A 57,671-nucleotide genomic window follows, 5' to 3' on the forward strand; every position below is an offset into this window, starting at 1 on the left:
GCCGTCCACCGGCGGGAGCTCAACCGCCTGGGCGCCGACGGCGTGGGCGAGGTGCTCGGCCTCGCGCGGGCCGGCGATCCGCTGGACGCCGACCTGGCCACGCACCTGTGGTACGGCAACGTGAGCGCCGCGGTGGCGTGGTGGCAGCACCGTCCCGAGCAGAGTGCGGCCGACATGGTCGCCCGCTTCGAGCGGATCTTCGCGGTCCTGTACCCGGGCACGGCGGACGCGTAGGCCACCGCGCCACGCCCGCCGCGGGGGTCCTACCCGGGCAGGCGGAAGCCGTTGAACAGGTCGTCCATGCCGCGCAGCGCCAGGCGGGTGGGCGTGGCGCGGACCGCCAGGTCGCGGGCCGCCCCCGCGAGCGGGCTGCGCAGGGCGCCCAGGCGGCCGACCCGGCGGGCCCGGACGCGCACGGCGTCGGTGCGGTCGCGGCGGGCCGCGGTGTACGCCGCGAGGGCGGCCGGGGTGGTGTCCGGGCCCTCGCCGGTGTCCCCGGCGGGCAGCAGGTGGGCGAGGACCACCGCGTCCTCGACGGCCTGGCAGCCGCCCTGGCCGAGGTTGGGGGCCATGGCGTGGGCGGCGTCGCCGAGCCAGGCGATCCGGCCGTGGTGCAGGCGCGGGAGCGGGGCTGCCAGGTCGTAGAGGTCGTTCTGCAGGACGGCGCCGGGGTCGAGGCGCTCGACCTGCTCCAGCAGGGCGGGGATCGGGTCGTGCCAGGCGCCGAAGCGGCGGCGGAGTTCGGCGCGGGGGTCGGCCGACCGGGTGCCGGCCGGGGCGGGCGTGGTGGCGTAGAGGTAGTACCGGCCGTCGGAGAGCGGGGTGATGCCGAAGCGGTCGCCCCGTCCCCAGGTCTCGCTCATTGCCGGGATCCGCAGGTCCGGGGCGTCGACCAGGGCCCGCCAGGCCCGCTCGCCGAGGTAGTGCAGGCCGGGGTGGCCCGGGAAGTGGGCGCGGCGCAGCGGGCTGTGGATGCCGTCGGCGGCGACCACCAGGTCGGCGGGGAGGTCCGGGCCGCCGTCCGTGCGGACGGTCGGGCGGCCCTCCGGGTCGTCGACGGCGGTCACGGCGGTGCCGAACCGGACGGCCTGCGGCGGCAGTTCGGCGGCCAGCGCCGCGGTGAGCGCCGGGCGCGGGACGGCGATCGGGGGCGTGCCGTAGCGGGCCGCCAGCTCGGCGGTGGTGGCCCGGGTGAGCCAGCGGCCGTCCGAGCGGCGCACCCCCATCGCGGCGGGCACGGCGCTGCCGGCGGCGTGCGCGGCGTCGCTGCCGATCGCCGCGAGGGCGCGCAGGGCGTTGGGCGCGAGGCCGATCCCGGCGCCGGTGGCCGGGAGTTCGGGGGCGCGTTCGCAGACGGTGACCTGCCAGCCGCGGCGGCGCAGGGCGACGGCGGCCGTCAGGCCCCCGATCCCGGCGCCGACCACCACCGCCTGACGCTGCGGCATGCCGCACCTCCCCGTTCGACTCCCCGCACTCTACGCCCGGCCCGTCGGCCCGGAGCAGCCGGCGAGGGAAGCCGGACCGCGGGCGTCCCACAACGCCCGTGGCCCGGCGGAGCGGAGGTGGGCCCGGCGCTCCCCTGCGGTGTCGGGCCCGCCCCCGGCGGCATCGCCGGTCCGGTCGGCGCGGACGTCGCCGCGCCGGCCGGGCCTCGCGCTCAGTGCGCGGCGGCGACGTTCTTGACCAGGGCCTTCGTGAGGTCCACCCCGGCGGCGCCGGTGGTCTTCTGGTCGTTGTAGAGGGTGGTGACCACGACGCTGCCGACCCGGGCGGCGACCAGCGTGGTGCCGCCGGTCCAGTCCGGCGAGGTGAGGGTGGCCTGGAAGGCCTCGTCCCCGACGCCGGGCAGGTCCTTGAGGGCGGCGGTGACCGCGAACTTCTGGCCGTTCTGCTCCTCGGTGAAGCTGTGGCAGCCGGTGACGGCCTGCTTGAGGCCGGCCATGGCCTTCTGCGCGTCGCCGCCCCGGAAGGCGTTCAGCTCCTGGGCGAACATGTTCTGCGAGTCGTCCATGTAGTCGTTCTGGGCGAAGGACGCGCCGTCGATCCCGGCCGCCCGGATCCACGCCGTGCCGCCGAGCATCTGGCAGGCCTCCGCGGCCGGGACGGCGGACGGCGCGAGGGGCGGGTTGAAGCCGTTGCCGGTGCTCTTGGTGCCGGTGGCGTCGAGCCGGAGCGTCTGGGGGAGCGCGGCGGCCTGCAGGAGCATCGCGTTGAGCTTGTCGCCGTTGGGCAGGCCGTCGGTGCCCGCGGCCGGGCCGGGGATCGGCGAGGCGGAGCCGGTCGCGGCGGCCGAGGAGGCGGCCGGGGCGGCGCCCTTGGCGGCCGGGTCGTGGGCGGCTCCGGAGGCACAGGCACCGAGGCCGAGGATCGCGCCGGTGGTGCAGGCGAGGAGGGCGGTCCGGCGGAACAGCTGCGACATGAGGCTGTGCACCTTTCGAACGAGAAGTTTGGGTGAGCGGCGCGCCAATCAGACCATGGCGCGTGAACCGCGTCAACACGGGATCCCTCCGTGAGGCAGGTTGTAGAATCCGATCGCCGTGATCGCGCAGCCGCTGGAGGGTCAGTCAGTGCCGGAGAACAGGACCGAAGTCACCGCGGCCGGGATCGCGCGCTTCGCCGGGGTCGGCCGGGCCGCCGTCAGCAACTGGCGGCGCCGGCACAGCGACTTCCCCAAGCCCGTCGGCGGCACCGACACCAGTCCGGTGTTCGACCTGGCCGAGGTGGAGCAGTGGCTGCGCGACCAGGGCAAGGTCGACCAGGTGCCCCTGCGCGAACTGGTCTGGCAGCAGGTCGAACAGGACCCGGGCGGGGCCGCAGCCGCCCTGCGCCTGGTCGGCGCCGTCCTGCTGCTCCACGCCCGGCCCGCCGAGTGGCGGCGGCTGCTCGCCGCGGACGACGCCCGGCTCGGCCGCGAGCTGCCCGACGCGCTCGCCGAGGCCCTCCGGGCCCGCCTGGGCGAGGACCACCCGGTCCCGGTGCCCGAGGGGCCCGCGCTCACCGGGCGCCTGCCGCTGGTGCGCGGCGGCGCGCAGCTCGCGGACGAACTCGGCGCCGGCCCGACGTACGAGTTCCTGATGGGCCGCCACCTGGAGGCCGGGCCCCGGCAGTACACGCTGACCCCCGCGCCGCTGTCCGAGCTGATGGCCGAACTCGCCGGCCCGGCCGACCCGGTGCTGGACCCCGCCTGCGGATACGGCGGCCTGCTGCTGGCCGCCGGCACCGCAACCACCGTGGCCGGCCAGGAGGCCGACCCGGACCTCGCCGCGCTCACCGCGCTGCGCCTCGCCCTGCACACCGACGCGCCCGTGCGGATCCGGGTCGGCGACAGCCTCCGCGCCGACGAGCACACCGGGCTGCGCGCGGACGCCGTGCTGTGCCACCCGCCGTTCAACGAACGCGCCTGGGGCCACGAGGAACTCGCCTACGACCCCCGCTGGGAGTACGGCCTGCCGCCGCGGACCGAGTCCGAACTGGCCTGGGTGCAGCACGCCCTCGCCCGCGTCCGCGACAACGGCGCCGCCGTCCTGCTGATGCCGCCCGCCGCCGCGTCCCGCCGCTCGGGCCGCCGCATCCGGGCCGACCTGCTGCGGCGGGGCGCGCTGCGGGCCGTGGTCGCGCTCCCCGCGGGCGCGGCACCGCCGTTCGGGATCCCGCTGCACCTGTGGGTACTGCGCCGGCCCGCGGCGGACACGCCCGCACCGCAGCAGCTCCTGGTGGTGGACGTCGCCGACCGCTCCGACGGCCAGGACAAGGTGCCGTGGCAGGAGCTCCGCAGCACGGTCCTGGACGCGTGGCACGCCTTCGACCGGGACGGCTCCGCACCCGACCGCCCCGGCGTCACCCGGACCGTCCCCCTGGTCGACCTGCTGGACGACGACGTGGACGTGACCCCGGCCCGGCACCTGCCGACGCGGGCGGCGGACACCGGCGAGGGCGTGGACGAGGTCCGCGACCGGCTGACCGCCGCCCTGCGGCACGCCCTGGACCTGGCACCGGCCGCCGGCACACCGGGCCCGCCCGCGCACTGGGCGATGACGAGCATCGGCGAACTCGCCCGGACCGGGGCCCTGTCGGTGCTGACCGGCGGCCCCGGCGCCGGCCCCGGCGGCGGCCCGCCGGTCCTGACCGAGCACGACATCGTGACCGGCGGCGCACCGTCCGGCGCGCTGCCGGACGGGACGCCGGAGGAGCCGGTCCTCGTCCGGGCCGGCGACGTGGTGATCCCGGTGCTCGGCCGGGGTGCCACCGCCCGGGTGATCGACGGGCCCACCGCCGGCGCCGCACTCGGCCGCAACGTGTACCTGCTGCGGACCGACCCCGCCGTCCTGGACCCGTGGTTCCTCGCCGGGTTCCTGCGCAGCACCGCGAACAGCCGGCAGGCCAGCAGCTTCACCTCGTCCGCGACCCGGCTGGACGTGCGCAGGCTCCAGGTGCCGCGGCTGCCGCCCGCCGACCAGCGGCGCTACGGCGAGCGGTTCCGCGCCGTCGCCGCCTTCGAGGAGGCGTCACGGTCCGCCGCCCGACTGGGCGAACTGCTGGTCCAGGGCCTGTACGACGGGCTGACCGACGGGAGCGTGGGCCCCTCCTGAGCCCGGCCCCGGTGCGGCGGACGCCCCGGCGGCGGGGATCGGTAGGCTGACCCCGGCACCCGCCGATCCGACCCGCCGACCAGGAGTCCCGCCATGTACGGCCCCGACCCGACACCGCCGGGGCCCAGCCGCGCCGTGCGGGCGTGGACCATGGCCGCGCGGATCGTGCTCGCCGCCGTCTCGCTGGCGAGCCTCGGCATGCTGGCCTGGATCCCGATGCTGTGGCCGGCGCTGGTGCACCGCCGCATCCGCGACTGGCTGCTGTTCGCCGGGGTGGGGGTGGCGTCCGTCAGCGGCATGGCGCTGGTCGGGACCACGGAGGACTGGCGGACCGACCTCGGCATGGTGTTCCTGCTCGGGAACGCGGTCTTCGTCTCGGCGTACGTCCTCGCCGTCCGCCTGCGGCCCCGTCCGCAGGTGCCCGCGGGCGCCTGGCCCCACCGGCCGGCCTGGCCCGACCCGGCCCTGCCCGGCCCGGCCTGGGCCGTGCCGCCGCCGGCCCCACCGGCGTACCCGCCCGCGGCCGTGCCGCCGCAGGACCGCATCGGGCAGGTCCGGGCCGGGCTGGACGAGTTGAGCAGCTACCTCCAGCAGCAGGACCGCCCGTGAAGGGTCGGCTCCTCGCCGGGCGCTACGAGCTGGTGACGCTCGTCGGGCAGGGCGGCATGGGACAGGTGTGGGCGGCCCACGACCGCACCCTCGACCGGCAGGTGGCCGTCAAGCTGCTCCGGCCCGACCGGATCTCCGGCCCGGAGCAGTCCGACGAACTGCGGCGGCGCTTCGGCCGGGAGTGCCGGGTCACCGCCCAGGTCGACCACCCCGGACTGGTCACCGTGCACGACGCCGCCTGCGAGGGCGAGGACCTCTACCTGGTGATGCAGCACGTCCGCGGCGCGGACCTGGCCGAACACCTGGCCGAGCACGAGCCCTACCCCTGGCCGTGGGCGGTCGCCGTGGCGGCGCAGCTCTGCCCGGTGCTGGCCGCCGTCCACGCGGTGCCCGCCGTGCACCGCGACCTCAAGCCGCGCAACGTCATGGTCCGCCCCGACGGCACCCTGGTCGTGCTCGACCTCGGCCTCGTCACCGTCCTGGGCGCCGACACCACCCGGCTCACCCTCACCGGCTCGCACATCGGCAGCCCGGCGTACATGGCCCCCGAACAGGCCCTCGGCGACGAGGTCGGCCCGCGCACCGACCTGTACTCGCTCGGCGTCATCCTGCACGAACTGCTCGGCGGCACCGTCCCGTTCGCCCGCTCGACGCCCCTCGCCGTGCTGCACCAGCACCTCCACGAGGCGCCCGTGCCGCTGCGCCGGCTCCGGCCCGAGGTTCCGGAGCCGCTGGAGGACCTGGTCCTGCGACTGCTCGCCAAGGACCCGCGGGACCGGCCGGCGGACGCGGCCGAGGTCTACCGCGCGCTGGAGCCCCTGCTGCCCGCGGCGGTCCCGTCCGCCCTCGACGGCCCCGGCGTGCCGATGGACCCGACCCGGCCGTTCCGGCAGCCGTACGCGCCCTGGCACGGCGGGCCTCCCCCGCGCCCGCCCCGGCCACCGGCCACGCCCGCCCCGGCTGCTGCCGCTCCCGGCACCACCGCTCCGACCACCACCGGGAACGCCGACCTCGCCGCCGCCGTCGAGGAGGCCAAGCGACTGCTGGACACCGGCCGGATCACCGATGCCGTGGACGTGCTCGGCGACGCCCTGGCCGCCGCCGCACGGACCCACGGCCCGCACGCGACCGTCGTCCACATGCTGCGCAGGCAGTACGCCGCGACGCTGATGGAGGCCGGCCGCTTCCACGCCGCGCTCCCGGAGCTGCGGCTGCTGGCCGAGCGCTCAGCCGCCGACGCCGGCCCGACCGACCCGCAGACCCTGCGCCTGCGCATCGAGGCCGCGCAGTGCCTGGACCGGCTCGGCGACCACACCGCCGCACTCGCCGAACTCCGTTCCCTGATGCCCCAGTTGCACCCGCTCGACAACACCGACCCGGCCCTCGCCCTGGAGACCCGCCACCGGACGGCCCAGCTGCTGCTGGCCGCCGGCGACCACGCCGAGGCCCGCACGGTCCTGATGGGTCGTCCGACCGGCTGACCCGCGCCGATCCGCTCCGCCCCAGCTCAGAGACCCTGGATTCGCCCACGAAGGGCATCTGTTTCGTCCATCCCGGTGACTGTGTGGTGGCGCCGCACGTCATCCTCTCGCGACAGATCGTAGACATAAGTTCCGCTTTACCGATCATCTAGGAGAGTCATGCAGACGCGTGCCTCCGGTCTCGTCGTGGCCGGACTTTGTTCATTCGCCCTCGCTCTCGGCACGGGCGGTACGGCGCAAGCCAACACCCTCCCCGAGCTCACCCCGGCCTCGACCTTCGCGTCGGCCGGATCCGAACAGAACCAGTGGTTCGACGAGTTCGCGCAGTCGGTCGTCGCCGGAGAGGCCTTCGACCTTCCCGGGTTCGAGTCGTCCTTCGCGCCCGCCCCGGCCGCCGAACCGGCCGGCGAGGCGATGACCGCCGGCGCACCGTCGACCGAGACGGCCGAGCAGGCGCCCCAGCCGCTCGGCGGCGGCTCGGACCACGGCAAGCACGAGCCTCCGAAGCAGGAGGAGCCCCCGAAGCACGGCGAGCACGGCGACAAGCCCGGCCACGGCGAGCACGGCGACAAGCCGGGCCACGGGGACCACGGCGACAAGCCCGGGCACGACGAGCACGGCGACAAGCCGGGGAACGGCGACCAGCAGAACCAGAACCAGGGTCAGGGTCAGGCCCAGGGCCAGGGTCAGGAGCAGAACCAGGGCCAGGCCCAGGGGCAGGACCAGAACCAGGGTCAGGCCCAGGGCCAGAACCAGAACGTCGTGGTCACGGTCGTGGTCGAGAACAAGGTGGAGAACAAGCTCGAGAACCACCAGAGCCTCCACAACAGCAACCACAACAGCAACGGCGGCAAGGTCCACGTGTCCAACGTGGTCTCGGCCCACCCCCACAAGGGCGAGCACGGCGGCAAGGGCGAGCACGGGCACAAGGGCGAGCACGGCGGCAAGGGCGAGCACGGGCACAAGGGCGAGCACGCCGGCGGCCACTCCGACTCCCACGGCAAGTCCGACGCCGACTACTCGCGGCCGTCGGGCGGACACTCGTCCGACTCCCTGGCGTCCGCTCCGGCGGCCAAGGGCGAGCTGGCCCACACCGGTTCGGACGAGCTGCCCCTGCTGCTCGGCGCGGCGGCCCTGTTCGGGACCGGCGGCGTGCTGATCCGGCTCCGCCGCTCGCGGCGGGCCTAGTACTCCGGCAGGACCTCGACGATCCGCACCGCAGGGGCGGCCCTCCCGGGCCGCCCCTCGGTCGTGTGCGCGTACGCCGCCGGGGGCCACCGCCCCGCGAGTCGGCGCCGCGGTCCGGAGGCGTGGCAGGCCGTCACCGCCGTGAGCCGGAACGAAGAGGCGCCCGGTGAACTGCGATGATGTGACGTCCGGTCCGTCCCCGCCGGGTCCGACCCGCGGCAGGCCGCGGGCGGGCATCAGGCAGACTCGACACCACGACAGTCCACCCACCGAGAGGATCACCCATGATCACGCTGACGAAGGACGACGGCCCGGCAGATCTGGACGGGGTGACCCACCTGTCCATCGGGGTGTCCTGGGACCCGACCGCGGGGAGCAGCGGCGGGCTGCTGGGCAAGCTCCGGCAGAAGACCGGCACCGACCTCGACCTGATCGCCATCGCCATGCACGGCACCGAGCCCGTGCGCCTCGCCGGGCTGGACTCCCTGGACCCCATGGGCAACGGCTCGCTGGTCCACAGCGGCGACAACCAGACGGGCCACGGGGACGGCGACGACGAGACGGTCACCGTGACGCTCGACCAGATCCCCGCCCACATCACCTCCATCGTGTTCATCGCGGCCGCCTACAAGAAGCGCAGCGCGTTCCAGAACGCCCGCAACATCAGCTTCAAGGTGTACGACGCCACGGGCGGCAGCAGCCAGCAGGTCGCCGACATCTGGCCCAGCATGCTCACCAACGACAACGGCTGCGCCGTCGCCAAGGCGATAAGGGTGGGCTCGGGCTGGAAGCTCCAGGTGATCAACGAGACGGGGAAGATCAAGCAGGGCGACGAGAAGGACCTGATGCGTTTCGCCGTCAGCAAGTAGCGCCGGGCCCGGGAACCGCGCGGGCACCCCCCGCGTCCGCACGGTTCCCGGCCGGCTGCGCCACATTTCCGGCGCGGAAGCCGAATCCTCTTGCCCGACTGGTGACTCTTGTCCGCAAACGGTTGAGCACCGAGAGGCCCGGTCATGATCCCTTCCTCCCCCTCCTCCCCCACCCCGCCCTCCGCGCCCCGCGGGGTGCTGCTGGTGCACGGCGCGTGGCACACCGGTCGTGCCTGGGACGGCGTCGCGGCCGGGCTGCGGGCCCGCGGTGTCGCCGTGGCCGTCGCCGAGCTGCACCGCGGTTCGCTGGCCGCCGACATCTCCGCGGCCGAGAGCGCCCTGGACGGACTGCCCGAGGGCGGCCCCGCCGTCGTGTGCGGGCACTCCTACGGCGGCGCCGTCATCACCGGCCTTCCGCCGCACACGGTCGGCCACCTCGTGTACCTCGCCGCGATGATGCCCGACCTCGGCGAGACCGCCCTCGGCCTGCTCGCCGGTGCACCGCCCACCGACCTGGCGACCAGCATGATCGGCGGTCCCGCCGGGACCACGACGATCGACCCGGAAGCCGCGGGACGGCTGTTCCACGCCCGACTCGGCGAGGAGGAACGGGCCCGCCACACCGCCGAGCTCGTCCCCCAGACGATGGCCCCCGGCCATCAGCCGACGACCCGCGCCGCCTGGCACCAGCGGCCCAGCACCTACGTGGTCTGCTCCGAGGACCGCGCCATGCACCCGGACCTGCAACGCCGCTTCGCCGCCCGCGCGACCCGCGCGCTCACCTGGCAGAGCGACCACGGAGTCTTCGCCTCGCACGAGGAGGCCACCATCGGGCTGCTCCACGGGCTGGCCACCGCGGGCCACCTCACCCCGGGCTCCGGGGCGGGGCTCCGTTCGGCCGGTTCCGGTCCCACCGGGCGGCCACGTGTTCGGCGATCATGACGGTCGGCAGGTTGGTGTTGGCCGACGGGATGTCGGGCATGATCGACGCGTCCACCACCGACAGGCCCACCACGCCGAAGACGTGGGCCTCCGGGTCGACCACGGCGCCCGCCCCGGGGTCGGTGCCCATCGCGCACGAGCCGACCGGGTGGTGGTAGGTCCAGGTGTGGGCCCGTACCCAGGCCCGGGTCGCCGCCTCGTCGTCGAGCAGCCCGGCGGGGAGGCCGGCCTCCGGGGCGGCGGTGATCGCCTCCCACGCCGGCGTACGGGTGACGGCCTCGGCCAGTCGGAGGCCCTCGATCAGGCGGGGCAGGTCGCCGCCGTGGGCGAAGTAGCCGAGGTCGATGTCCGGCGGTGCGGCCGCGTCGGCGGAGCGCACCAGGACGCGGCCGCGTGAGGCCGGCTTCAGCAGCGCGGTGAAGACCGAACACCCGTGGGCGCCGGCGCCGGCGGGATAGGGGCCGACCGCGACCAGCTGCAGGTCCGGCGGTCCGGTGGCCGACCCACTGTGACAGGTGCCGACCAGCTGGAACCGGGCGTGGCGGCCGACCGGGCCGGCGAACGGAAAGTCGATCGAGACCGCCGGATGGTCGACGAGGCCGGCCCCCACACCGGGCAGGTCCACCTCGACCGGCCGGCCGAGGGCCGCCACCTCCGCCGCCGGACCGATCCCGGACCGCAGCAGCAGCCCCGGCGACAGGTAGGCACCCGCCGCGACGACCGCCGCGACGGCGGGAACGACCTCCCCGGTGGCGTCCAGGCGTACGCCCGCGACCCGGCCGCGGCGGACGACGACCTCCCGCACGAGCGTGTCGGCGAGGACGTCGAGGTTGGCGCGCGACCGGCAGGGGTCGAGGTAGGCGGAGGCGGTGCTGATCCGCCGGCCGCCCACCGCGTTGACCGGCAGCGGCGCCACCCCGACCGCGCCGGGCGCGTTGTGGTCGGCGATCGGCGGGAGACCGAGCGAGGTCATCGCCTCGTCGGCCGCGTCCGCGACGGCGGACCGCTCGGCGCCCGCGTACCGGCGGATCGGCAGCGGCCCGTCGCTGCCGTGGTGGTCGGCGGCGCCGAAGTCGAGGTCGCGTTCGAGGCGGGTGAAGGCGGGCAGGACGTCCGCGAACGCCCACCCCCGCGCGCCGCCCGCGGCCCACCCGTCGTAGTCCGCCGGGTGCCCGCGCAGCGCGAAGGTCGCGTTGACCGCCGACGAGCCGCCGGTCACCCGGCCGCGCGGCAGCTCCAGTGCCGGTGCGCCGCGGACACCCACTCCGTGCAGGCCCCAGTCGTGCGAGGCCGCCGGCCCCTGCGTGCCCTCCACGAGGTCGGCCGGGAGACTCCCGGGCCCGTAGTCCGGCCCTGCCTCGACGAGCAGCACCCGCCGCGCCGGGTCCTCGCTCAACCGCGCCGCGAGCACACAGCCCGCGCTGCCGCCCCCGACGATCACCACGTCGTACGAAGTGCCCATCTCGCGCCTCCCGTCCCAGGCTCTGCCCCCGGCACGCCCGGGGCCAGCCGGCGGGAGGACACGCGGCAGTGGGCGTCCCCGGAGCCGCACGCGCGGCCGCCCCGGGCGGCGGTCAGGCCGCGGCCAGATCGTCGAGGAGGACGTCGGCGACCAGTTCCTCGACCACGGCGGTACGCAGTTCGGCCATGAGGCCGACGAGCTCGCCGTCCCACGGCGCGGGCGTGAGCCGCCCCGGATCGGGGCCCGGGGCCCGGGTCGCGGCGGCCCGGTAGTCGTCGGAGGCCATGCGCCAGGGGACGGCTCCGGTCTTGGCGAGAACGTGGGCCGTGATCCGGATGCCCTCGCCGTCGAAGTCGCCGTGGTGGCGCAGCGAGGAGGCGCCGCTGTCGGCGAGCAGGCGCAGCAGGTGGATCACAGCGGTGTTGGGCCAGCCGGAGGTGCAGACGAGCGGCGGGCACCGGTGGCCGAAGCGGCGCAGGGCCAGGGCGAGCACGCTGGGGTTCTCGGTGATGTGCACCGGCCCCGCGGGCAGGGCGAGCTCACCGGGTGAGCGGAGCTGGGCGAGGGTGAGGCTCACGGGGTGACCGGCTTCGGCGCAGATGCGGGAGACCCTCGCGACCGGGCCGTCTCCGCGAAGGGACAGGCCGACGGCGAGTGCGGTGGCCGAGAGCTGGTCGTCGGCCACCCCGGCGCGGCTCCAGAGTGCGCGCCGGGCCTCGGCGCCGTCCGGCACGTCGGTGTCGTACAGCACCGCCAGGGCGCGCAGGACGATGCCGGACAGCCGGGTCCCGTCGTCGAGGGCGTGTGAGTCTCCGTCGAGCAGGCGGGCGGCGAGGACCGGCAGTGGCTCGCCCCCGGCCGGGAGCGCGGCGAGGACGGTCAGCGCGGAGGTCAGCAGCGCCCGTGTGCGGTCGGTGGAACCGTCGACGAGGCCGTTGGTCCGCAGCTGGCCGGCCCAGTCGAGGAGGACGGGCTGGGCGGTGACCGTCCGGTGGCCCGCCAACCAGGCCCAGAGGGCGTCGCGCCGACCGCTCGCCTGTTCGCGCTCGGCCGCGCGGTCGCGGATCGGGCCGACGATCGCGGTGACCACCTCCCGGACGTTCCGGCCGCAGACGGCCGACACGGCGCCGTCGAGGCTCGCGAGCGGGATCGTCGGTGCGGTGCCCGGGAGCCGGTCGAGCCCGAGGAGGTCGGCCAGGGCCTCCTGACCGGCCTCGTCGAGCGGCCCGGACCGCACCCGGCTGACGGGCCGTCCGGTCGAGAGACGGCCGTGGACGGCGGACCAGAGCGGGCGGAGCTCGGGGAGGTCCAGGGGATGGCGGTCCGTCATGCCGCCCCGTCCGGCTCGGTTCCGTCCGGCTCGGTTCCGTCCGCTCCGGGCCCGTCCGGCTCGGCTCCGTCCGCCAGCAGCTCGGTGCCCGTCCAGGTGAAGCGGGCGCTGGTGACGGCGTCGTCGCCGTCACCGCCGGTGATCAGTTGGTGGATGGCGATCCCGGAGAGCTCCAGGTAGGTGCACCACTCGTGGTCGGAGGTGAGCACCAGGTCGAGGTCGAGCGCCGCGAGGAGGGCGAACACCTGGCCGCGGTTGACGGTGTCGACGCCGACGAAGACCTCGTCGAGCAGGATCAGCCGCGGGGATTCCGGCACGGCCTCGTAGTGCGCGGCGACGGCGGCGAAGAGCGGCAGGTGGAGGGCGATGGCCTTCTCGCCGCCCGAGAGCGCGCCGTGGAGCTTCTTGGTGAGCAGGTGCCATCCGGAGCCGTTGGCGCGGTCCAGCTTGACGACGAACTGGTGCCAGGCCGTGTAGTCGAGCACCTCGGCGAGCTGCTCCTCCCAGGTCGCGGCCGTGTTCCGGGTCTTGGCCTCCTCGATCCGGCCGCGGAAGAAGGCGTGCAGCGCCTCACGGTCGGCTTCGGTGATCCGGGCGGGGTCCTTGAGCAGCAGCTCGCGGGCCGTCCGGGTGCCGGCGGGCAGGTCGGGGTGGATCTGCCAGACCAGGCGGACGGCGACCCGTGATGCGGTGCGCACCCGTTCGAGGTGGCCGTTCATGCGCTCGACCAGTTCACCGGCCTGCCGGATGCGGGAGGCGAGGTGGCGGCGGGTGTCGCCGGTGAGGGTCCGGTCGAAGAGGCCGCGTTCGGCGGCGGTGATGTCGTCCTGGCTGCGGTCGCGCTCGGTGCCGAGGATGGCGAGGAGGCCGGCCGCGCCGACCCGGATGCCGTCGATGGTGGCGGTGAGCACCTGGAGGTCGGCCTCGGCTTCGAGTTCGAGGTCGGCGCGGCTGCTGAGGCTCTGGCGGGCCCGGTGGACGGCTTCGGAGAGCCGGTTCAGGGCGTCGCCGAGGTTTCTCGTGGTGTGCGGCAGGTTGGGCCACCTGGCGGCCGTCTCGCGCGCCGCTTCGAGGGTGGCCCGGGTGCCGTCGGTCGAGGTGAGCACGAGGTCGAGGCCGGCGTCCTCGGGGAATCCGAGGACGCACAGGCGCCGGAAGCCGCCGGCGGCCTCGTTGCGGGCCGCGACGGCCCCGTCCCGGCGGTCCGCGTCCTGTGCCGTGGTGGCGCCGAGGGCGCCGATCCGGCCTTCCAGCGCGATCAGCGCCCGGGTGCCGTCCTCGATCCGACGGCGGGTCAGGGCGGACTCCTGGCGCAGGTCGCCGATCCGGTCGGCCACCTGCCAGTAGTCCTCGCCGACGGTCTCCTCCACTGCTCGGAGCGACGACCGGAGCCCGCGGGCGACCGCCTCGGCGTCCTCCGCCTCGGACGCGCTCTCCGCCGCCCCGGCCCGGGAGGCCTCCGCGTGGCCGAGGGCGACGTCCCGGGCGTCGCGGGCCGCGGCCCAGCCGAGGTGGGCGTCCAACCAGACCTCGGCCTGCTCGCGCAGCACGTCGACGGCTGCCGCGGTGGCGTCCAGGGCGGCCCGGTCGGTCGGCAGCGCGTGCTCGGCGGAGGCGAGGGCCAGCCCTCGGAGGGTGGCGGCGACGGCGCTCTCCTCCCGGGCGAGCTGCTCGACGGCCTCGCGTACGGCGTCCTCGCGCGCACCGGTCTCGGACCGCGAGCGGTCCCAGGCGTGCCTGGCCCGCTCCACCTCCCGGTGGTGCGGCCTGGACCGCAGGTCGACGCCGAGGCGGTGCCGGCGGTCCGCGAGGGCGCGCAGGTCGGCCTCGAACCCGGCGACGGTGGCAGCGGCCTCGGCCAGGTCGGCCGAGAGCTCGGCGATCCGGCGCTGCCTGGCCCGCTCGCGGGCCGCCGCCCCGATGTGGCTGGACTCCTGCTTGGCCCAGGAGCCGACCGCGGTCGCCAGTCGCCAGCTCCCGTCGGCCGCCACGGCGGCCGGGTGGCCGGCGGGGAGCGTGCGGCCGTAGGCGATGCCGGCGAGCAACTGCCGCACCTGGGCCGCCGGTACCGGTCCGTCGGGTTCGGGAGTCAGGGCGTCGAGCAGCGAGGGGCCGGGCGCGGGCACGGCCGACACCGGATCGGCCAGGGTGTCGTGGCCGGTTACGGCGAGGCCGCCGTCGGGGGTCAGCCAGGCGTCCAGCAGGCCGGCCGCCTCCAGGGCGGCCTCGATTCCGGCCTGGTCGGCGGGAGGGACGTCCGGCCGGAAGGCCACCAGCCGCCACAGGGGCGCGCCCGGCAGGACCGACCGGTCCGTCGTACGGGTCCGTGGTGGCAGCGGCGGCAGATCGGCGGCGGCCGCGGTGCGTTCGAGCTCGTCGGCCAGCCGGTCGCGCCGCGCGCGGGCGGTGTCCCGGGCGGCCTGCGCGGTCGTCTCCTCGGCGGTGACGGCACGCTCGGCCACCCGCGCGGCGGCCTCGACCAGCGTGAGCACCTCGGCTTCGACGGCCGCGCGGGCGGCAAGGTCGTCGGCGTCGTCGATGCGCAGCTCGGCGCACTCCTCGCTCGCCCACCGGCGCAGCCGGTCGGCGAGCGTGTCGACGGCGTCGTCGTACCCGCGGGCGTTCTCCTCGCGCCGCGCGGTCGCCTCCGCCAGCCGCTCGCGCACCGCTTCCAGGTGGCGCTCGGCGGTGGTCCGGTCGGTGACGGACCGTTCGTGGCGGTCGACGGCGGCGCGGACCTCGGCGATGCGGCCGTGTCGCGAGGCGACCGCACCGCGCAGCAGCCGGCGTGCCGCGTGCCCCTGCTCGCCCGTCTCCCCGGGCGGCTGCGGTTCGGCGCCGAGCACGGTCTCCACCTCGGTGCAGAGGGACTCCATGGCCGCTCGGCGCGCTGCGCCCCGGGTGTCCTCCCGGGCGGCGCGGACGTGTTCGGCCCGCTGGTCGGAGCGCAGCCGGGCGTCCTCGGCGCGCTCGGCGTCCTCGGCTGCCGTCCCGGCCTTCCGGTCGGCGGCGGCGCGGCTGCGGGCGGCGTTCCGGTCGGCCTGCTCGGCCCTGCGCCGGAGCTGGTCGAGTTCCTGCCCCTGCCGGTAGGTCTCGGAGTCGAGCAGGCCCTCGACGGCGCCGTCGATCTCCTGGCGGCGGTGCTCCAGCTCCTCCCGCGCCGCGGTGGCCTCCTCTCGTCGGCGCACGGCCTCGGTGTGGGCCTCCTCGCTCTCCCGTGCGATCCGGGTGAGGTTGTCCATCTCGGTCGTCGCCGAGATGAGGGCCGCCGCTCCCGCGCGCAGCACGCGTTGGGCGTAGCCGCGTTGCTGGTTGGCCACGGCGGTGGCCGCGGCCACCTCCTCGTCCAGGGTCTTCAGGTGTTCGCGCTGGCGGTCGAGGCGTTCGAAGCCCTCGGCCAGTTCGGTGATCTCGCCCTGGCCGAGCGGGGGCAGGGCCCGCGAGAGCAGGGAGGACAGCAGGGACGGGTCCAGGCGCTCGGAGAGCTTGGGTGTCCGGAGCTGGAGCAGGGCGGTGATCAGGGCGTCGTAGCGTTGCTCGTTCAGCCCGGGGAAGAGGGTGCCGCGGACCGCGTTGCGGTAGTCGGACGGCGATCCGTGCAGCTCGCCCCGGTCCTGCAGGGACTCGGCCAGGGCGGCGCGGGTGAGCGGCTGCCCCGCCTCGTTGACCAGGGCGAGGCCTCCGGGGCGGTCGATCCGGGCGCCGGTGGTGAAGTAGTCGACCGTGACCCCGGTGGTGTGCGAGCTCGCCTGGAGTCTGGCGCCGCAGGTGAACCGGACGGGTACGCCGTCGTCCTGGACGAACTCCAGCCACACGTACCCGACCCGGGTCTTGCCCGAGGTGCCCTCCCCCATCAGGTTCCAGTGCATGGTGCGCTCGGACCCGCCGAAGGTGGAGAGCCGGTTGGGCCGCAGGCTGGCGTCGAGCAGGAACGGCAGCAGCACCTCCAGGGCCTTGGACTTGCCGGTCCCGTTCTGCCCCCGCAGCAGCAGCCGGCCCTGGTGGAACGTGAAGGTCTCGTCGTGGTAGCGCCAGACGTTGAGGATGCCGGCCCGGGCGGGCCGCCACCGCACCGCCGCCGGCCGGAGCGCGGGCGGGGCGGGCTGCGGGAGCTGGGTCACGGTCATCGGAAGGGCTCTCTGGTCAGGTGGCGGGGCCGTCGGTCACGGTGGTCCGGTACCGGAACGCCGCGGGCCGCGGTACGGTGCGGTCGCCGATCCGGCCGGCCAGGCCGAAGTCGTCGAGGACGCGCAGGGCGTCGGCCGTCAGGCGCTGGGCGCCGTCCTCCGACTGGTAGCTCTTCGCCCAGCGGGGGAAGCGCCGCAGGAGTCCGTCCACCTCGACGCCGAGCTGTTCCGGCGTCAGGCCGCCCGGGGCGGCCGTCAGCGGTTCGAGCAGGAGCAGGGCGGCCACCCGGGCCGTCGCGGAGTCGTCCGGGAAGCGGCTGTCGGTGGCGAGCCCGTCCGGGTCGACGAGCAGGAGTCCGTCGGCCCGCTCCTCCAGCACGAAGCCGCCCTGTTCGGCGGCACGCCGCACGATCTGGCGGCCGGTCGGCGACGTGAGGTAGGCCAGTTCGTCGGGGCGGAGCTCGTCGTGGTGCAGGACCGGATCGTCGAACAGCCTGCGCAGGACCGCGTGCCGGAGGCGGAGGTTGCGCTGGGCGTCGGAGGCGTCCGCGCCGCCGTACCGGCCCTCCCGGACGATGCCCCGGAGGAGCTCCTCGAAGTGGAGCGGCACGTCCTCCGCCGGGACGGCCAGGCGGGACGGCCCGACGGGCGCGGCCGGCAGGCGCGTCAGCACGGTGGCGTCCACCCGGTAGAGGACCTTGGCGTCCGCGGAGTCGGCGAAGGTCTCCGTGACACCGTCCAGGGTGAGCAACGCGCCGTAGTGCTCCAGCAGCTTGAGGACGTCGACGAAGGCCATCCGCTCGGCCCTGCTCGCCGTGTCGAAGGGCGGCAGCGCCCCGTCGGTGGCGCAGGCCTGAACGACGCGGTCGGCGATCAGGCCGACGGTCGTCACCGGGACCGGGAGCAGCTCGGCCGCGACGACGCACAGCAGGGTGTAGCGGCGGCGGTCGAACGGCGCCCTGCCGGACCGCGGCCGGCGGGCGGGACGTGAGCCGTCGGGGACGGCCCGGATCTTGAACAGGCGCGCGTACCCCAGGCGCGGCTCCACCACCAGCTGCCAGCCGCAGTGGTAGTCGAACCACGTGGTCAACGGGTCCTGGCGGCGGCGGATCAGGGCGAAGGCCGACGGGTCTGCGCGCTCGGTGATCAGCGGCCGGCCGAGGAGCAGCCGGACGCCCCTGGCGATGTCCTGCCGCTCGGCCAGCACCAGCTGGTTCGCCAGGGTGCTCATCGCGCCTCCCGCTGCCCGGGGTTCCGGGCGACGCCCGGACGGCGGACCTCCACCAGGAAGTCGGGGCCCTCCAGCCTCCCCCGGGGTGTTCGCAGGACGGCCCGGCCGCCCTCGGGCAGCGGGCGCAGAACGACCTCGACCCGGCCGTCGGAGGTGACCGTGCGGCGCGCCCCGCCTTCGTCCGGGCGCACGGCGAGCGCCCGGCCGAGCAGGTCGAGCAGCCGCTCGAAGACCGCGTCGTCCAGCACACCGAAGTCGGAGAGCCGCACCGGGCCGTCGGTTCCCAGGACGTCCCACGCCGCTTCGAGCTCGGCACGCTCCTTCCGGGCCCGCTCGGCCCGGGCGGCCTTGAGCCCTCCGATGTCGCGCACCCTGCCGGTGCGGGTGAACCGCTCGGTCCGGCCGCTGGTCCGCAGCAGCGTCGACACCTCCACCGGCGGGGCCTCCGCCCAGCTGCTCGACGGCGGAACCAACTCCGGGTCCGGGTGGGCGAGATGGGCGTGGCGTGCCGGGCCGAGACCGAACGCGGCCGACCACAGCCGGTGCAGGTCGTCCTCCGTGGGCGCCGCGGCGAACCAGCGGGCCAGCTCGCGGAAGTCCTGCACGGCGCTGGACGAGCGACGCCGTGACTCGGTGATCCGGTCGAGGACCTGGAGGAGCGTCACGATCGCGCGGCGCGCCACGTCGTGCAGCTGTTCCACCCGGGGGCGGGAGCCGTCCGTCGGCCTGAACCAGGCCTGCAGCCCTTCCCACCGCGCCCGGCGGCGCTCCAGCCAGGCCGGCGCGGGATTGCCGCCGGCGGTCGGCGGCAGTTCGGCACCCCGCAGCGCCCGCTCGTGCAGCCGGGACACCCCGCACTCCTCGACCCGCTGCACGGCGGAGGTGACGGCCTGTCCCCGCTGATCGAGGTTGACCAGGAACTCCTGGAGATAGGCCACGGTCGCGGCCTTCACCTCCCGGAAGGTCTCGAGGTCGGCGCCCTCGGCCCGCAGCAGGCGCTGCAACTCGCCGTTGAACGCCTTGGTGTTGGCCAGCAGCGCTTCCAGGTGGCCTTCCAGCTCCTGCAGGGTCGAGAAGACCCGGCGATCCGGGGACGCGGGATCCCCCAGCAGCACGTACAGGGTGTCGAGCCGGTCGATGATCGCCTCCAGCACCGCGGTCTGGAGCGCACCGGTCGAGGCGAGGACCGACAGCGCGTGCTCGACCCCGGCGAACGCGGCCTCCCCGCGCCGGGTCAGCGAGTACTGGAGGTTGCGCCGCTCGTACTCCTCGGCGGTGCGGTAGTTCTCGGCGTGGTTCTGCACGACATCGAGCAGCTGCCACTCCCTGAGCTTGCGCAGCGCGTCCTGCAGGTCGTCGTCGTGGACGTCGTCGAGCCAGCCCACCGTCCGCAGCCGGACCCGGACGTCGTCCAGCCCCAGCGCGGTCTCCAGCCGCTCGTTGGCAGCGCCGAAGGCCTGGAGGATCGCACCGTAGAGCTCGGCCCTGTCCCCCGTCGTGAACCGGAACATCTCCGGCGGAACCCTGCGCAACGGCTCCCCTCCCCCTTCGGGCACCACAGTACGCGGACGCACGGCCGCCGCGGCCGAAACCGTGGACATCGCCGTCGCCCGGCCCGGGCGCTGTCAGGGGCAGTACTGCGACCGGACCGCGGGCGCCCCACAACGCCCGCGGTCCGGTGGTTCGGGTGGCGCGCCTCTCAGCGGCCGGCCTGCACCGGGGTGTCAGTGGCCGGTGGAGGCGAGACCGCGGGCCTCCAGGATGGGGCGCAGGGCCCGGACGGCGTAGAAGCTGCGGGACTTGACGGTGCCGACGGGCACGCCGAGGACGGCGGCGGCCTCGGCCATCGAGCGGCCCTTCATGTGGAGTTCGACCAGGACGTCGCGGTGGTGGGGCGGGAGTTCGGCGAGGGCGACGGCCATGTCGCGGGCGTCCACCAGCTCGTCGTAGGGGTCGTGGGCGCCGGCGTGGCCCTCGGGGGTCTCCCCCGCGACCTCCTGCGGGCGGGCGGACTGCATCCGGAAGTGGTCGATGGCGATCCGGCGGGCCACCGTGAACAGCCACGGCCGGCTGTGCTCGGGGCCGCGGCGGATCGCGTCCGGGTTCTGCCAGGCGCGCAGCAGGGTCTCCTGGACGATGTCCTCGGCCTTGCCCCGGTCGCCGCTGGTGGCGCGGAGCATGGCGCGCAGCAGGTAGCCGCCGTGCAGGCGGTACAGCTCGGCCAGGGTCTGCTGGTCGAGGGTGGGGCGTCGCGGCGCCCTGGCGGCGCCGGGGGCGTCCGCGGTCGGTGCGGTCCCCGGGGTGGTGTCCGGTCGTGCGGCTGTCGCACCGCCGGTCGGCCCGGTGGCGGGGAGGGTGTCCTTCAGGCAAGCAGTAACGTCGATGGCCACAGCGGTAGAGCCCTTCACAACAATCGTCTGCATCGGGCCGGCCGCCTGCATGGCCCGCCGTCTTCCGCCGCCCACCGTCGCGGGCCGCCCCAACGTCGCACCAACGTCGCGCCAACGCGGGGCCGGGCAGACCCTAGGCGGGGTTGCGGGGGCGGGTGTCGGCGATGTCCTGCGGGAGGAGGAGGCTGAGCTCGGAGACGTCGGCGAAGTCGAGGCGGCCGAGGCGGCGGGCCTGGCAGGTGATCATGCCTTCGAGGGTCTGGCGGGCGTAGCGGCCGTTGCCGAAGGTGCGGTCGCGGGGGACGGCGGCGAAGTGCCGGGCGAGGGCGGCGACGGTCTCGGGGGCGCAGGTGTACCCGGCCTGTTCGGCGTGGCGGCCGACGATGGTGACGAGCTCCTCGTCGGTGTAGTGGCCGAACTCGATCTGCCGGGAGAAGCGGGAGGCGAGGCCGGGGTTGGAGGCGAGGAAGTGCTGCATCTCGTCCTCGTATCCGGCGACGATGACCACGACCTCCTCGCGGTGGTCCTCCATCAGTTTCATCAGGGTGTCGACGGCTTCCTGGCCGAAGTCGTTGCCGCCGCCGTTGCGCGGGGTGAGGGTGTACGCCTCGTCGATGAACAGGACACCGCCGCGGGCCCGGTCGAAGGCCTCCTTGGTGAGCTGGGCGGTGTGGCCGATGTAGCGGCCGACCAGGTCGGCGCGGGCGGTCTCGACCAGCTGGCCGGTGGGCAGCACGCCGAGTTCGGCGAGGAGTTGGCCGTAGAGCCGGGCGACGGTGGTCTTGCCGGTGCCGGGCGGGCCGGCGAAGACCAGGTGGTGGCCGATCCGGGCGGTGGGCAGGCCGGCCTCCTCGCGGCGGCGGTTCTGCCGGAGCAGGTCGACCAGGTCCTCGACCTGCTCCTTGGCGGCGGGGAGGCCGACCATGGCGCGGAGTTCGGCGAGCAGCTCGGTGCCGTCCTTGCGGGCGGCGGGGTCGGGTCCGGCGGGGGTGACGTCCTCGGCGAGCAGCTGGGCCAGGTCCTCGTCGGAGATCTCGGGGCGGGTGGCGAGGCGGGTGGCCTGCCGGTCCACCATCTCCTCGAAGACCTTGCGGGCGGCCCGGCCGTTGCCGAAGTCCTCGCCCTTGGGGAGCCGTTCGAACAGGGTGCGCAGGGCCTCCCGGGTGCCGTCGGCGAGGGTGTAGCCGTGGGTCGCGGCGGCGCGTTCGACGATGGTGACGAGTTCCTCGTCGGAGTAGTTGGCGAACTCGACGGTGCGGCTGAACCGGGAGGCGAGGCCGGGGTTGGAGGCCAGGAAGTCGGTCATCTCGGTGGAGTAGCCGGCCACGATGACGACGATCTCCTCGCGGTGGTCCTCCATCAGCTTGACCAGGGTGTCGATCGCCTCCCGGCCGAAGTCGGGGCCGCTGCCGCCGGAGCCGGCCGAGAGGGTGTACGCCTCGTCGACGAACAGGACGCCGCCGAGCGCGGAGCGGAACACCTCGGTGGTCTTCAGGGCGGTGCCGCCGATGACGGAGGCGACCAGGTCGGCGCGGGCGGTCTCGACCAGCTGGCCGCCGGCCAGCACGCCGAGTTCGGCCAGGATGCTGCCGTAGAGCCGGGCGACGGTGGTCTTGCCGGTGCCGGGCGGGCCGGCGAACACCAGGTGACGGCTCATCGGGAGGGCGGGCATGCCGGCGAGTTCGCGGCGCCGGGCCAGCTTGTTGAGGTTGACCAGGGTGGCGACCTGCTCCTTGACCTCGGCCAGGCCGACCAGCGACTCCAGCACCTCCAGCGGGCCGGGCGGGGCGGCGGGCGGGGCGGGCGCGGCCGGCCCGGTGGGGGCGGCGGCCGGGCCGCCGGGGGCGGGATCCGTCCCGGCCTCGGGGGCGGCCGGGACGGACGACTGGGTGGCGGCGGCGGTGCCGTGCGCGTCAGGCAGGCCGTTCTCCTCGCTGACCAGCTCCTCCACGGCGAGCCGCTCGCTGGGGACGGTCTGTCGCAGGCCGGAGCCCTTGTTGCGGGAGAAGGTGCAGCCGGTGAGCCGGACCGCTTCGACGGAGTCCGTGCGGACACCGTCGCCGGTGTTCTCGGCGGCCGCGACCCTGACCAGGACGGCGCGGGCGCCGGTGCCGAGCCGGAGACCGTGGCGGCGGTTGCCGACGGCGCGGACCCGGGTGCAGGTCAGGTCGGAGTCGTCCTCGGCGGTGATGCCGTCCTCGCCGGAGCCGGTGATCTCGCAGTCCCGCAGGTGTGCGGTGCCGACCCGGCCGACCAGCACGCCGGAGCCGGCCGCGTCGCGCACCGCGGTGTCGCCGATCCGGGTGTCGGCGCCGTCGGCGATCCGGATGCCGGAGCGGCCGGCGTCCACCACCTCGCACTTGTCCAACTGGCCGCGCCCGTCCCGCAGGACGGCCACCCCGTCGCCCTTGGCCCGGTGCACGGCGGCGCGGCGCAGCCGCGGGTTGGCGCCCTCGGTGATCAGCACGCCGGTGCCGGCGGCGTCGCTGACCTCCAACCGGTCCAGGTCGGCGGCGCTGTCGCCGGTCAGCTCCAGGCCGTCGCCGCCGCAGTCCCGGACCACGGTGCGGTACAGGGTGGGGCCGGAGGATTCGCCGATCCAGATGCCGGTGCCCTGGGCGGCCGCGACCTCGCAGTCCTCGAAGGTGCCGCGGGAGCGGCCGGTGACGTGGATGCCGTGGCCGGCGGTGCGGGCGGTGCGGCAGCGGCGCAGTTCGGGGTCGGTGCCGGCGGCGAGTGCGATGCCGTGGCCGGAGGTGCCGGTGACGGTGCAGTCCTCCAGCACGACCCGGGCGGTGGAGCTGATGTAGACGCCGATGGTGGTGTCGCGGACGTCGGTGCGCAGCAGCCGGGTGGTGCTGTTCTCCTCCAGGGCGATGCCGGGCTTGTCGGTGACGGAGACCTCGCAGTCCTCGAAGGTGCCGCGGGCGTTGCCGTTGGCGCAGATGCCGTTGCCGCGGGCGTCGCGCAGCACGCAGTTGCGCAGCAGCGGGTCGGCCCGTTCGCCGATCACCACGGCGGAGCTGCCGAGGTGTTCGACGACGCAGTCCTCGATGACGCTGTTGCCGGTGGAGGTCTCCACCAGGCCGGCGCCGGCCGGGTTGGTGACCCGGCAGCCGCGCATCGCCAGCGAGCCGTCGCCGCGGGTGAGCAGGGCGGTCCAGGAGTTGCCGACGACCTCGCAGTCCTGGAAGGCGGCCTGGCCGCGCGGCACGTCGACAGCGGGCAGTTCCTCGTCCTGCCCCTGGAGGATCAGGCCGGTCAACTGCACCGCCTCGGCGGTGACCTGGACCACGCAGCCGCGCCGGGCGGTGATCCGGACGGTGCCGCGGGCCTCGGCGGCGGTGATGGTGACCAGCTTGCTGATCACCAGGTTCTCCTCGTACCGGCCGGGCCGGACCGAGATCACCGCGCCGCTGCGGGCCTCCGCCAGTGCCTCGCCGATCGTGCGGTAGCGGCCGTCCCGCTGTTCCGGGCACACCGTCAGCACGTGGCGCGACATGGCGTGGGCTCTCCTCTTCCTGGGTGGGCTGGGCGGTGGTGCGGTGGGCCGACGGGCCGGCAGGTTCCCGACGTTCCGTCAGGAGCAGTCGGCCCGGACGGCGGAGGCCGCGTGGTGGGCCTGGTCGACGCCGGAGCCGAAGTCGACGCCGCGGTCGTGCAGCATCACGGCGATCTTCCCGTTGGTGACGGGGAAGGTTCCGGCGTTGACCCACTTGCCGCGGTTGGCGGTCTGGTCGATGGTGAACGCGCTGATGGTGCCCTCACCGGTGGTGAAGTACCGCTGCACGGTGTAGTAGGCGGGCTTGCCGCCGACGGCCTTCACGTCACCGTTGTTCGGGATGAACACCGAGATCTTGCAGGTGCCGGAGGGGACCGGACTGGTGCTGAACGCCCACAGCACCGACTTGCCGGCATCCTTGCTGGCGCTGCCGGACATCGGCACCGACACGTACTTGCCGCTGCAGCCCGAACCCGCGTACCCGCCGGTCGTACCGGTGGTCCAGCCCTTGCTGCCGTCGGTGTAGTAGCCGTTCTGGTCGTAGCCGGCGCCCGTGTTGGTGCAGCCGGTTCCGGCGACGGCGGTGAAGGTCGGCGCGGCGGGGGTGGTCTTGGCCGGCGGGGGGACGACCGGGGCGCCGCCGCCGGAGGTCGACCCGCCGCCCGTGGTGCCGCCGGAGGTGGAACCGCCGCCCGTGCCGCCACCCGTACCGCCGCCCGCGCTGCCGCCGGAGGTGCCGCCGGAGGTGCCCTGGCCGCCCTGCGAACCGGCCCCACCGGCGGGCCGGTCAACCGTGCCGTTCGCACCGCCGGTCCCGCTCGCACCACCGTTGGTGGCGTCGGTCGGCGAGGGCGAGCCGCTGGGGACCGGCACCCCGTCGACCGGTACCGCGACGGCGGTGGGGTCGTTCGGGCCCGGGGTGGGCAGCGGGTCGCCGGGCCCGCTGACCCCGGCGGGCGGCTGCTCGGCCGCGGCGGCGGGGGCCTTCGAGCCGCCGCTGGTCAGCACGAACGGCAGGCCCAGCAGCAGCGCGCCGACTGCGACGGCAGCGAACACCATCGGCTTCCTGGACCGCCGGTGCTCCGGCTCCTCCTCGTCGATCCCGTCCGGGACTCCGCCGTCGAAGCCGACGGCGGTCGGGTCGGGCATGGGCGCGTCGCGGAGCACCGGCTCGGGCGACAGGAACGGGAACACCCCGGGCGGGATACGGTTCGGACGCCGGGACCGCCGATCGTCGGCGACGGCCTCCGGCTCGGTCTCGGTCTCGACAACGGCGGCGGGCTCGGGCTGCGGCTCGGCGCTCTCGGACTGCGGCTCGACAGGTTCGGGCTGACGGCGCACCGCGTTGGGGTCGGGCAGCACCCGGCCGTACCTCGGCGCGGCCGGAGCCTCGGCCGCCGCCTCCGCCGGTTCGACCTGCCCGTACGAGGGCGCGTCGGTCTCGGCCCCGGTCGCGGCCCCGGTCGCGGCCCCGGTCTCGGCACCGGTCGCGGCACCGGTCTCGGCGGCTGCCGGGTCGTCCTCGATCTCCCAGGCGACCGTGGGCAGTTGAATGCCCCCGGACTGAGAACCGTCTCCACCCGTGTTCGTACCCACCAGAACTCCTCGGCTTCCCATGCGGTCCGGTCGACGGGAGCGCCCCGCCGATCGGCCTGCGGACGCTCCCTCCCTCGTTACGGCCCGGACCCGCCCGGCGGTTCACCCGTTCGAACCCTTGGGGCGGGGAGAGCCGTTCGCCTGGTCGGAGAGTCCGGAACCGGGCTCGGTCGGCGCGCGCGGGAGGTTGCCCATGACCTGGTACGAAGGCCCTTGCAGGATCACCGTCGTCGGGGTGGACGCGGACTGGCCGCAGCGCATCGTGGTGGAGATCCGGCGGGGTGAGACCGTGGTGATCCCCGGCACGGTCGGAGCGAGCGAGCTCATCGACGACAGCGCCTGCGGCCACGGGTGGGACCTGTCCCTGGAACACGAGTACGACGGGGCCTGGCGGGCCAACGTCCGTGCCACCCAGGGCAGGTGGGCGGACGTGGACGGCGTCCGCAGCCAACTGGTCTGGAGCAAGGACCACGACTGGCCGAACCGCGCCAACCGCGAGCGCAACGTGGTGATCCGGATCGACCGCGCCGAGGCCCGGCGCCCGGCCGCCGAACCGACGACCCGGGCGGTTCGGGTCGGCACCGAGTCCGCGGCGCGGGAGGCCCGGACGACGGCCGCGGCGCCGCGGGGCGGGCGGACGGAGGCCGGGTCCGGCGTGCGGGTGGCCACCAGCGGGGGCGGGTGGGCGGCCGGCCCGGACACCGCGGCCGGCGGCCGACCGGTCACCAGCAGCGGCGGGGGCACCGCCACCGGGGGCCGGAGGCCTGCGACGGACGGCGGCGGGGCCGAGGTGTCCTGGTGACGCGCCGCGATCCGGCCCGGGCCGACGGCCGGTGCCGGTCCCGGCCTGCCGGGACACCGCGGAGCAGCGCGTGGCCTACCGGGGCGGGACCGTCCCCCCGCCGGGAGGGCGCCGGGTGCCGGGGTAGGTCCGGCTGTCGTCGCCGAGCCGGCCGAGTGCCTCGGTGAGAAGCTCCCGGGCCTCCTCGGCGCGGCCTTGTTCGATCAGCACGGTGCCCAGTTCGGTCAGGGTCTTGGTCATGCTGTCGGGCCGGCCGGCCTCCTCGTAGAACGCGAGGGCCTGCCGATAGGCCGTCTCGGCGGCCGACCAGTGCTTCAGTGACGCGCAGTCCAGGCCCAGTTCGTGCGCGGTCATGGCAGCCAGCAGGTACATCGGTGGCGTTGACTGGCGTTCCACCAGTTCCAGCGTGCTGGCGAGGACGCGTCGGCGGGCTCCCACCGCCTCCTCCGCCCGGCCGGACTCGCGCAGACAAGTGGCGATGACGCGCAGCGCGACCAGCCTGCCGATCGCCGCCGAGCGGGTGTCGATCCCGGCGAACGCGTCCGGCGCCCGCCGCAGGGCGTCGAGGGCTTCGTCGTGGCGTTGCATGCTGCGCAGGCCGTTGGAGAGATAGACCAGCGCCCAGCCCTGCTGTTCGCGGTCACCGACCTCCTCTGCCAACCGCAGCCCCTCGGCGGCGAGTTCGATGCCTCGCCGGTAGTTGTGCAGGCAGGAGTTGTTCGTCCAGGCGAGGTAGTTGACGTGCACGGCCTCGGCCTGGCGGTCGCCGAGCGCGCGGGCCGCGTCCACCGAGAGCTGGAAGACCTCTTCCCAGATGCCCCAGCTCATGAGCCGGTCCGAGAACCAGTGCACGGCCTCGGCGGTGTCGATCACCTCGCGGTGGAGTCCGGTCCGCTGCGCGTAGTGCAGGGCGGCCAGCCAGTCGGGGTGCTCCCGTTCGAGCCACTGCGCCGCCTCGGCGGTGCCGGTGTCGTCCTCGGCGTGCTCGGGGTCGAACCGCAGCCCGCAGGCGACGGTGCGGCCGAGCAGCAGTCGGGCGGCCCGGTCGCGGGCCTGCGCCACCTCCTCGGCCGTCTCGTCGACGGTCAGCCGCTCGCCGGCGCAGAGCCGGATCAGGTCGTGCAGCCGGTAGCGGTCCGCGCCGAGTGCCTGGACCAGGCCCGCGTCGGCCAGTTGCTCCAGGAGCAGCTCGGTGCGGACCTCCGGGAGGCCGGTGTGGGCTGCGGCGACGGCCGCCGTGAAGTCCGGTCCGGCTGTCAGGGCGCTGCGCCGGAGCACCAGCCGGGACTCGGCGGGCAGCCGCCGGTAGGACAGGTCGAAGGCGGGACGGATCGCCAGGTCGCCGGTCTGCAGCAGGTCCAGGCGGTTCTCCTCGGCGGCCAGTTGGCGCACCAGGTGGGCGACGGTCTGCTGCGGCCGGGCGACCAGGCGCTGCCCGGCGATCCGCAGGGCCAGCGGCAGGTAGCCGCACAGCCGGGCCAGCTCCGCGGTCGTGTCCGGGGCGGCCCCGATCCGCTCGCGGCCCGCGATCCGGGCGAGCAGGTCGGCCGCCTCGGCCGCGGTGAGCACGTCCAGGCTCAGCCGGCGTACCGACTCCAGCCCCGGCAGCAGGTTGCGGCTGGTCACGATGGTCATCGTCGGTCCGGAGCCCGGCAGCAGCGGGCGCACCTGGCCCTCGTCGGCGGCGTCGTCCAGGACCAGGAGCAGCCGGCGCTCGCGCACCAGTGCCCGGTAGAGCCCGGCCCGTTCCTCCGCCCCGACGGGCACGGCCGCGTCCGGCACACCCAGGGCGCGCAGCACCTGGCCGAGGGCGTCGTGCGCGGACAGCGGCTGCGCGGACATGGCACCGAGGTTGAGCGAGAGCTGGCCGTCGGGGAAGCGTCCGGCCAGGACGTGGGCGGTGTGCAGGGCGAAGGCCGTCTTGCCGAGGCCCGGCTGGCCGCTGACCAGCACCACGCGGGGGTGCGCGGGCAGGTCTTCCGAAGCGAGGGCGACGAGTTCGGCGAGGACGTCCTCGCGGGCCGTGAAGTCGGCGATGTCGCGGGGCAGGGCGAGGGAGCTCTGCCCCTCGCCGACGGCGGGCGCCCGGAGCGCCGGGCCGCGGTCCTCGACCGGGCCGCGCGCCTCGACCGGGGCGGGGGCCTCGACCCGGGCGCGGTCCTCGACCGGGGCGGGTTCGGGCCGCACGCTGCGCGGACGCCCGGCCTGGGCGGCCCGCTCCAGCGCCCCGACCCGGTCGTCCGCCAGGTGCAGGGCGGCGGCCAGTGCCCGGACGGTGCGGCGCTGCGGGCCGCGGGTGCGGCCGCGTTCCATGTCGCCGAGGGCGCGCAGGCTGACGCCGGCGGCTGCGGCGAGCTCCTCCTGGGTCAGACCCGCCGCCGACCGGTACCCGGCCAACAGCCGGCCGAAATCGCCCGTGTCGGTCCTGCCGCCGTCCCCAGCCACCATGCCCCGTCCCCCGCTCGTCCGGTCACGCCGTGCCCGCATGTGTGCTCGCGTTCCGCACTTCTGCCTGAACAGGCAGAAGTATCCATGATCGTGAACGTGCCCGGCACCACCGGCCGTCCGGGGCCGGGCCGGGGCGGGCTTGGGCGGATCCGGCGGCGCGGGCGTTCTGCCGGCAGAACTGCCTGCGGTTCCTCACCCGGTTCTGCCTCTTCCACGATCCCGGAACTGCCGGTGCCCGGGGTCAGGGGGTGGTGGTCGGTGCTGCGGCCCGCCGAGGGGGCACGGGCCCGTCGGTGCCCCGGCCGATCGCGCCCATCAGGTCCGCGAGCAGTTCGTGGGCGCGCTTCTCGGCCGCGGGAACGCCGGCGGTCCGGCCCAGGGCGACCGCGAGCCGGGCGGAGGCGATCGCGGCGTCGCGCCGGCCGAGCAGGTGCAGGGCCCGGGCGCGGCTGTGCAGCGCCAGGACGGCCGCGGCGTCCTCGCCGCGGGTGGTGGCGGCCCGGACGGCCTCGTCGGCACGGGCGAGGGCCGGGCCCGGTTCCCCGGCCAGGACCAGGGCGTCGGCGAGGCCGGTCAGTGCGGGCACCAGCAGGTGGGCGGTGGCCGGGCTCCGGGCGGCCTCCACCAGGTCGACGAGCATGGGGAGGGCCCGGCGGTGCTGCCCGGTGCGCAGCAGCGCGGCGGCCACCCGGCCGCGGCAGTCGTGGCGCAGGACCTCGTCCCCGGCCCGGTCGGCCGCCGTGACCGCGAGGTCCAGGTGGTCGGCGGCGGCGTGGTGGGCCGCCCGTACGGTGTGGAGGACCGCGAGGTCGGTGCCGAGCCGGGCCACGGCCGCGTCGTCGTTCCCGGCCCGGGCGGCGCGCAGTCCGGCCTCGGCGACGGTCCGCCAGTGGGACCGGTCGTGGTCGGTCTGCTCGTGGAGCAGGGCGGTGCGGTGGGCGAGCCGCCAGGTGCCGGGGGACGGGCCGGTGCGCTCACCGAGGAGCACCAGGGCGCGCAGGGTGCTCTCCGCCTCCTCGAACGCATCCCTGATCGACGCCGGCCCGCCGTCCGCCGTACACGTGGCCGTCCAGTCGGCGGTGACGTCCAGGTAGTGGTCCGTCAACCGGTCCAGGGCGGCGGACCGTTCGTCCCGGCCGAGCTCGGCGGCGTACCGGGCGGCGTGGCGGCGCACCGATTCGCGCCTGGTGTAGCGACCGGGGGCCGCCTCGTCCAGCAGGTGGACCGCGTCGAGTTCGGCCAGCAGGGTGCGGGTGGCGGCGCGCGGGGCACCGGCCAGGGCGGCCGCGGCCGCGGTGTCGAGCACCGCTCCGGGGTGCAGGCCGAGCAGCGCGAACAGCCGGGCCGCGGGGGGAGCCAGCGTCCGGTGGGTCCGGTCCAGGGCGGCGACCAGGCCGGCCGGGGCATCCGCCGGGCCGGTTCCGGCCCCCGAGAGGGCCGTCAACCCCGTCTCCGGGTCGGCGAGTTCCTGGGCGAGAGCGCTCGCCGACCAGTCCGGCCGGGCGGCCAGCCGGGTGGCGGCCAGCCGCAGGGCCAGCGGCAGGCGCTCGCAGCGTTCGACGAGTTCGGCGACGGTGCCCGGGTCGTCCTCGGCCCGGTCCGGCCCCCAGACGCGGGCGAGCAGCGTGACGGCGTCCTCGTGGGTGAGGGCGCCCAACGGCATGGGGACGCCGCCCTCGTGGACCAGCAGGCGGTGCAGTCGGCTGCGGCTGGTGACGACGGTGACCGGGGTCCACTCCGTGCCTTCGGCGCCGGGCGGCGGCGGGTCGGGCAGGAGGGGGAGGATCTGCTCCCGGGAGGCCGCGTCGTCCAGCAGGACCACCATCCGCCGGCCGGCGACGAGTTCGCGGTAGCGGCGGGAGCGTTCGGCCGTCGACCCGGGCAGGTCGTCCGGCGCGACGCCGAGCGCAGTGAGGAAACCGCCCAGGACGTCGGCGGGGTCCCGTGGCCCGCCCGGGTCGAAGCCGCCCAGGGCGGCGTCCAGGACGCCGTCCGGGAAGTCCCCGGCCCGCTGCGCGGCCCAGTACCGGACCAGGGCGGTCTTGCCCGCGCCCGCCGGGCCGGTGACCAGGACCGGGCGGCCGGTCCGGGCGGCGGGCAGCGCCTCGTCCAGGCGGGCGAGTTCGAGGCGGCGGCCGCAGAACCGGCGGTCGGGCCCGGAGGGCCGGGCACCCGGCGCAGTTCCCGCGCCGCGCGGCCCAGCGCCGTGCGACCCCGCCCCAGGCAGCCCCGTCGGGCGAGCCGTCATGCGGTCGAAGCGCTCCCGCGCCTCCAGGTGCCGCCCGTCCTGCTGCAGGCAGCGCGCCAGCAGGGCGTCCAGGGTCCGCCGGGTCGGGTGGGCGGCGGCGGCCTCGGTCAGCGGGGTGACGGCCTCGCCGCCCCGGCCGGCCCGCAGCAGGGTCTCGGCCAGCCGTTCCAGCGCGTCGAGCCGCAGGCCGGTGAGGTGCGGGAGTTCCCGTTCGCGCAGCCGGTCCGAGCCGCAGTCGGCGAGCGCGGGCCCGCGCCACAGGTCCAGCGCGGTCCGCAACGTCGGCACGGGGCATTCCCGGCCCGCCGCGGCGAGGCCGGCCGGCTCGCCCGGCCGGCCCGCCGTCTCCTCGCAGAGGCGGGCGAAACGCAGGGCGTCGACCCGCTCGGGGTCGCCGGCCAGCAGGTATCCGGAGTCCCGGGTCTCCAGGGCGAACCCCGGCCCGTCCAGCAGACGGCGCAGGGCGGCGACGTGTCCTTGCAGGGCGGCCCGCGCGGTGGGCGGTGCGGCGCCGTCCCAGACCAGGTCGATCAGTTCGCCGGTGGCCACCGTCCGGTTGAGCCTGATGGCCAGGGCGCTGAGCAGGGCCCGCCGTTTCAGCGCCGAGGGCGTCACGACGGCGCCGTCCGGCCGTCGTACGACCACGGGCCCCAGCAGTTCGATGTGCACGTGCCTCTCCCCCGTGCCGGACCCCGCCCGGCCTCCCCCGGCACGTCCGCCCACCGCGGCCCCCGCCGGTCGCTCCCGTGCCCGCCGCGCCTCCGCCGGCAGGGCCGGACCGATGACACATCCCGGACAACTGGGCACACTACACTGCGTCCCCCGGCGCCTACCCGTGGCGCCCGGCGGTGTGGACGGAGGGGGTACGGGGTGCGGATCCGGCTGCTCGGTCCGGTGGAACTGCGGACCGGACCGGTCGGTTTCACCACGGTGTCGGGGGCTCAGCGCCGGGCGGTGCTGGCACTGTTGGCGCTGGACCTCGGACGTGTGGTGCCCGTGGAGCGGCTCTGTGAGGTGCTGTGGGGCGACCGACCGCCGACCAGTGCGCGGGCGGCGGTGCAGGGGCATGTCGCCGCGCTGCGCAAACTCCTCGTCGATGCCCCGTTCGAGCTGCACACCCGGGACGGCGGCTACCTGCTGACCGGGCCGGCGGACGACGTGGACGCGCTGCGCTTCGAGGCGCTGGCGGCCCGTACCGCCGGGCACGCCGACGCGGCCGGCCCGCCCGAGGACGCAGAGGACGCCGAGGCCGTGGCCCTGCTGGAGGAGGCACTGCGGCTGTGGCGCGGCGAGGCGCTGGCCGACCTCCCGGACACCCCGCTGCGCACCGCTCTGGTGGACCACCTCAACCGGACCCGCACCGACGTGCTGCTCCGCTGGGCCGCGCTGCAGCTGCGCCGGGGCACCGGGGCGGCCGCCGTTGCCGCGCTCGAACAGCACGTGCGGACGGACGGGCTGCGGGAGGAGCTGGTGGCGCTGCTGATGCGCTGTCTGCACCGGGCCGGGCGGCCGGCGGACGCGCTCACCGCGTACCACCGGGCCCGTCGGCGGCTGGACCGCGAACTGGGTATCCGACCCGGCCCCGCCCTGCAGGCCGCACTCGCCGAGGTGCTGGCCGACGACGGCCCGGACCGGCCGGCCGCAGCGGCCGCCCCCACCCGGCCCGCCGCAGCGGCCTCCCCCACCGGACCCACCACAGCCGCCGCCCCCGCCGTGCACGTCCCCGGCCGGCTGCCGCGTCGGCCGACCGGGTTCGCCGGGCGGCGGACGGAACTCGACCGGCTGGACCGGGCCGGTCTCCCCGGGCGCACCGCCGGCGGCCCGATCCTGGTGACCGGGCCGCCCGGCGTCGGCAAGAGCGCGCTGGCCGTCGTCTGGGCGCACCGGGCCGCCGCCCGTTTCCCCGACGGCCTGCTGTACGCCGACCTGCGCGGCCTCACCGTGTCCGGCCCGGCCCGGCCCGAGGACGTCCTCGCCGATTTCCTGCACGAGCTCGGCGTCCCGGCCGGGGCCGTTCCCGCAGGCCGCGCCGACCGGGCCCGGCTGTTCCGCGAACGCACCGCGGGCCGGAGGCTGCTGGTGGTCCTGGACGACGCCGACGGCGCCGACCAGGTGGTCGATCTGCTGCCGCAGGACCCCGGCTGCGTGACGGTCGTCACCGGCCGGGGGCCCCTGCAGGACCTGCTCGCCCTCGACGGGGCCGTCGTGCTGCAGCTGGCCGCACTGCCGCAGGACGACGCCCTGCTCCTCCTGGAAGGCGCCCTGACCCCCGAGCGGGTGCACGCCGATCCGCGGGCCGCCGCCCGCCTCGTCCGGCTGTGCGACCGGCTGCCGCTCGCGCTGCGGATCGCGGCGGCCCGGCTGGCCGCCCAGCCCGGCTGGGCGCTGTCGGCGTTCGCGGACGAACTCGCCGACGAACAGGGGCGGTCGACCGCCCTGAGCACGGACGGCGCGTTCGGTGTCCACAGCCGCCTGGACCTGACGTGCCGTCGACTCTCCGCACCGGCCGCCGACCTGCTGGCCGCGCTGGCCGCGCACCCGGGCGACCAGGTCGACGCCCTCACCGGCGCCGCGCTGCTCGGCACCGACACCCCGGCCGCCCGCCGGGCGTTGGACGAGCTGGCCGCCCACCACCTGCTCACCGGCGCCGGGCCGGGGCGTTACGGCCGTGCTCCCCTGGTGCGCCCGTTCGGTGCCGGGCTGCTCGCCGAACGTGCGGAGCCGCTGCGGCGGCTGCCTGGCGAGCGGCTGGCCGACTACGTCCTCGCCGTCCTTCGGCGCTGCGGACGCTTCCTCGACCCCTGGCAGGAGGGGGCCGGGGCGCCGGCACACCCGCCGCAGGCCCTCCCGGACATCACCGACATCCGCGCCGCGCTCGACTGGTTCCGCGCCGAGGAGCCCACCGTCCGCGCGCTGACGGAGGCGACCGCCCGCACCGATCCCGGGCGCGCCTGGCAACTCGCCCTGTTCAGCGGGGCGCTCCACCACGGCCTCGGCCGCTTCACCGCCTGGCTCGACTGCGCCGACGCCGGCCGCAGGGCCGCCGAGCAGTGCGGCGACCCGGTGCCGGTCGCGCTGCTGCACGACTCCCGAGCCCGGGCCCTGATCGCGCTGGAGCGGCCCCCGGAAGCAGCCGAGGCGGCGCGCCGGGCCGTCGCCGTCCTCGACGCGGCGGAGGGCCCCGGGGCTGCGGCCGCCCGCATCCGCTCGCTCGCCACCCTCGGCCTGGCCACCGCGCTGGTCGGCGACCACACCGAGGCCGAGCGGCTCACCGCGGACGCACTCGCCCTCGCCCTGGCCACCGGCGAGCCCCGCCACCTGGTCGAGGCCAAGGTGCACCAGGGCCGGGTCGCCCTTGCGGCCGGTGACCCGGAGGGCGCGCGGCGCCGCTCGTGGGAGGCCCGGGACCTGCTGCCGGCCGTGCCGCTCACCCGGATCCATCTCTGGTGCCTGCTGACCGAGGCCCGGACGCTCGCGCCCACGCTCCGCGACGACACCGCCGACCTCCTGTGGCACCGGCTGCTCGTCGCCTGCGGGGAGACCGGCCTGCTGGACCTCCACGCGGCCGCCGAACGCTCGTACGCCGCCCACCTGACGGCCCGCCACCGGGCCTGGGAGGCCGACCGGCGGCTGCGTGCGGCGCTCGCCCACTTCCGCGCCGAGGACCGGCGGGGCGGCGCCCCGAGCGAGATCACCACGGGCCTGGCCGCGGCCCTGGGGCTCGACCCGGCGGACCGGCCGGCACAAGGCTGACGAACCCCCCGCCGGACACTCCTCACTCCCCGGCGGGCCGCCCCGGGCGCCGGCCGCGGGCGCGAGGGACGGCGGCGACCGCCGCCGCGACCACGGCCGAGCCGCCGAGGGCCGCGAGGGCGACGAGCACGGCCTGGGTCGGGGCGTGGGTGGCGGGGCGGGCCGGCGGCATGACGACGGTGGCGGCGGGGGGCGGGGTGCCGGGCCCGGCCTCGGCGACCCGGGTGACGGCGGCGACCGGGTCGACGGTGCCGTAGCCGTACCCCGGGTCGGTGCTGCGGTAGGCGGTGTCCTCCAGGCGCCGGGTCAGCCCGTCGGCGGTGAGGCCGGGGCGGTAGCCGAGGACGAGGGCCGCCGTGGCGGCGACGAAGGCGGTGGCGTAACTGGGGCCGGTGCCGATGTAGTGGCCGCCCGGACCGGCGCCGGGCCCGGTGACGCCGTCGCCGGGGGCGGCGAGGTCGACGCGGCCCCCGACCGCGGCGGACGAGGAGCTGCCGGGGAGGCCGCCGCCGGGCGCGAGGCCGCGGACCGCGAGGACCTCGGGATAGGCCGCCGGGTAGGCGGGCCCGGGCCCGGAGCTGCCGAACGGGACGCTGTCGGGGGCCGCCGGGGCGACGACCAGCGCTCCCCTGTCCCGGGCGGCCCGGACGGCGGCGGCCAGCGCGTCGTTGCCGGCGGGCAGCGCCACGGCGACCGCGAGGACCCGCGCGCCCCGGTCGGCGGCCGCGGTGATCCCCCGGGCGAGGAGGTCCGGGGAGGAGGCCCCCGTCCCGTCGGTGACCGAGACCGCGAGGATCCTGGCCCTGGGCGCGAGGCCCGCGAAGCCCGTCCCCTCCCGCCGGTCGGCGGCGATCAGGTCGGCGAGGAAGGTGCCGTGGCCGACGCAGTCCTGCGCGGGATCGGCGCCGCCGGGCAGCGGGGCGCGGTCGAGGCGGCCGGCGAGCAGGCCGTTCCCGTCCTCGACCCCGGAGCCGAGGACCGCGACGGTGACGCCCTCGCCCTGGCTGAGCGGCCACACCCGGTCGGGCCGCAGGAAGGCCTGCGCCCACGGGGTGAGCTGAGACCCCCTGGTGGACCGCGGCAGGCATCCGTTCTGCCCGTCCTCGGCGCCGCGGCGCTGGGTGACACCGGGCAGGGCGTCCGGGGTGTCGGCGGCCGCACCGCCCGCCGCCGGCAGCAGCAGGCCGGCGGCCAGCAGCAGCACCGTGCCGCGCGCCGCGGGCCGCCCCCCGGCGCGGGGGGCGGCTCCGGTCGGGCGGGCCGAGCCGGGTCCGCGCTGCTCCGCGCGGACCGTCGGCGCCGGACGGGGCATGCCGGGGTTCCCTTCGTCGGGTGGTCGGTTCGTCAGTGGTCGGTTCGTCGGTGGTCGGGAGGGTGCAGGTGCGTCTCAGGACCCGACGGTCCAGACCGCTTCCCCGGGCTCCTCCTGCGGAGCCAGCACGAACGCGACCGCCTGCTCGACGGTCTCCGGGGAGGGCTCCGCCCACGGGCCGTCGCCCTGCGCACGGACGTGCGCGAGCAGGTCGGGGTCCGGCGCCAGCCCGTACTCCTGGAGGTAGTACGTCACGGTGTCGGTCCAGATCCACCGGCCGTCGGTGCGGAAGCCCATCGGTACGACGGCCCGCCGGCCCGGGTCGACCACGTCGTCCATCAACATCGTGGTCAGCAGCACCGGCGCCCCTGCCCGCAGGTAGCGGGCGACCGCCTCGCGCTCGCCGTCGTCCTGGAGCCGCGGCCGGTCGGGCGCGAACCCGGGTCCGGTCGCCGGGTCCACGCTGTCGAACACCGCCGCGAGCCGGAACCCGTCGTGCACTGCCCCGCTCATGCCGTCCTCCTCCTGCCGATCCCCGGTCCGTACACCCTGTCCGACGGGCGGACGGGACCCCGGGGTTCACCGGGCCGGGAGCGCGGTGCGGCGGGCCCGGTCACTCCTCGCCCTCCTCCGCCGCCAGGTGCCCGGTCTGCACCTGGACCGTCCGCCGGCGGGTGATGTAGTAGCCGCGCCCGGTGGCGAGCTGCCGGGGCTTGAAGTTGCCGAACAGGTAGCCCTCCGACGGCGGGCAGGACATCAGCAGCGCGGGCGAGTTGACCTCCTGGAGCTTGCGCAGCAGCGGGTCGGCGAGCCCCCGGCCGATGCCGTTGGCCCCCCGGGCGACGACCAGGTGCAGGCCGATCTCGGCTCCCTGGGCGAGGTACTCCAGCAGGGCGGCGAAGGGGTGGCTGCCGCTGCCGGCGCCCACCAGGTCGTAGTCGTCGACCAGGACGAACAGTTCCGGGCCGGTCCACCAGTCGCGCAGTCTGAGCCGGGCGGGGGCGATGTCGGCCGGCGGGACGCGGTTCTTCATCGCCCGGGACGCGCCGTCGACGATCTGGCGGAGCTTGTCGACGGCGACCGCGTAGCCGAGCCGGTACTCCTCGGGCACCGCGTCGTACAGGCCGCGCCGGTAGTCGACCAGCATGATGCGGGCCTCGGAGGGCGTGTAGGCGGTGGTGATGGCGTCGATCATCAGGCGCAGCAGGTTGGTCTTGCCGGACTCGGTGTCGCCGACGACCAGGAGGTGCGGGTTCTCCTCGAAGTCGTGCCACAGCGGGGAGATCTCGGTGTCCTCCAGGCCGACGGCGACCCGCAGGCGTCCCTGGGGGGCCGGGAGGTTTCCGGCGTCCAGACTCAGCGGGAGCATCCGCACCGCGGGGGCGCGGGGCCCGCTCCAGTGCGCGGCAACGGCGTCCACCAGGTCGGCGATGCCTTCGCCGAGGTCGTCGGTCCGCCCCGAGCCGTCGATCCGGGGCAGCGCGGCGAGGAAGTGCAGCCGCTCCTCGGTGAGGCCGCGGCCGGGGAGTTTGGGGACCGTGGCGGCGGCCCGCATGTTGATCACGGAGTCGACGGCGTCGCCGAGGCGCAGCTCGAACCGGGTCTGCAGCTGGTCGCGCAGGCCGCCAGCGATCTCGCCCCAGCGGGTGGTGCCGATGACCAGGTGGACCCCGTAGTTGAGGCCGCGCTGGGACATCAGGGTGAGCGGCTGGACGAGGTCGTTGAACTCCTGGCGCAGGGTGTTCCAGCCGTCGACGACCAGGAAGACGTCGCCGTGCTGCTCCTCCTCGGGCAGCTCGCCCGCCGCCCGGCGGCGGCGGAAGTCGGAGACCGAGTCGATGCCGAGTTCGGCGAAGTACCGCTCCCGGCGGGTGATGACGGTGTTGACCTCGGCGACGGTGCGCAGCACCCGCTCGCCGTCGTGCCGGCCGGTGACGCCGCCCACGTGCGGCAGGCCGCGCAGGGTGGAGAGCGTGCCGCCGCCGAAGTCGAGGCAGTAGAACTGGACTTCGGCCGGGGTGTGGGTGAGGGCCAGGCCGGCGATCAGGCTGCGCAGCAGTGTGCTCTTGCCGCTCTGCGGGGCGCCGGCGACGCCGACGTGCCCGCCGGCGCCGGCCAGGTCCGCGGTGAGCAGGTCGCGCAGCTGCTGGAAGGGGCGGTCGACCACACCGAGGGGCAGTCTGAGGGTGCCGTGGCTGCCCGCGTGCTCGGTGGTGAGTCCGCGCCGGGGGTGCGGGACGAGCGGGGGCAGCAGTTCGTCGAGGGTGGGCGGGACGTCCAGCGGCGGCAGCCAGACCCGGTGGGCGGGCGGGCCGGCGTCGTGGAGCCGGCCGGTGGCGACCTCCAGGAGGGAGCCGACGGGGCCCTGTTCCTCCTCCGGCTCGACCGGGCCGGTCTGCGGTCGGCGGGGCATCACGTAGTCGGTGCCGTAGGCGACGACCTGGCCGGCGATCGCGGCCTGCCGGGCCGCGCTGCGCTTGGGCCGGTACGGGCCGGAGACGTAGGCGGCCTTGAACCGGGTCAGGGTGGAGATGTCGCTGCGCAGGAAGCCGTTGCCGGGCTGGGAGGGCAGCTGGTAGGCGTCGGGGACGCCGAGGACGCCGCGGCTCTCCATGGCGGAGAAGGTCCGCAGGCCGATCCGGTAGGACAGGTGGGACTCCAGGGCGCTCATCCGGCCCTCGTCGAGGCGCTGCGAGGCGAGCAGCAGGTGGACGCCGAGGGAGCGGCCGAGTCGGCCGATCATGATGAAGAGCTCCATGAAGTCCCGGTGCGCGGACAGCAGTTCGCTGAACTCGTCGACGACGACGAAGAGCGTGGGCAGCGGGCGCAGCGCGGTGCCGGCGGCGCGCGCGGTCTCGTACTCCAGCAGCGAGGCGTAGCCGGCGTCGCGCAACAGCTCCTGGCGCCGGACGAGTTCGCCGTGCAGGGCGTCGCGCATGCGGTCGACGAGGGAGGACTCGTCCGCCAGGTTGGTGATCACCGCGGAGGTGTGCGGCAGGGTGTCGAGGCCGAGGAAGGTGGCGCCGCCCTTGAAGTCGACCAGGACGAAGTTGAGCACCTCGGAGGAGTGGGTGACGGCCAGGGCGAGCACCAGGGTGCGCAGCAGTTCCGACTTGCCGGAGCCGGTGGCGCCGATCAGCATGCCGTGCGGGCCCATGCCGCCCTGGGCGGATTCCTTGAGGTCGAGGTCGACGGGCCGTCCGTCGGGGCCGAGCCCCAGCGGGACGCGCAGCCGCTGCGGGATGCCGCGCTGCGCCCAGAGCGCGTCGACGTCCACGGTGTTGAGGTCGGCGATGCCGAGCAGGGCGGTGAGGTCGAAGTCGGTGGCGAGCGGTTCGGCGGCGTCGACGCCGTCGGCGATCCGGTAGCGGGCGAGCCGGGCCGCGAGCCTGGTCGCGGCGGGCAGGGCGAGCGCGTCGGGCCGGCCGAGGTCGGTGACGACGTCCTTGCGGTTGCTGTCCGACCCGACCATGGCGAGCCGGCCGTCCTCGATCCGCAGCCGCAGGGTGGTGCGGGCCGGGGTCCACTCCAGGGTGTCGGCGAGGTCGATCAGGACGGCGTTGCGGTATCCGGCGAGGGCGGCTCGGCTCCCGGTGTGCGCGCCGGGGCCGTCGAGGACCACGACGGTGAAGGGTTCGTCGCGTTCGGGCGTGGCGTCCGGTTCGAAGCCGGGACGGCCGGTGAACTCCTCGCCGAGCAGCTGCTCGACCTCGCCGAGGCTGCCCGCGACCAGCCGGACCGGGCCGGCGCCGTCCGTGTCGGTCGCGTGCAGGGCGTGCGGCAGCCACTTGGTCCACTCCCACTCCGCCCGCTGCCCGTCGGCGGTGACGACGGCGACGGTCAGCTCGTCCGGGCCGTGCACCGCGGCGAGCTGGGCGAGCACGGCGCGCACCATGGCCCGGGCGGCCGCGGGGTCGTCGGAGCGCAGCAGCACGTGGGCGAAGCCGCGCAGGTGGATGGCCATCGGCTGGTCGTCGACGGTGCCGTAGGCGTGGATGAAGCGGCGCAGCGCGTGGGCGCACAGCGGCTCCAGGTCCTCGACCGGCTTGGTGGCGAGCGGGGCCAGCGGGGTGGCCAGGCGCTGGGCGCCGAGGCCGATCCGGACGTCGCTGAAGTCCGGGTGGGTGGGTCGGCGCTCCCACAGCCGGCTGGTGCCGACCAGCGTCCACAGCTCCTCGGGGGCCGGGTGGCGCCAGGCCAGCGCCCGGCGCTGCGCGTCGATCGAGCGGCGCACCTGGCGGCGCATCTGGGAGAGGTAGCGCAGGTAGTCGCGCCGCTCGGCGCGCAGTTGCTGCTTGCGGTCGCTGGAGCCCCGGATCAGCTGGGTGAGGAGCATGCCGACGGCGGAGAGCGCCATCATGCCCATCGCGACGTAGCTGAGCGCGCCGCTGCCCTGGCTGCCGGCGGGGTGCAGGAACATGAAAACCATCGACAGCGAGCCGAGCGCCATCGGGGCCATGGTGAGCATGCCCGACAGGCCGCTCTGCTTCTCCGGCAGGACCGGCGGCTCCTGCAGCTGGACCTCGCCGTCGGGCATCGCCGGCCCCGGCCGCCGGGGCTTCCGCTTGATCAGCACCACGCCCACCCGGGCCTCCTCGCCGCCGTCGCCGTCTCCCGGAGTGACGGACGGCGGGGGTCGCCGGGTTCAGCGGTGTGAACACCCGGCGCCCGATCGGCCGTTCTCCGGGGCGGAGAGCGAAGCGCGCCCGAAGCGCAGGGTGCGCCCACCGAGCCGAAGGACAGGCATGAGCAACAGTGTCGTCGCAGGACTGTGCCGATTGAGGTTCCACGCACCGGGTACGGCCTTCGAACTGGCGGTCCCCGCCGACGTTCCGCTGGCCGACCTGCTGCCCGCCGTCCTGGGCCATGCCGGCCCCGACCTCGCCGAGGACGGGCTGGAGCACGGCGGCTGGGTGCTGCAGCGCCTCGGCGAGGAGCCGCTGGACGAGGAGCGCAGCGCCGAGGCGCTGGGCCTGCACGACGGCGAGTCCCTCTACCTGAGGGAGCGTCACAAGGCGCTGCCGCCGGTGCACTTCGACGACCTGGTGGACGGCGTGGCCACCGGTGTGAGCGGGCGGGGCGACACCTGGCGCCCGGCCGCGACCCGGGTCCTGTCGCTGGCCCTGGCGCTGACCGCGTTCGCGGCGGGCTGGGTGCCGCTGGCCGTGTCCGGTCCGGGCGCCCCGCGCACGGCGGTCGCGGCGCTGGTGGCCCTGCTGCTGCTGTTCGGCGCGGCCGGCGCCTCCCGGGCGATGGCCGATGCGGGCACCGGTGCCGCGCTGGGCGCGGCGGCCGTGCCGTACCTGGCGCTGGCCGCGTTCCTGGTCCCGCAGGGGCCGGGCGGCGACGACCTGCTGGGGGCGCGGGTGCTGGCGGCGTCCTCGGCCGCGGCCGGGGCCGCGGTCCTGGCGCTGGCGGCGGTCGGCGCGGCGGCGCCGCTGTTCCTCGGGGTGGTCCTCACCGCCCTGCTCGGCATGCTGGCGGGGGCCCTGCTGCTCGTCGGGCTGACGCCGTCCGCCGTGGTGGCGGTGATGCCGGTGGCGACGGTGCTGGTGGGCGCGTTCGTACCCTCGACGGCCTTCCGGCTGTCCGGGCTGCGGCTGCCGATGCTGCCGCGCAACGCGGAGGAGCTGCAGGAGAACATCGATCCGGTGCCGGCGTCCGCCGTCCTTCCCCGCGCGCTGGTGGCGGACGACTACCTGATGGCCTTCCACACCGCGATCGGCGCGCTCTGCACGGCCTGCCTGGCGGTCCTGCCGTTCATCGACGGCTGGGCCGGGCCCGCCGAGACCGCCGCCCTGAGCCTGCTGCTCCTGCTGCACGCGCGGGCCGTCGGCAGCATCCGCCAGCGGCTGGTCGTCCTGCTGCCGGGCGTGTTCGGCATCCTGGTCCTGCTCGCCGGCACCGTGGCCGCCGCGGCGGCGACCGGGCGGCTCGCCCTGGCGGGCGCGCTGCCGGCCGCGGGGGCCGTGCTCCTCGTGGTCGGCTGGACGGTGCCCGGCCGGCGGCTGCTCCCGTACTGGGGGCGCGCCGCCGACATCCTGCACACCCTGTGCGCCCTCGCCCTGCTGCCGCTGGCGCTCCAGGCGTGCGGCGTCTACCGCACCCTGCGCGGCCTGGGCGGCTGACGAAAGCCGGGGGGGGGGGGGGGGGGGGGGGGGGGGGGGGGGGGCGCGCCCCCCGCCCGCGGCCCCCCCCCCCCCCCCTACTGCTCTCCTCCCTCCGGCTGCTCCCCCGCGGGCGGCGGCGTCCAGCCGTACACCTTCGCGCAGATCCTCAGGAGGGCCGCCAGTTGCTGCGGGGTCGCCCCTGCGATCCACAGCCGGGCGTCGCGGTCGTACTCCTCCCGGATCGCGACGGCCATCGCATACTCCACCGGGTTCGTCCCTGCGATCCAGTCCTTGGCGTCCTGGTTGATGCCCATGCTGCCGCGGAGGAGCGCCGCCAAGCCGTCCGGGTCCTCCACGCGCATCTGTTCGATCCGCTCCTTGGCCTTCTGCTTGTTCGCCTTCGTGGAGGCGTCGGTCTGCAGTGCCCGGGGTGCCTGGTCCTTCCACTTCTTGGTCGTCTGCTCGATCCCCTTCTTGAGCTCCGAGCGGCTGTCCTTGGCGAACGCGTCCGTGCTTTCCGCGTTGGCGTTCTCGGCGAGGACGTGACGGGCCCGGCCCTTCGCCAGGAGGTCGGACGCCCCGGTCACGGTGAGCGCGTCCATCCCGTTCGCCGGGAAGTCGGGCACCTCCGCCCGGCACAGCTCGGTGGCCAGGCTCCGGTACTCGGCCGCTACCTGCTCCGCTTCCGCCAGCACGCTGCGCACGAGTCCCAGCGCATCGGGGGAGAGCCGGTTGCGGAGGCTGTAGAGCTCGTTCAGGTAGGGCAGGGCGCGCCTGGCCACCTGGATGCCGGCCATGTCGTCGATCTCCATCAGCCGGGCGAAGGCTTCCGTGACCTGATCCTCCCGGAGGGGGTGCGACCGGTCCTCGATGCCCCGCTCCTCCTGGCTGTGGCCGAGGTAGAAGTGCACCGCGTGCCTGATCGCCGCCCGGTCGTCGGGGTGGAACTCCCCGGGGAAGTCCCCGCCCCCGAGGTGCGTGTCCCCCTCTCGCGGGTACGTGAGGAACATCCGGCCGTACAGGCGCCCGAGGGCGTCCTCGAACCTCAGTCCGCGGGTCCATCCCTTGGACTGCGCGAGTTTCGGCAGCAGGTCCCCCTCGGTCCGGTGCGGGCTGACGTCGATGGACACCACCTCGATGCCGGCGAACGCCATCTGGTCGATGACACCGCTGCGCATGCCGACGGCGCCGACGATGTCGAAGTTGTTCTTGAGGTAGCGCAGCAGGGCGAGTTCCTTGCGCCGGCTGCCGGTCGACGCCCAGTTCCAGTACTCCCGCAGGCTCGGTCCGGACCAGTTCTCCGGCTTCTCACCCATCAGGATGACCTTGACGTCCGGCCCGAGCGCCTCCTTCACCTCCTCGATGACCTGCAGCACGCCCTCTTCGCCCGTGTCGAGCGCGGGCGCGTTGGCACCGGCCCGCCCGCTGTGGCCGCTGCCGCGGTAGGTGACGATGACGTACCTCTGGCCGTGCTGGAGGCCACCGCGCTCCGCGGCCGTCAGGTCCTGTTCGAAGGCCCTGCCCTCTTCCTCGGTGTAGTGCCCGAAGCCGTTGAAGAAGTCGTTGTCCCGCTCCCGGAACCAGGCGCTCAGGGCCCCCTCGCGGAGTTGCCGCAGCGCGTTCCGGTCGCCCCTGTCCATATGGTTCGAGAGCAGTTCGTGCAGTTGCACGGCTTCTTCCCGACGCTGGATCCGCTCCACCGCACGCAGCAGTTCCGGGTGGTCGCGCAGCAGTTGCGCCAGGACCTCGGGCGAGGGCTTCGGCTGGCCTTCCTGCCAGGTTTCCTGCGTGAGTCTCCGCAGCGCGGTCTGCCAATCGCGCTCGGCCCCCGTCCTGGGGGCGAAGTAGTTCGCCACGTCCTCCGAAGCGTCGGTCTCCTTGCGGCCGAAGTCATCGGGCCGCCCCTTCGCCGTCGTGTAGACGGGCAGCTCCTTCGCCGTCGTGTAGGCGACTCTGCGGCCTGCCTCGACCAGGTCGTCGTGGAGGTTGAGCATCCCTTCGGCCTGCTCCAGCGTCTCCGTGCCGACGTTCCAGATCAGCAGGTCGTGGTCCTGATTCGCCATCATCGCCGCCCGGACGTGGTACATGTCGCCGGAGTTCTCCGCCTTGATCACGTACGTCTTCTGGCCGTCGAGCACGCTCACCACCCGGTCCTTGGGCAGATGGTCGGCCACGGTGACCGCCCGGACGTGGGCCTGGGCCAGGTCCTGGCCGGTGCGGTCCCACTCCTGCTGCTCTCCGGCGACGCGCCAGGCGAACCGGTGCGCCCCGGTGTCCCCGGTCCTGGTCACGTGCAGCAGGAGATCGGTCCCGTCGGCCCGGGTGATCACGACCGTGGCGACCCGGCCGGACTCCGGCACCGGAGTCGTCCCGGGCATCCTGCGGAGGTTGGCCTCCAGGTTCTCCAGCGCCGCGCTGCCGGTGCCGTACTCGTACAGCAACGGATCGATCTGCTCGACCGGGGGGGCGACCCCCTGCTTCTCCGCTTCCTTCATCGCGCGGTAGCCGACGGGCAGGGTGATCCGTGTCTCCTGGTCCGCGACCAGGCTCCTGACCCGGTTGCGAATGCGCCGCCACGCCACCTGCGGGTGGGCCGCTGGCGCGGCGGTGTCCTGGTCCGGCGCGTGCTGTTCCGACTCGTGCGCCAGCCGCACCGGGGCGGGCCGGTCGGGGTCGATGGGGTCGTGCTCGGTGACGGGAGGGACCGGTTCCTGCTCCGGGCGGAGGAGCTCCTGCCCGGCCGGGGTCACCCGGACGTCACCGTCCTCGACGTGGAGGCGCAGCCAGGTGCCGGGACCGTCGACCAGGGGTCGGCCGTCGGCGCCGAAGCCGACGTTGCGGGCCACCACGGCCCGGGCGTCGTGGCCGGCGGTCAGGAAGACGGAGCCGTTGCCGGCGAAGGCCACCGGGTGGGTCAGCCGGGCCAGGTTCTCACTGAGCGGCTGTCCGGTGCGGGCGGCCTCGGCCTGGCGGGCCGCGATCAGGTCGTGCAGGGCCTTCATGGTCCTGCCCGCGAAGGAGTGCGCCCCGCCGACCGCGCTGTTGCAGGACAGGAAGCGCACCTCCTCGCCCTGCCACCGCCCGGCTTCGGCGAGCCGCAGCAGCGCCCCCGCGAGCTGATCCGGGGTGACCTCCTCGCCGTGCAGGAGCGGCGCGCCGTCCTCGGGGCGGCCGTGGAAGACGACGGTGAAGTACGGGTCGTCGTGCGGGAGCGCGCGCAGTGCCTCCAGCAGGCCCTGGAAGGCGTCCGAGGCGCGGGTCGCCGGGTCGGCGAGCAGGTGGATCCCCTCCCCGGCGCCCGGCAGCGGGGTGGCGAGCAGGTCGGCGACGGCGTCGGGGACGGAGTTGCGCAGGATCGTCTCGCCCTCGGGGTGCAGCGCGGTGAAGAGCACCCGCTGGTGGCCGGCCGACTCCAGCTCGGTGGTCTCGCTGATCGGCACTTCCATCTCGATCGGGACGAGGCCCTTCTCGGTGAGCGTCCGGTCGCCGTCGCGGAAGGTGACCTCGACCTCGGCGTAGCCGGTGTAACGGGCCGTCGGGACGGGCACCTTGGCCCCGGCGACGGTCTTGCCGGAGGCACCGCCGGACGGCCCCTCGCGCCACCGCCGGCCGTAGCCGACGGTGCCCAGGCCGGTGAGGTCGACGTCGGTGCCCTTCGGCCCGGCCTTCGCGCCGCCCTGGAACTGGACGTCCCACTGCGTCCAGTCCAGCCGGGTGGTGCGCCCGCCGCCGCCGGTGTCGTTGGCGGGGCTGAGCGCGGCGGCCGTGTTGTCCCGCTGGTACTCCAGTTGGACGATCGAGACGGAGGCCGTGACGTCGGCGTCGTCGACGAGCAGGCGCCGGCCGACCGACGGGGTGGTGGTGCTGCGGCCGCCGGGCGCCAGGACGTCGCGGTCCGGCCCGTCGTCGAGGTGCCGGACCTCCCGCCCCCGGGAGACCGAGCCGAACAGCGCGGACAGCTGGGCGTGGCTGTGGGTGTTGCGGGCGACGGACTCCAGCCAGGACCAGGTGCCCGGCGCGAAGAAGCTCGCGCCGAACACGGTGAGCAGGTCCCGGACGCCGGAGGTGTCGTCGATCCAGCGCAGCACCCCGACGTCGCGGACGCCCTCCCGGAACAGCGACTCCGGCGGCCTGCGCAGCTGCAGCACACCGACCTCCTGGGGCGTGCGCAGCGGCGGGAACCCCTCCGTCGGGGCGCCGTGGCGCAACGGCACCACGGCCTCGTCGCGGCCGGTCTCCATCAGCACGTCGGCGTGGACGGTCGCCTCGACGAGCGAGCGCCGGTAGCGGCCCAGCCCGGTCAGCCGGTCGCCGAGCCGGGTGATGCTCCGGCCGACGCCGCCGAGCACCGACCGGTCGCCGCCCGGGGGCCGCTGCGCACGGTCGGGACGGACGGCGTCCGCGGGGTGCAGCACGACGGGCGGCCGGTGCTCCAGGCGGATCTTGAGGACAACTTCGGCCTGGTGGGCCACCGCGGCCACCTTGCTCTTGACCGCGGTGCCGCCGGAGCCGGAATCGTTGCCGTGCTCCAGGCGGTTCACGCCCGTCGCGTAGGTGAAGGTCGGTCCGACCAGCGGTGCGGTCCCGGAAGCCGTCGGGTCTCCCGTGACGTGGACGCCGAAGGAGTACGCCGTGCCGCTGCCGCCACCGGTGTTCGTCGCGCCGTCGGAGCTGGTGAGCGAGGTCTGGTGGCCGGTCCCGATGTTGAACTCGACCTGCGGCGGCCGCCCGGTCGGGACGAGCCCGACCACCTCGGCGGTGATCAGCGCCCTGCTCCGGCCGTGCTCCACGACCAGCGGATGACCGGCCATGACCGACTTGAGGTGGATCTGCAGCCGGTCGAAGTCCAGCGCGTCGGACAGCTTCCGTGCCATGCCCGCCCAGTCCCTGCCCAGGAAGTGGGCGGCGGTGCGGCTCCCGTCACCGAGCCGGGCGGCGCCCAGGCCGCGGACCAGGTCGTGCACGGTGCCGCTGCGGTCCTGGTCGAGGTGGACGGCGGTGATCACGTCGGAGGAGCCGAACCGGTGGTTCGGCAGCATCCTCGAGGCCGCCTCCTGGACGCGCTGGGGCGCGGCCACCACGGCGGACGCCGTGACGGGCTCCGGCGACGCGATCGCGTGCGACCGCCCGGTCGTCTCGAAGGCGATCGTGAACACGGCGTCCACGTCGGTGATCCGGGCGGGCTCGGTGCTCTTGCTGCGACTGTTGGTGCCGCCCACCCGGTCGATCGAGACGCCCTTGACGAGGTCGCGGGTGCGCGTGTGCTCGCCGGTGAGGTTGACCCACGGGAGGGTGAGCCCGAGCCGGCCGCGGAGGCGGAGCCGGGTGCGCAGGTCCGCGGTGGTTCCGGTGGTGGTGCGCTGCTGGCTGCCCGACTCGAACTCGAAGCCGGTGAGCAGCTCCTCCCGGGGCCGCGGGCGCACCAGGTCGCCCCCGATCACGACCGTGCCCTTCCAGCCGTCGAAGTCGAGGGGCACCCGGATCCGCCCGCCCCGGCTGAGCCGGGACAGCGCCGACGTGAGGCCGTGCGCGTCGACGGACCGGGCCAGCCGGGCCTCGGCGGCGGCGGGCACCGGCTTGCCGGTGTGCTCCCGGAGCGCGTCCAGGACGGTCCGCAGCACCGCGGTGTCACCGCGGCCGAGGCTGAGCACCACGTCGGACTGGCCGAGGCGCAGCGGCGGCTCGGCCGGGTCGCCGGCCGGGCGCGGCGGTACGACGTGCTGCGGCTCCGTCAGGGCCCGCTCGCGCAGCCCCGGCGGCACCACGAAGCCGTGCCGCTCGTTCCCGCCGATCGTGTGCGGCACGGTGTGGGCCTGCTCGAGGCTCAGCTCGGCGGTGAGCAGCACCGGCCCGTAGTCCCGCCCGTTGGCCTTCAGCAGCACCTCGAAGTCGGCCCGGTACAGCTCCTGCGGGCTGCGGTACTTGCCGTTGGCGTAGCCCTTGTCGGACTCCCCGCTGCGCCAGCCGTCCCGGATCCGCGAGTCCGCGGAGGACACGACGGTGCCCTGCAGGACGTCCTCGAAGGGCTTGCCCGAAGCCCTCAGCACGTCCTCGTGGGTGAAGACGGTTCCCTTGCCGGCCAGTTGGAACTGGCCGGTGACGGTGTCGGAGCGCAGGTGGCGGGTCGAGCCGAAGGTGCTGGTCTCGCGCACCGGGTTCAGCTCGGCCGTCCCCTGGCTGCGCAGGTGGACCATCCGGTGCAGCCGGACGGTCGTGCCGAGGTGGAGGTCCTTCAGCGGACCCGCCGTGACCTCGGGGCCGCGCAGCGCGGTGCCGCGCGACATGCCGACGACGTGCGCGCTGACCGCGCTGTGCGAGTAGGCCTGAAGGACCTCCGCGCGGGCCTGCTGCCAGGTCTTCTCGCCGAGCAGCACCCGCCCGACCCGGTCGAGCTCCTCATGGAGCGGGGCGATGTCGCGTAGGTCGCGCACGACGGTGGTGTCGGGCAGGCCCGACCACACGTCTTCCACCGGCGCCGGGACCTGGTCGCCCACCCCGTGGGCGGGCCCGACGGGCGGCACGAGCGGCCCGTCGGCGACGAACTCCGGCGGCCGGCTTCCTGCCACGACCTGCGTGGCCTCGGTGACCAGGACGGCCTCGTCCTGGTCGATGACGGTGCGGAAGCCGAGGCCCACGCGGGTCGTCTCGTCGGCGGGCCGGGGCAGCGCCCCGCCGCGCCAGCCGAAGGTGACGGTCAGCTCGGCCGTCCCCTCGAACAGCACCGCCGGCCGCTTGACCTTGGTGCCGTTCCCCAGGTCGGTGCCGGTGCCGTGCAACTCGACGCCGTCCCGCCCGGCCCGGGCGCCCGTCCCGGCGCCGCCCAGGGGGTTCGTGCTCGTACGGTTGACGATCGACGACGGCAGCACCTGCCCCTCGTGGCTCCTGGTCGTCTGCTCGACCTGCGAACGGGTGGTGGCGGTGGAGATGTTGAACTCGGTGCTCGGAAGGGTGCGGACCTGGTGCATCCGGGAGACCGTCCCGCCGCCGACGGTGATCACCGCGGCCGCCCCGAGCGGGCTGTCGTCCACAACGGTCAGCTCCTGGCCGGCCATCGTCGCCTTCAGCTCCTGGTGCAGGGTGCCGAGGTCGAGTTCGGTCAGCAGCCTGCGCCGCAACTGCGGCCAGCGGCTGCCGAAGTAGCGTTCGGCCGCCTCCTCGAAGCCCGCCACGAACTTCCCCGTCGGCGGCGCCGCGGGCCGCTCGTCCGGGCCCACCAGCTCGATCCCGCCCTGCTCGTCCTCCCCCTGCTGCCTGCGGGGAGGTTCGAGCGGCCACACGTCGGAGACGATGTGCGAGCCGGCCAACCGCCGGTGCTCGGACACCTCCCGGGGCACCGCGTAGTGCGCCTCCGCGGCCGGCGGCACGTCGGCCCGCTCCTGCTTGGGCACGGCGACGTGGCCGGTGAGCGGCAGCTCGATCGGCTGCGGCGTGTGCCACAGGCCCGATGCGCCCTGGAACCTGGCGTCCAGGAACTCCACGGTCAGCGTGAACGGGGTCTCGAAGACGTCGGCCGGCTCGGTGGTCTTGCCCCGGGCCGAGGTCCGGCTCGCCTCGGCGGTGCTGCCGCCCGTCAGCGAGCCGCGCTGGTGGCCGAGGGCCTCCGCGAGGTCACCGGAGTTGCCGAACTTCGCTCTGAACTGCGCGCCGATGCTCGTCCGGGTGAGCCGGTCGGCGGTGACGCCGACCGTGCTCTGCTGCTCCGAGCCGTACTCGAACTCGAAGCCGCCCAGCTCCCTGAGGTGCCGGCCCTCGCCCACGGTGGCGCTGATCCTGATCTCGCCGGACCATCGGCCCGCCCGGAACGGCACCTCCCGTACGTCCCCGCGGGACAGCGCGGCCATCGTCGGACGCAGTGTCTCGGAGCCGAACAGGCTCTCCGCCAGCGTCCGCGCGGCCTTCGCGTCCCCGTGCAGCGCCTCGGCGAACCGGCTCTGGAGGCTGTCGAAGTCCCCGCCCCGGATGTTGTCCAGGTGCACCAGCACGTCGTACGCGGACAGCCCGCGCTCGCGGAAACGGCCGGGCGGGGCCGGAGCGAGGAGCGGCTGCTCGACCACGGCCTGCTCGACCACGGCCTGCTCAACCACAGCGTGCTCAACCACGGCCTGCTCAACCACAGCCTGCTCGACCACCGTCTGCCCGGAGGCGCCCGGGTTGAGGGCCTGCTCGATCACCTGGTCCAGGGCGAGGTGATCGAGCCCGTGCTGGACGACCGGCTCGGGCTCGGGCTCGTGCTGGACGACCGGCTCGGACTCCTCCGTCGTGGTGTCCATGAACTCCCGGAAGCCGGCGAACACCTGCTCCTCCGCCTCGGTCCGACCGACCTGGTTGGCCCCCTCCGGACGGTCCGCCCGCGGATCCGTCCCGAAGAGGTGCTCCAGCAGCGGCACCAGCTCGGGCACGTTCTCCCGCACCCACTCGGCGCCGTTGTTGCGCGGCAGTCCGGTGGCAGGGTCGTTCCCGTGGTTGTGGCCGAAGTACGCGGTGACCAGCTGCGCGAAGAACTCGTGCTGGTTGCGGGCCGAGTAGTTGCCCACCAGGTTGCCGTCCGCGTCCAACACCCCGCCGTCCGGCCAGGCCGTGACGTTCTCCTCGCCGAACAGCTCGGACAGGGCGTCGGTGGCGTCCCGGTCCCGGTAGGCCTGCGCGACCAGGGCCAGCTGTTCCCGGGTGAGGGCGAACTCGTGGATCGCATGGGCCAGTTCGTGGACGGAGGTGGAGTACCCGACGGGGTGTTCCAGGTTCGGACCCAATGTCGCGCGGGCACCGAGCAGGTTCTCCTCGGTCATCATGACGAGCCCGTTCCTGCTGGAGCCTCGGACCATCGACCAGTCGCGACCGTCGCCCGTGGTCTGCGTGGGCGCGGAGAAGCCGGGCACCTCCGTCATCGGGACGTCGCGCGGCACCACCTCGATCTGCACGCCCGCGTCCACCAGGCGCTCCGCGAGCGCCTTGTTGTTCGAGAGCATCTGCACGACCAGCGCCTCCGCCGTCCGGCGGGCGGCGACCGGCTGCTGGGTGCGGGGGTCGACATTGATGAGCAGCCGGGCTGCCGCCTGCGCGAAGTCCGCTGGCCCGAGTTCGTTGGACAGGATCTCCATGAGGCCGCCGTCCGCGGCGATCGTGATCCGCTCCTCGCGCGACAGGTGCTCCAGTTCCTGCACCCGCTCGTGCAGCGGCCCGGGCACCGGTATGCCGCCGCCACCCAGCCCGACCCGCGGCGGGGCGAGCACGGTCTGCCCGGACTGCCCGACCGTCGGCGGCGCCGGCTGCGTCTCCGTGTCCGGCTGCGGTTCCCCCTTGCGCTTCCGCGTGGACGGACCCTCGCCGTTGTCCCCGCCGCCGCTCTCGTCCGCCTCGCGGCTCCGCTTCGGCGGGCCGGGGACCCAGGCGCTGTAGTGGTCCGCGTCCAGCTGGAGGTGGACCGTTCGTGTGGCTGCCATCCCGTTCAACGGGTCCAGGATCACATCGGGCTGACCGGTCCGGTGAATGTGCAGCTGTACCCCCAGCGCGGAGGCGACCACTCGCGGTGCGAGGTCTCCGGCTGCGGTGTTCCAGTTGCCGGTCCGGACGATGGTGAGGGCGAGTTGGTTCATGTCCGTACCGAAGGACTCGGCGAAATCCCTGACGACGCGCAGGTTCGCGTCCGCCAGCATCCAGTCCACGACCCGCGCGCGGAGGGCCGCCGCGTCTCCGTCCAGGGGGAACAGGACCGCGTTGACCGCGTGGTAGAGGCAGTCGCCGTCCGGGGGCACGTCCTGCCACCGGAACAACTCGGGCAGCTGGTCGTCGCCGGAGTTGAACCTGTGGATGCTCTGACCCGCCTTCTCCCGCGCCTTCTTCCGGGCCTCGGCCCGAGTCTCCGCGGCACTGCGGTTGTTGTCGAGCGTGGACAACTGCCGCTCACGGAAGAAGCGTTCGGATCTGCGCAGGGACGGTCCGGCGGCCTCGCCCCAGCCGGGCTGGTGCATTTCGCCCGCTCCGGCCAGGAAGTACGTCTCACGCTCGACGAAGTAGTGCATGGGGACGTCGAGGGGGAATCCGTAGGTGCCCATCCTGAGGTTGGGGATGGTCGGGAAGTCGGCCACCTGTTGTGCCACTTCCGCGTTCCCGTCACCGAGGTGCCACGAGGATCCGACCGCGATGCCCATCTGGGCCATCCAGTGGTCCATCAGCAGCGGCCGGTCGGCCATCGAAGGGTCGATCACCATCGGCACCGGCCGGTCGTTGCCGAGGATGTCGACGTCGACGACCACCGCGACGTGGTACGCCCAGCTGACCTGGTTGGTCCCCGGTGCCCCGGTCGGCTCCACGTTCTCGGAGTTGGCCACCAGACCGGGCGTACCGTCGGACCTGTCGTGCTGGACGAAGATCTTCCGGTTGGCGATGCCGAGTTCGGTGAGTCGGACGGCCATCAGGTGCGCCCGGTCGAAGCAGCCGTTGTCGGGGTAGTCGAAGGGAATCGGCACGTTGCTGCCGTCGGTGGCCTCGTAGTGGAGTCGCCTCAGGTCCTGGAAGAGCTCCAGTACCTCGGGCTCGTCCACGAAAGGACGCTCCCCGATCTCGCCGTTCCTGACGTAGGCGTGCAGTTCGGTCGCCAGGGGGAACCGGTTTTCGACCTGCTGCAGGAAGGGGTGCTCGCTCCCCAGGTCCTGGATGTCCAGGACCCGCCACAGGCGCCGGAGGTCACCCTGCAGCGGCCTGATCAGCGCCAGCACTTCCTCGGCCGAGCCGGAGCCCCTCATGAGCGCCCGGAGCTGCCCGGACACCTCCCGCTCCTCCGGGCGCCGGAAGACGTCGAGGAGATGCACGGGCGTCAGGGTGTCCGTCCGGCCGAACAGGCTCAGCACCCGCTCCGCGCCCTGGGCACCCAGATGTCCCACCGTGGCCGCTTCGTTCAGGAGGAACACGATGTCCCGGCCGCCGGACTGCTCGGCGTAACGGACCACCAGCCGTTCGAAGTTGCGCGGGTCCCCGGTGAGACGCCCGAGGGCGGTGAACACCTCCTCGCCCTGCAGCGTCCCGGCGGTCACGCGAGCCGCCAAGTCCTGGATCACCCCGTCGAGGAGCTGGTCCACGGTCGGCGACAGGGTCGCCTCCTGGAGCAGCAGCGCCGCCAGATCCAGAACGTCCTGGTCGAACTGCAGCGGGGCGTTCGGGTCGAGCAACTGCAACGCATCCAGGTCGAGCAGCGGTTCGAGGTGCGAGTCCTCACCGAACAAGCCCTCATAGGGGTTCTCCGTAGGCTGCCCATCGTTGCCGTTGCCGTCGGTGTTGCCGTCGGTGTTGCCGTCGGTGTTGCCGTCGGTGTTGTTGGTGCGCGGTGCCACCTCGGCCTGGCCGCCGCCCTTCCCGGACGGCTGCGGCCTGGAGACCGGGTCGACCCAGACGTGGCTGCGCGCCTGCGGCGCGGCGGCCTCGCGGGCCTCGTCCCAACTCCGGTGCCCGGCCCCGCTACCGGGGTGCCGGTCGAGGTGACCGACCACCGAGGAGATCAGCTGCAGGTGGCGCTCACGCAGACCGCCCTGTCGTAGACCCTCCGGCGCCGAGGCGCGCGGATTCCCGATCAGGCTGCCGTTGACGCTGGGACGGTGCGGGAGGTCCGCCGTCCGGTACTCGTCGCGCAGGCCCAACTGGTGGCCCAACTCGTGCACGTAATGCAGCGGATCGCCGTCGGCCCACCAGGTGTTCTGGTCCATCTGCCGCTCGCGCCCGACCAGGTCCACCGTCAGATGGGCATCCGCCCCCGGCTCGACCCGCACCACCGTGACATGCATCCGGTCACCGCCCGCCAACCGGTAACCGGGCGCGTTGAGGTGCTCCTCCACCCCCGTGACCAGCTTCTCCCACACCCCGGCCGCATCGCGCTCCCCACCCTCCCGGAACGCGATCCGCACCGTCAGATCGACGTGCTCCTCACCACCGTGCTCGAAACGCCGCGCGTCGAAGGACGACCGCACCACGAAACGCGGCCTCCGATCATTCCGCACCGGCCAGAGCTGCTCGACCTGCTGCTCCACCTCGTGATGCTCGGGGGGCATCGGAAGGCGGGGCGCGGTCTCCAGGTCGGCGGGCGGGTGGAAGAACCACGGGCCGGGCCCGAAGTCGGCAGCGAGGAGCGTCACCTCGTCGGCGGCGACCAGGACGACGTCGTTCGCCGTGAACTTCCCGGCGTCGTCGGCCACGCCGAAGCTCAGCACCAGCGGGCGGCCCTTCTCGTCGACCCGGCCGGTGGCGAGGGCCACGTGGTTCATGCTGTTGCTGGTGATGACGATGTCGCCGGCGAGGGGCAGCGTCCTGGCGTGTTCGGACTGCGCGCTGTACGGGGTGGTGCTCTCAGGTCGGAGCAGTCGGCTGCGCAGGTGGCCGTGCCAGTCTGCGCCGGAGTAGCTGTAGGTCTCGCGTATCCATTCCTTCGACAGCAGCCCGGCGTGGTGGGCCGTCAGCAGCACGGACTCCCAGCAGTTGAGCGTGGTCTCCTCGGTGAGCGGCGGCGCTTCTTCCCGGACGCCGGTCGCCCACTGCTGGAAGGCACTTCCGCTGCCGTCGACCTGCCAGGTCATCCGCTGCCCGGAGCCGTCGTCCTGCACCGCCAGCCGGCGCATGGCCTCGACCACCCGGTGGCCGCTGTCGGGCACGAGCAGCCGCGACCGGCCTCCCAGGTGCTCCGTCTGCAGGCGCAGCACGGCGTCGTGGAGGGTTGCGCGCGCCTTCTGGTCCGTGGGCTCCTCCAGCAGCCGCTGGTGCACGGCGTCGTCGATCCGGTCCCGGCGGTACAGGGCTCCGGCGAGGCTCCGTATGTCGGCCGGGGCGGCCGACGTGCGGCTGACCGGCGCGGTGAGGTCGACGCCCAGCAGCATGGCGGCGTGGTTCGGCTGGAGCGGCCCGTCGAGGACCTCGGCCGCTGCCTTCACCGCGGAGTCCACCACCGTGAGTTCGGACTCCGACCTCAGCCTCTGGGTGATGCCGACTGGCAGGGCGGCCAGGCGCGGGGGCCGCTTCTTCTTCGCCGCGGCGTCGTGCAGCGCCTGTACGTCGGCCTCGTCGTGCTCCGCCCCGAGGGTCTTGAGCTGCTCGGACAGCACGACGACGTCGCGGAGCATGTTGTGGCCGGCCTCGTTGAAGCCGACGTGCCGTCCCGAGGCCGTCATCAGGCCTGTCCGTCCTTCCGGCGCGCCCATGACCAGGTTGGCCCTGGCGAGGACGGCGGCCCGCTCCTCGGCGCCGAGGGGGCCGCGCGGGGACAGGGCGTCCACGATCACGGCGGTGTCGTCGGCGGTGTCGCGCTCGTGCGCGTGCGCGTGCGCGTGCTCGCCCTCCTCGGGGCGCGGCTGCTCGCGGTGGGCGAAGGCGTCTTCGTGGGTGCGTTCGTGGGTCTGCCAGGAGACCTCGTCGAAGTGGCCGAGGGTCCACAGTTCGCGGTAGTGGGTGAAGAACTCGTCGCCGTACGCGCGCTTGAGCGCGGCGGCCCGGTCCTGGCCGAGGACGTGCGACCGGGCCAGGTCGTCGAAGGCCCGGGCGGCTTCGCGGAGAGCGGGGGCGGCCTGCCGCTCGAAGGAGGCGTGCTCGACCAGTTCCTCCGCCAGTTCGCTCCGGCGCTGTTCCCACTGCTCCTGACGGGTAGTCAGGTCCTCTGAGGTGCGGAACAGTTCGTCGAAGGCGCGCTCGGTCCGCTGGGTGTGGCCCTCCGCCAGCCGGTCGCGGGCGTGCTCGGACAGGACGCCGTGCGCGTGGGCCGCCGACTGCGCGGCGGTCTCGGCGGTGCGGTGGGCCGCCGCCCGGGCGGCGCGGTGCAGCAGCAGGTCGCGGATGTTCCCGGCCTCGGTGAGGCCCTCGATCGCGCGGCGGAGGACGGCCGGGCGGTCGGCGTGTTCGAGGGACTGGTGGTCCACGGCCTCGGCGAGGTCCTGGGTCACTCCCTGCTTGGCCCGGTGGATGTCCGCCGCGGTGACGCCGAACTGTTCGGCGAGCGCCTGGTGCCGGGGGTCCAGGTGCCAGGACTCGGCCGCCTGCTCCACCTTTTCGACGGTGTTCCGGATCGCGCTCTCGCGGGCCACCTGGACGGCGAGTTCGCGGGGCAGGCCGCTGAGGTGGCCGCCCAGGGCCAGTTCGAACAGCTTCACCGCCTCGGCACGGTCGGGGCGCGGCCCGGTCGCGGGGTCGAGCGGGCCGGTGATCTCGGCGAAGTCCTCGGCGACCCGTGCGCGCAGCTGTTCCTTGATCGCCTTCACACTGGCGTCCGAGGGCTTCGGCTGCCCGGTCGCTCCGGCCGCGGTGAGCAGGTCCCGGTCGTCCGTCGAGAGCCGTTCGTACCAGCCGCTGTCCCGGGTCACGACGTCGACCAGGCGGTCGGCCTCGGCGAGGGCGCGCTCGCGGTCGGCGTGCAGGGCGAGTTCCTCGCGCAGCCGGACGGTGAGCCCCTCCAGGGAGTTCTCCGCCTGCGTCCGGGCCGCGTCGACGTCGTCCCCGGCCCGGTGGGTGGGGCCGGTTCCCTCGGTCGGGGCATAGAGCCGGGCGGCCTCGGCCTCGGCCCGGGCCAGGAACCCGCTCTCCGTACCGGTGCGGACCGCCCGGAGCGCAGCTTCCGGGAGCGGGGCGGGCGCACGGGTGGGGCCGGTGCCGTCGCCGATGAGCTTCGGGGAGCCCGCGGCCTCCAGGGCCTGCTCGAAGCGCTCGCGGGCCATCCGGACGTAGCTCTCGCGCACCGCCGCGACGCGCACCAGCCCGTCCAGGTCGGCGAGGATCCGCTCGCGGTCCTGCGGCCGGGCGGCCAGTTCCTGGTTCAGCATGTCCTGGGCCCGGCGGCGCACCGCCGCGGGCAGGTCCGCCGGCACGTGCTCGGGGAAGTGCACGGACCCCTTGGCGAACTGTTCGGCCAGCAGGTCCGCGGCCGCTTCGTCGAGCGGGCGGCCACTGCTGTCGGGGTCCGTCCGGTGCTGTTCGGCGGCTTCGGAGAGCTTGGCGCCGTAGGCGTCCTGGAGGTCCCGCTGGGTCTGCCGCCACTGCTCGGCCCGGGCGCCGTCGGTCTCGGCGCGGATGTGCTCGGGGGCCTCGGCGTAGTGGTAGGCGGGTCCGGCGGGGGTGTGGTCCGGCCGCGCGCCGTCCTGCGGCGGGTGGGACGGCTGGTCACCGAAGGCCAGTGCCCCGGGGAGCCGCCGGCCCCGGTCGAGCTGTCCCTCCGTCGGCACCTCGGTGTACCCGTCGGGCACCTGCTCGGGGTGGTGCGCCCCGAGGAGGGGGCCGCGCTCGACGGGCTGCGGCTCGGGGTTCTCGGCGGTCGGGCGCCGGAACTCCAGCCACTCGCCGCCCCGGACCAGCACCGGCCGCCCTGCCGCGTCGTAGCCGACGTGGGAGGCGACCACCAGGTGCCCGCTCTCCCCGGAAACGACCTCGTTGCCCTCGACCTTGGGAACGAAGAACACCTTCCCCGTCGCGGCCAGCGCCGTACTGCCCAGGCCCTTCTCGCCCACCTCGCCCAGCAGCTTCATCACCTCGGCGACGTAGTGGCTGCTCAGGCCCTTGCCCGCGAGGCCGCAGACGACGAACTGGAGGGCGTCGGTGCCGTTCCAGGCTTTGGTGGTGACGAGGTCGGCCAGGGTGCGGACCATCTCCTGCGGGGTGATCACCCGACCGTCCCGGACCGGCAGGCCGTCCGGCCCGCCGTGGACGGCCACGGTGAAGGTGT

General features: G+C 75.1%; 26 protein-coding genes (2 of these 26 cut by a window edge). 10 read left to right on the forward strand and 16 right to left on the reverse strand.

Annotated elements, in window-relative coordinates; translation table 11 throughout:
• Positions 1-234: the end of a TetR/AcrR family transcriptional regulator gene (locus ACGFX4_RS10535; RefSeq protein ID WP_393071692.1), read on the forward strand. The gene continues 396 nt to the left of window position 1, outside the view; 234 of the gene's 630 nt are visible here — the last part of the coding sequence; its start codon lies off the left edge, out of view; the stop codon is at positions 232-234.
• Positions 235-263: 29 nt separating this feature from the next.
• Here ACGFX4_RS10535 and ACGFX4_RS10540 read toward each other — a convergent pair whose 3' ends face one another.
• Together ACGFX4_RS10540 and ACGFX4_RS10545 are read right to left on the reverse strand one after the other, a co-directional pair.
• On the reverse strand, positions 264-1,445 hold the full coding sequence (locus ACGFX4_RS10540; RefSeq protein WP_393071694.1) for an FAD-dependent oxidoreductase: 1,182 nt from the start codon (positions 1,443-1,445) through the stop codon (positions 264-266).
• 212 nt (positions 1,446-1,657) lie between these two features.
• On the reverse strand, positions 1,658-2,419 hold the full coding sequence (locus ACGFX4_RS10545; RefSeq protein WP_393071696.1) for a hypothetical protein: 762 nt from the start codon (positions 2,417-2,419) through the stop codon (positions 1,658-1,660).
• Between the two features lie 148 nt (positions 2,420-2,567).
• On the opposite strand from ACGFX4_RS10545, the gene ACGFX4_RS10550 reads away from it, so the two are divergent.
• The 6 genes from ACGFX4_RS10550 to ACGFX4_RS10575 all read left to right on the forward strand — a co-directional run bounded on the left by ACGFX4_RS10550 (position 2,568) and on the right by ACGFX4_RS10575 (position 9,678).
• A complete protein-coding gene (locus tag ACGFX4_RS10550; protein ID WP_393071698.1) occupies positions 2,568-4,589 on the forward strand; it encodes an N-6 DNA methylase in 2,022 nt (673 codons plus the stop codon).
• Between the two features lie 93 nt (positions 4,590-4,682).
• The gene (locus ACGFX4_RS10555) at positions 4,683-5,198 is read left to right on the forward strand and encodes a hypothetical protein (RefSeq protein ID WP_393071700.1); all 516 of its coding nucleotides are present in this window, start codon (positions 4,683-4,685) and stop codon (positions 5,196-5,198) included.
• Positions 5,195-6,679: a protein kinase gene (locus ACGFX4_RS10560; protein WP_393071702.1), complete on the forward strand. Its 1,485-nt coding sequence runs from the start codon at positions 5,195-5,197 to the stop codon at positions 6,677-6,679. The genes ACGFX4_RS10555 and ACGFX4_RS10560 overlap by 4 nt, the downstream gene beginning before the upstream one ends.
• 159 nt (positions 6,680-6,838) lie before the next feature.
• The gene (locus ACGFX4_RS10565) at positions 6,839-7,867 is read left to right on the forward strand and encodes a hypothetical protein (RefSeq protein ID WP_393071705.1); all 1,029 of its coding nucleotides are present in this window, start codon (positions 6,839-6,841) and stop codon (positions 7,865-7,867) included.
• A gap of 284 nt (positions 7,868-8,151) precedes the next feature.
• The gene (locus ACGFX4_RS10570; protein ID WP_393071707.1) at positions 8,152-8,736 is read left to right on the forward strand and encodes a TerD family protein; all 585 of its coding nucleotides are present in this window, start codon (positions 8,152-8,154) and stop codon (positions 8,734-8,736) included.
• A gap of 144 nt (positions 8,737-8,880) precedes the next feature.
• Positions 8,881-9,678: an alpha/beta hydrolase gene (locus ACGFX4_RS10575; protein ID WP_393071709.1), complete on the forward strand. Its 798-nt coding sequence runs from the start codon at positions 8,881-8,883 to the stop codon at positions 9,676-9,678.
• Here the strand turns inward: ACGFX4_RS10575 and ACGFX4_RS10580 are convergent.
• The 8 genes from ACGFX4_RS10580 to ACGFX4_RS10615 all read right to left on the reverse strand — a co-directional run bounded on the left by ACGFX4_RS10580 (position 9,602) and on the right by ACGFX4_RS10615 (position 25,316).
• Positions 9,602-11,140, reverse strand: coding sequence for a GMC family oxidoreductase (locus ACGFX4_RS10580; RefSeq protein WP_393071711.1), 1,539 nt, complete (start codon positions 11,138-11,140; stop codon positions 9,602-9,604). The two genes, ACGFX4_RS10575 and ACGFX4_RS10580, sit on opposite strands and share 77 nt — an antisense overlap.
• 112 nt (positions 11,141-11,252) lie before the next feature.
• On the reverse strand, positions 11,253-12,470 hold the full coding sequence (locus tag ACGFX4_RS10585; RefSeq protein WP_393071713.1) for a TIGR02679 family protein: 1,218 nt from the start codon (positions 12,468-12,470) through the stop codon (positions 11,253-11,255).
• A complete protein-coding gene (locus ACGFX4_RS10590) occupies positions 12,467-16,597 on the reverse strand; it encodes a TIGR02680 family protein (protein WP_393071715.1) in 4,131 nt (1,376 codons plus the stop codon). The genes ACGFX4_RS10585 and ACGFX4_RS10590 overlap by 4 nt, the downstream gene beginning before the upstream one ends.
• A 16-nt stretch (positions 16,598-16,613) precedes the next feature.
• Complete coding sequence (locus ACGFX4_RS10595) at positions 16,614-17,828, reverse strand: TIGR02678 family protein (protein WP_393071717.1); 1,215 nt, start codon at positions 17,826-17,828, stop codon at positions 16,614-16,616.
• The gene (locus tag ACGFX4_RS10600; RefSeq protein WP_393071719.1) at positions 17,825-19,339 is read right to left on the reverse strand and encodes a TIGR02677 family protein; all 1,515 of its coding nucleotides are present in this window, start codon (positions 19,337-19,339) and stop codon (positions 17,825-17,827) included. The genes ACGFX4_RS10595 and ACGFX4_RS10600 overlap by 4 nt, the downstream gene beginning before the upstream one ends.
• A gap of 213 nt (positions 19,340-19,552) precedes the next feature.
• Positions 19,553-20,218 carry a sigma-70 family RNA polymerase sigma factor gene (locus ACGFX4_RS10605; RefSeq protein WP_393071721.1) on the reverse strand — a complete coding sequence of 222 codons (666 nt, stop codon included), beginning with the start codon at positions 20,216-20,218 and terminating at the stop codon, positions 19,553-19,555.
• A gap of 133 nt (positions 20,219-20,351) precedes the next feature.
• Positions 20,352-23,720, reverse strand: a complete 3,369-nt coding sequence (locus tag ACGFX4_RS10610; RefSeq protein WP_393071723.1) for a right-handed parallel beta-helix repeat-containing protein — start codon at positions 23,718-23,720, stop codon at positions 20,352-20,354.
• A gap of 78 nt (positions 23,721-23,798) precedes the next feature.
• Positions 23,799-25,316, reverse strand: coding sequence for a hypothetical protein (locus tag ACGFX4_RS10615; RefSeq protein WP_393071725.1), 1,518 nt, complete (start codon positions 25,314-25,316; stop codon positions 23,799-23,801).
• A gap of 193 nt (positions 25,317-25,509) precedes the next feature.
• Between ACGFX4_RS10615 and ACGFX4_RS10620 the strand changes: the two genes are divergently transcribed.
• Positions 25,510-26,118 carry a hypothetical protein gene (locus ACGFX4_RS10620; RefSeq protein ID WP_393071727.1) on the forward strand — a complete coding sequence of 203 codons (609 nt, stop codon included), beginning with the start codon at positions 25,510-25,512 and terminating at the stop codon, positions 26,116-26,118.
• 75 nt (positions 26,119-26,193) lie between these two features.
• Here the strand turns inward: ACGFX4_RS10620 and ACGFX4_RS10625 are convergent, their stop codons facing one another.
• Both ACGFX4_RS10625 and ACGFX4_RS10630 read right to left on the reverse strand, forming a co-directional pair.
• Entirely contained in the window at positions 26,194-28,566 is a 2,373-nt protein-coding gene (locus ACGFX4_RS10625) for an ATP-binding protein (protein ID WP_393071729.1), read from the reverse strand.
• Between the two features lie 241 nt (positions 28,567-28,807).
• Positions 28,808-31,483 (reverse strand): BTAD domain-containing putative transcriptional regulator, encoded by a 2,676-nt coding sequence (locus ACGFX4_RS10630; protein ID WP_393071731.1) that lies wholly within the window; start codon positions 31,481-31,483, stop codon positions 28,808-28,810.
• Between the two features lie 201 nt (positions 31,484-31,684).
• Here ACGFX4_RS10630 and ACGFX4_RS10635 point away from each other — a divergent pair, with 201 nt between their 5' ends.
• Complete coding sequence (locus ACGFX4_RS10635) at positions 31,685-34,567, forward strand: BTAD domain-containing putative transcriptional regulator (protein WP_393071733.1); 2,883 nt, start codon at positions 31,685-31,687, stop codon at positions 34,565-34,567.
• Positions 34,568-34,589: 22 nt separating this feature from the next.
• Here the strand turns inward: ACGFX4_RS10635 and ACGFX4_RS10640 are convergent, their stop codons facing one another.
• The 3 genes from ACGFX4_RS10640 to eccCa form a co-directional block, all read right to left on the reverse strand.
• Positions 34,590-35,879, reverse strand: a complete 1,290-nt coding sequence (locus ACGFX4_RS10640; protein ID WP_393071735.1) for a S8 family serine peptidase — start codon at positions 35,877-35,879, stop codon at positions 34,590-34,592.
• Between the two features lie 75 nt (positions 35,880-35,954).
• Positions 35,955-36,392, reverse strand: coding sequence for a hypothetical protein (locus ACGFX4_RS10645; protein WP_393071738.1), 438 nt, complete (start codon positions 36,390-36,392; stop codon positions 35,955-35,957).
• A 100-nt stretch (positions 36,393-36,492) separates the two neighbouring features.
• Complete coding sequence (gene eccCa, locus ACGFX4_RS10650) at positions 36,493-40,416, reverse strand: type VII secretion protein EccCa (RefSeq protein ID WP_393071979.1); 3,924 nt, start codon at positions 40,414-40,416, stop codon at positions 36,493-36,495.
• A gap of 208 nt (positions 40,417-40,624) precedes the next feature.
• Between eccCa and eccD the strand changes: the two genes are divergently transcribed.
• Positions 40,625-42,007: a type VII secretion integral membrane protein EccD gene (eccD, locus tag ACGFX4_RS10655; RefSeq protein ID WP_393071740.1), complete on the forward strand. Its 1,383-nt coding sequence runs from the start codon at positions 40,625-40,627 to the stop codon at positions 42,005-42,007.
• A gap of 77 nt (positions 42,008-42,084) precedes the next feature.
• On the opposite strand, the gene ACGFX4_RS10660 is transcribed toward eccD, so the two are convergent.
• On the reverse strand, positions 42,085-57,671 hold the 3' portion of the coding sequence (locus tag ACGFX4_RS10660) for a protein-glutamine glutaminase family protein (RefSeq protein WP_393071981.1). It continues 4,456 nt past the right edge of the window; the window shows 15,587 of its 20,043 coding nt (coding positions 4,457-20,043); the start codon falls outside the window, past its right edge — the gene reads right to left on this strand; its stop codon occupies positions 42,085-42,087.

It is taken from the genome of Kitasatospora sp. NPDC048365 (assembly GCF_043200835.1).
GTDB lineage: Bacteria > Actinomycetota > Actinomycetes > Streptomycetales > Streptomycetaceae > Kitasatospora > Kitasatospora terrestris.

Bases quoted from the DNA above. Each gene is read 5' to 3' on its own strand.
- eccD (WP_393071740.1), top strand. From the start codon at position 40,625: ATGAGCAACAGTGTCGTCGCAGGACTGTGCCGATTGAGGTTCCACGCA.
- ACGFX4_RS10595 (WP_393071717.1), bottom strand. From the start codon at position 17,828: ATGAGCACCCTGGCGAACCAGCTGGTGCTGGCCGAGCGGCAGGACATC.
- ACGFX4_RS10645 (WP_393071738.1), bottom strand. From the start codon at position 36,392: ATGAGCGGGGCAGTGCACGACGGGTTCCGGCTCGCGGCGGTGTTCGAC.
- ACGFX4_RS10540 (WP_393071694.1), bottom strand. From the start codon at position 1,445: ATGCCGCAGCGTCAGGCGGTGGTGGTCGGCGCCGGGATCGGGGGCCTG.
- ACGFX4_RS10625 (WP_393071729.1), bottom strand. From the start codon at position 28,566: ATGGTGGCTGGGGACGGCGGCAGGACCGACACGGGCGATTTCGGCCGG.
- ACGFX4_RS10610 (WP_393071723.1), bottom strand. From the start codon at position 23,720: ATGTCGCGCCACGTGCTGACGGTGTGCCCGGAACAGCGGGACGGCCGC.
- ACGFX4_RS10585 (WP_393071713.1), bottom strand. From the start codon at position 12,470: ATGACGGACCGCCATCCCCTGGACCTCCCCGAGCTCCGCCCGCTCTGG.
- ACGFX4_RS10620 (WP_393071727.1), top strand. From the start codon at position 25,510: ATGACCTGGTACGAAGGCCCTTGCAGGATCACCGTCGTCGGGGTGGAC.
- ACGFX4_RS10590 (WP_393071715.1), bottom strand. From the start codon at position 16,597: ATGACCGTGACCCAGCTCCCGCAGCCCGCCCCGCCCGCGCTCCGGCCG.
- ACGFX4_RS10580 (WP_393071711.1), bottom strand. From the start codon at position 11,140: ATGGGCACTTCGTACGACGTGGTGATCGTCGGGGGCGGCAGCGCGGGC.
- ACGFX4_RS10570 (WP_393071707.1), top strand. From the start codon at position 8,152: ATGATCACGCTGACGAAGGACGACGGCCCGGCAGATCTGGACGGGGTG.
- ACGFX4_RS10555 (WP_393071700.1), top strand. From the start codon at position 4,683: ATGTACGGCCCCGACCCGACACCGCCGGGGCCCAGCCGCGCCGTGCGG.
- ACGFX4_RS10545 (WP_393071696.1), bottom strand. From the start codon at position 2,419: ATGTCGCAGCTGTTCCGCCGGACCGCCCTCCTCGCCTGCACCACCGGC.
- ACGFX4_RS10575 (WP_393071709.1), top strand. From the start codon at position 8,881: ATGATCCCTTCCTCCCCCTCCTCCCCCACCCCGCCCTCCGCGCCCCGC.
- ACGFX4_RS10565 (WP_393071705.1), top strand. From the start codon at position 6,839: ATGCAGACGCGTGCCTCCGGTCTCGTCGTGGCCGGACTTTGTTCATTC.
- ACGFX4_RS10640 (WP_393071735.1), bottom strand. From the start codon at position 35,879: ATGCCCCGTCCGGCGCCGACGGTCCGCGCGGAGCAGCGCGGACCCGGC.
- eccCa (WP_393071979.1), bottom strand. From the start codon at position 40,416: ATGCCCGACGGCGAGGTCCAGCTGCAGGAGCCGCCGGTCCTGCCGGAG.
- ACGFX4_RS10600 (WP_393071719.1), bottom strand. From the start codon at position 19,339: ATGTTCCGGTTCACGACGGGGGACAGGGCCGAGCTCTACGGTGCGATC.